Source organism: Lentilactobacillus sunkii DSM 19904 (assembly GCF_001435575.1).
GTDB classification, from domain to species: domain Bacteria; phylum Bacillota; class Bacilli; order Lactobacillales; family Lactobacillaceae; genus Lentilactobacillus; species Lentilactobacillus sunkii.
This window is the reverse complement of sequence record NZ_AZEA01000003.1, coordinates 115,343-173,013: the sequence shown is the minus strand read 5'-3', so window position 1 is coordinate 173,013 and position 57,671 is coordinate 115,343. Positions and strand designations below refer to the sequence as shown.

The following is a 57,671-nucleotide window of genomic DNA, read 5'->3' as shown; positions in this document are numbered from 1 at the left end:
CAGTATATTGAAAATGAATAACTGCTTTTGCCAGGATTCTAAAGCAGAGTCCGACAATGGCAACTAAGATTCCGTACGCCACGACGGTGATGCTGGTTGTGTTGCTGGCCATTATGTTGGTTGCCAACGGGGTAAGGGACAGCGGAATAAGGTATAAGAAATCATAAAGCATAATCCGATAACTCATATCATCGATCTCATTGAATAATGTGGCATGCTGGTACCAGTTGTTGGCCACAAAGGCAAAGCTGATGATGTAAACGCCAATTTCCTTTGTCAACAGCAGGTAATCACTCATATTATCTTTTAACACGGGCGTCAAATCCAACACCATGATTGTCAAAATGATGGCAATTACCGCATCACTAAATGCATCTAACCGGACTTTTAACTTTTCCATGATCAATCCCCCAGACAGTTAATTCATTAAACTTAATTATATAACTTCACCCACGTAAAAAGACGGGAAATCGAATTGATTTCCCGTCTTATTTCGCTGGATTGATTTTTGATTATCCAAGGAACTTTCTTAAAATGGCTTGACGGCCGATCAAAGTGGTCTTGGTTTCTTTATCGGAAATCTTAACCAAATCGGCAGCTAATCTTGCATGTTTTTCCTGCTCTGGTGTTTCAGGGCCGGCTTTGATATCAAACAATTTCTCAACAGCTTCAATATCTTCATCGACAGCTTTCCAAGCAGGATTCTTTGCTTGAAGGGCGTCTAATGCTTCTTTACTGAAGTATTTGGCAACGTGAGCATAATCATGCTTGATGTTTGGATAATACTTCAGCAACGTATTTAATTCTTTTTCGCTTAGTTTGTTGAGGATACGACCGGTTCCGAGGAACTCTGGTGGAACACCAACCGAATAAAGAGCACCGGTAAAGGTGATCGCACGAGGCATCTTGTAACCATCGACATCTCGTGAATAACCGATGATCCCAACGTGTTGGTGACGATCCCGACGCTTAGGGAATGAATCAAAGACTGGCTGTAAGTCGTTGATCAGCGGATCCAAGGTTTCGTGGTATTCACCAGCGGCCTTCTTTGCAATGTCCAACAGCATCTCTTGATCATCGTGATTGATGATATCAAATTGACTCTTTTGAAGGCCTTCACGCAGCTTGATGATGGCTGGCTCAACAACGTCCAGCGGATAGTCATAACGGAATGCCGACTGGATAGTTGCGGTCTTCAAACCAGGGAATTCTTCGAGATAACGGTCAATCATCATTGGTGACAAGCCGCCACGGAAGATGGTACTTCCTGTTCCGGCGATTGGGTAAATCGGCATGCCGGTTTCCTGCTCAAATTCAGCCAAGCCGGTTAACGCCAACTTGTTACCAATGATACTGTTTAAGAATCCGTTTGAAAGTGCGGAATCGGATCCTGCCAAGAAGACCCGCATGTAATTTAATTCACGGCCAAAGTGGTCTTTGTACATTTCAAGATATTTTTTCAAAATTTGTGGGGCGTGGAGTTGTGATTCAAAGCCTTCAAACAATGGAATCATTTGAAGTGTATCTGAATCTTTGTGCCCAGTGTTAAACTCAGTTGACTTGTAGTGAGAAAGGCTGGCAAATTTGTCTTCCATAGCGATCAATTGATCGGCAGATTGAGTCATTGGCAAAATTGCTTCGAATAACGGGCGTTCCTTGAACCCAAGATCGTAAGCAAAATCCTCAGCAGACAAGATGGTTGTCATTGCCTGCATCAGGCTGTAGCCCTTTTCTTCCCAAATGTTTGGCAGACGGAAAGTCAAGAACTTGTCTTTGCCAAGTGGATGCTTTTTAAAATAGTCGTAGTGTTCAGAATATAAACGGTCGATAACTGATGCATCGGCATGTTTACCTTCCCAGTCCCACATGTATTCGTCGGCATCAAGCTTAGAAAAGTTTTGGTAAGCCTCGTCAATTTCACGAAATGCGGAAACAAATGCGTTATCGCTATGCTTGAAGAACGGAACTCCTGCGTTATCTGGATGTTGAGTACCCATAATATTAGGGATTTTTCTATCCATAAAAGAATGCCTCCTGAGATTTAGTTAAATCATTTAGAATGATTATACAGTAAAACGGGTTGAACTGAAAATAATATTAGAAAATTGTCCAAATTAATAAAAAGATTAAATATCCGAATAATCTTGAATAATTTGCCCAATTAATTAATTATTTTAACTAAATATTACAGCTTAATTGGACTTTTTACCAGCTATTTAAGTGAAATGAAGAACATTCCGGCAAACAAAAAACGCTAATCTTAGGCAAGACCAGCGTTTTAACTTTAATCAAAACTGGTGACTGTTTCTGCGGTGTAGTTGCCGCTGTTCTTTAATAATTTTGATACTGGGCAGCGATTTTCAGCTTCCTGGGCAAATTTATCAGCGGTTTCAAAGTCGACACCTTTAACCATGATCTGGGCGTGAACTAAAAATTGATATTCAGCTCTTTCACCGATGTAAGCAACTTTAACGTGTACTTCGGCGGTGTGGGGAACGCCGTGTTCTCTTTCAACGGCCTGCAGAGTTGCTTCCAAACAAGTTGCCAATGACATGCCGAGCAACTGTTCAGGATTGGTGCCAGGCCTTGAATTGAGTGGATTGCTGGTTTCGACTTTGATTCCGTCGGGGACGTAGGCGTGGCCGTTTAAGCCTTCATCGTTAACTGCTTCGGTTTGATACAGCACTGGCTTATTCCATCTTTCATCTTTTTGCATTTCAATACCTCCCAAGTGTTCTAACCCATATTATAAGCGCTTACACCAAAATCACAATCATTCGGTGCTTACAAAAAGCGGTCCAAGATGTTGTCTTGAACCGCTAAATGACTAATGTAAAAAGTATTGTGAGTCGCCTAATGGTAATGTCACGTTCTTGCGAACATATACTTCGGCATAGTGTGAAGAAGGTGTGTATTTGTCCAAAAGAGCGGTCCGATATTTACCACTGATCTTAATCTTTTTAACTTTGTAGTAATGGGTAATAATGTTTTTATAGCCCATTTTGTACCAACCACTTTTTGTTTTGCTGATTGAAAAGTTGCTGCCACTCCATTTTTGATGGGATGAGCGGGTTCCCGTGTCAATTGAGCGGGAAGTTAGTTTAACGAACGTTGGGTCTTTAATTGATGCCAGGTTTTGGTACCAGGCACCGCGCATTTTACTTGGAACTTTTGAACTTGCCTGAACAGCAGTTGCCGAGATTGGCATTGCTGAAACAGCAAGGGTGATCGTTGCGAGAGTTGCGATTACTTTTTTATTCATAATTTCTCCAATGTTGTTTAAAATTTATTGATAGTTTGATCTGTTAGGATTATTTATTCGTTATAATCCATTCTGATGATGACTGGATCCTCAGTTAAGAAGTCACCGACTCCGGCAAGGAATTTCTGAAAATGGGGGGTGCCGTTGTGTGACTCAACGGCGTCGGCATCCTTCCAATGCTCAATAATTTCGTACTCGGTGTCACTGTGCAGTTTCTTGAAATGGTTATAGCTGATGTTTCCAGCTTCATTTCGAGAACCGGTAACCAGGTCATCGATGAATGCTTCATAATCTTTCTGCATTCCCGGTTTCACTGACAATTCAACGTTAATGACTTTCATCTTTGTAGCCTCCTATAAAATGTTGGGGTCATGTACATCTCTAGTATATCGAAGTTTTGAATTTATTGTTTAACTTATCGTCAGTAAATGTCAAATCATAGGCCGTGCCTTTACTGTCAGTGACGTAAAGTAAGTATTTGCCCGACATTGGTCCTTGACCGGTAACCGATTCACCGTTTGGCGTACCAAGGGAATCGATGGCTGCCTGATATGTAGTTCCCAATCCCAACTTGTCAATTTTTGATTTGGGGATGATCCGTTGCTTACGTTTGGCGGCAGGGGTGTAAGATTTGCCCACCGCTTTGTGATTCAGAAATTGGACTTTGACTTTTGATACGGGGAAGGTTGCGGAAACATCTTCCCATGTGTATTGGGTGGTCTTCTTTGTGATTCCACTCACGGAAACGCTGCTGACTTTTGAAGGGGTGCCGAACAGTTTGATAACTTCATCTTCAGTTGAGCCGTATGAACCGTCATTAATGTCACCGATGTTGATGGAATTGAAATTAGTGTGATTGATGCCTTCAGCTTCCCGATCGTGTTTGTATTCCGCAGCCGTTTTTTGACTGTCAAAGTGATGATCAACTTGTTTTTTAGACGATGTGGAAGTTCCACACGCAGATAATAGCAGTGTGCTGAGTAGTGTAAGTGTGACGGTGATTGGTTTTCCCATAGAATGCCCCCTGACTCTGATATGTATAAGTGATGAACGAATTTGTATGTATTATATACTTATTTGGCATGAGAACAATAGACCAGAACGACAATAATGCAAAAAAAATCTATATTTTTGATTAGCTCTAAAATACGATTAATGATAGGCATTTGGCCAAGCTGTGGACAGAATGGCCGTTATTTGACAGTTGAAGGTTGTTTTCGAATATAATGTACACATAAAGTTGGAAAAGAAAGAAGGGTGAAAGTATTGGCAAATCAACCGCTTGTTTTTGATTATCAGGCTGCCCAGGGAAAGCCCGAAAATATTCGCCATATTGAAGGCTACTGTCCATTTTGCGATGTCGAGCATCTCACAAATATTCTTGCTCAGGATCAGGACCGCATCTGGCTGGTCAATAAGTTTAGAACGTTGGAAGACACGTTTCAAACCGTGGTGATTGAGTCCAGCGAGCATAATGGTGGACCGTCAACATATTCCGTCGAACAAAACCGGGAAGTATTCGAGTTTGCCTTCAAGTGCTGGCACAAGATGATTATTTCCAATAAATATGACAGTACGATTATGTATAAAAGCTTTGGTCCGTTATCGGGTGGGAGCTTGCGTCATCCTCATTTTCAAATTGTTGGGTTGAACAATTATGATGTTTACCAGAATATTGACGAATCCAATTTTACTGGTGTCCAAATTGTCAAAGATGATCAAGTTGAGATGACGCTGTCAACCAACCCAATTATTGGATTTGTGGAAATCAACATCGCCATTCCGGGGGTTGCTCAAATTGATTCACTGGCAGATGCCGTTCAAGTCGTCGTCAAATATTTGCTCAACGATTATATGGGTGGCCGACTGACTTCGTATAATTTATTCTTCTATCAGATGGCCGGCCAGTTTTATTGCAAGGTAGTTCCTCGTTATGCAACGTCTCCGTATTTCATCGGGTATAAAATTTCGCAGGTTCAAAATGATGATCGCCTTGATAAAATTGCTAAAGATATTCGTCAGCGTCTATAGATCATGGAAAACGCAAAAGGAACGGCAGCTGCCGTTCCTTTTGTTTACATTCTTCAAAACAATATGAGATTAGACCGCACTAACAAGTGGGGCATTGTGATCTTCGTTGACCACTGTGACATTGGCATCTTGAGACAAGGCCTGTTTGATCATTTGATTAACCTGGCCGTAAATCTCAGGATCATTATTCTTAATTTCATCTCGGGATGCAACAAATAGATGCCTGATATCCTGAGAATTCAATAAATTTTGAATATTGGTGAAGTCAGTAAATAATTTGTCCTTGAAAGTCTTCGTAATTGCATCAGCTGTGTTTTCACGGTTATCTTTCTCAATGGCTGTATTTACGAGATTGGCGATCTCGGTAGCCGATTGATTTTGAACTGATTGATCGATTTCAACCCTTGCAAGATTAAGGCCGTTATTAACTTTTTTGAATAAGTTAATATTTTGACTCAATCCCATCAAAATGAATTGGTGAGCTGCTAATGCTTGGTCACCCTTCAGGAAGTCCATAATGACTCTGTAATAACGTTCCTGGTCGATTTTCTTTTCCTGGGTTGTTTCGTTATGCCCATGATATTGTGCGTTGCCACCCCGGGCACTAAAGTTCAATTCACCGCCACGGAGCTCCTCACCCAAAGCTTCTTGAACGGTGGATGGGTAATCTTTGATCTCGAGTGGGGCAACCCGTTTGTTGGATAGACTGTACAGTTTACTGTTATCACGATTAAGTTCAATTAACGTGTAATCCATGTTGGGGGCTTCACTCAGTAGTAACAGAAAATCAATTGAGTCCTCAATTCGATAGTCAGCCTCATCGACACTTGTTCGTATCAGATGATAGACATTCTTACCAAGATGATCAGCAATGACAGTCATGCCTTCATAAGGCAATTGCTCACGGGTAAGGTCGTTCACGTCGGTAATAAATGGTTCAATGCCTGCACCAATTTCTTTTTGAATCTTTTTAAGCATGTTCTTAACTCGGAGTTGTTCACTTTGGTCAAACGAAAGCTTACGTAAGTTAAGATTCAAAGTAATCACCGGTGCTTGCAGTTCAGGTAACTTCGCTAAATCAGAAACAGAAATAATAGTTGCCATAAGTAGGACACTCCTTCGTTATTTAATTAGTTATAACTACTTATTTATATAACCTACTTCTATTATATCAGCTTGGGCAATGGAAGTCTTGTAAAGCGCTTTCAAAAATGAATAAACAACCCGGTTATTTTAGGGGTTGCCGTATTGCAGATTGTTGAGAATTGATAGTAGACCACCGAATAAGGTGAATAGCAAGCTGAGAATTGCCAGTGCAACGAACAGATGCCGCCATTTAAACGGGGCTTGTTCACCACGCGCATTCTTGTAGATTAAGTAAAATGCGCCCGCAACAATGACAAAAATTGCAGCTGCTAGAATGATCCAAATAATTGCTAAAACAATATCCATTTTATGCCTCCAAAAATGATGATACTGTTAAAAGTATCATTAGTTGTAACGAATGACAAGAACTCATAAATTACATTTTTCTAAAGCTGATTATGTTCCCTTAACATTTAAGTTTCGCTTAACCGGCGCTTTCTAGAATGAAATTAACAAATCAAATAATTTGCTGATTATTCACGAAAGAAAGGTGGGAAATGACGATGAAATGGCTTCCGTATTTATTAAATATTACCGGTGTTTTGGTTTGGGTTAAGATGCAGTCGGGCAATTTACGGCGATTAACCTGGTGTCAGCTGATCACAATCCTTTCAGCGATGGTCTATATATTGGTCGTCAGCTATTTGACACTAGCGCCCACATCTTATGCGTTTGTCGGACCACAGCAGGTGTCACCAATCATGATCGAAACGGCCCCCATTAATCTGATCCCATTTTGGAGCACAACGGCTGATTTCTATCAAAATGTAATCATGATGCTGCCGATGGGCATGTATGTCGGTCTGCTGCTCCCAAAATTTACCCTGAGAAAAGTACTCCTGACAGGCCTTGGGGTTAGCGTGACAATTGAGCTTTTACAATTAGTTTTGGATCTGAGTGTCGGTTTGTCAAGATGGGTTGATATTAACGACGTCTTGACCAACACGTTTGGCGTCTTGGTAGGGTGGATAGTTTTGAAATTGTTGATGCACACATTTTTGAAGAAAATTCTCAGTCGATTTGAAATCGTTGCCTATCCACGTCAAAAGGGTAAATGATTGCCCTTTGAATCTTCTGGTTCTAAAATAAGCTTACTTAAATTAAGGGGAGATGTTATGATGGCAAAATTGAATCAGGCAATGAAAGATATGATTGCCGGAGAATTATCATATATTTCAACAGTTAATGCGGATGGTGATCCAGATGTTGGTCCAAAGATCTCAATGCGGGTTTTGGACGATGAACATCTGATTTACAACGAAATGACGGGCGGCCAAACTCAAGCCAACATCAACGATAACGGCAAAGCAATTGTCGCCGTTGCCAATGCAAAAGCTTTGAAAGGGTTCCGTTTTGGCGGAACTGGCAAGATTTATACCGATGGTGAATATTATGACCAAGCCGCTAAATGGGCTGAGGGCAAGTTCCCGGTTCCTAAAGGCGCAGGGGTCATTACAATTGAAAAGATTTGGACTCTGGATCCAGGGCCTAAAGCTGGAAAGATATTTGAAGAGTAGAGAATCAAATAAAGCACCGATTCATTAATTGAGATGAACCGGTGCTTTTTGTTTTGTATGCTGTTAACCATGATATAAGATATCTTCAGAAAATGTAATGCCATCAGCAACTGTATCATATGATTTTGCATCCTCTGATTCATCGGTTAAAATTTTAATTGAGGATGGTTTCAGAGCGGTCGTTGATTTTCCAAGCAAAATAAGTGCGTATTCTACTCTTTTCGCATTCGAAGAAATTTCGTCAGTTGAACCGGTATCGCTCATCGAATCATCATCAAAATTGGTTTGATAGCCATTTGAGTAAACAACTTGTTTAATTCCACCAAACTGAATTGCCCGATTTGAATTGTTCTTTACGATATATTCAATTTTGATCCGATTATAGTCTTTAGGCATATTGTCTTTACTAAATGTATCACTGGCTTGCTCAAGCTGATCTTCTGTATTTGCATGAACTTTATCAACCTCTGCATGCTTAAACTTAATCGACAGTGGACCATCTTTTATAGTTGTATTTGGTTTAGCCCCAAGACCAATCAATGTTGCTTTCCCAATGATTGGGCTATTTTTCCATTGGCCCACTTTTGAAGGATGAGTTAATGAATCTGACGGGATTTCATTTGGATCCTTCTTCTTTACTGCAATATCTTTCTTCTTGGCTTTCGAACTCGCTGCTGGCTGCATAACAACCGTGGTTCTAGCATTGTTCAGCATTGCGATACAAGTTACAAGGCCAACCCCGAGAATAATAATCGCCCAAATCATCCAATTCTTATACCAGAGTTGTTTGTGATCCAAATTGGCTGGGGAATGACGCTGCGGTTCTGGAGCGGTCGATTGTTTTATAAGATTGGGTTTAGAACTATTATCATCGCTCAAGCTCACCTGTTCCTTTCCACAATATGGGCAGAACTGAGCGGCAGATGGGATCTGTTTCCCGCAGCTTATGCAAAACTTTGTAGCTTCATTCATGGTGATCCTCCAAAATATGTATTCAGCATTCAATGCCATCAGTTATGGAAGAATGGAAATGATTGAATCATTTCTTGCCATAAAACATTGCATTTGTTGCATGAATTGATTACGAACTTTATAACTATACCTAAACAACAGTGCACCCGTCAATCATTATTAAAGCTTTGTGTCAGGACTCCATATCATTTTATGTATGAGCAAGATTTATACTAACAGGAAATTGTCGGTTTTTAAAGTTGAGGGTATCATTACCATTGAAAAGATTTGGGCTTTGGATCCAGACCCTAAAGCTGGGAAGTTATTTGAAGAATAAATAAAATCCAATCATCAATTGATGGTTGGATTTTTAGTGTCTAATTTATTTTGACAATACTTTGTGGGTCTCTGATTGATTGATCAGATGTTTGGAGCTTTTGTTGGATGGCAGAAGGGCAAGCACCAGGACGATAGGGGCTAACTTGACCGGTAGAATTGCAAGCGGCAGAATCCCCCACAGAACTGAAATACCTGCATCGTTCATCCTGCGTAAGTAGGATGTGAACATTGCGGTACAGACTATAACGATCAGGATGAGTGAAATCCCATTAATCAAAACGGTCAACACACTATTCATTTTCGGGAATAAGAACATCAATGAAAGTTCGTGACTGTTTGTTATATTTTTGATCAGGTAAGTGGTACAAAATGCGATCGCAAAGTTGACGATCCACGGTACCCAGAATTGGGTAGGAGTCGTTTTGGCACGACCAACAAACATTTTGGTCCAAAATTGCAGATATGTTTTGAGCATGATGGATATCTCCTTAATTTTGTGGGGGGAATGAATACAGCGGATGGATTTTAAAAGTCTGATTGATTGGTCGGCCATCTTGGATCTTCCTTTGATGGCAGCAAGGCGATTATCAGAATCAACAGTCCCCACCAAAATGGTATGAACAATAGGTCAACCACCGCCCACCACCCGGAAAACCCGGCATCGTGCAACCTTCGACAGAGGCTGGTGAACGTTGCCAATCCAACAAATAAAGTCAGTGTGATAATGACAAAAAACAAAATGTTTGAAGGAAGTGAATCAGAATAACCGATAATTGGATTTAGAGCAATTACGTGTCCGTGAATAAAGCTGCCGACTTGATGGGTCGAAATAAGCAGAATTAATAAAATCATGCTGTGGACGATAAAGGGGACCCAAAATTGTTTTCTGGTGGCTTTTGCATTCAGCGCGCCAATCTTTGTCCAAAATTCTATGTAGGCTTTTAGCATTTAGCTATTTTCCCCCTCTAATAATTATAATATTACTTTAACACAAATATCATTTCTTACATAACATAAAATGAATAACCTTAAATGGGTTAATTTAAAGATTGGCATGGTTGTTTCTTTCACTGATAATGAAGCGTTTACAATTAAAAAGTCGATTTGATTGTAATTTTGATTGTACAAAACTAATATAACCATGATCAATAAAAAGTTGCTCACTCACAGGAGGTTTTTATTATGGCAGAGACAATTAATTCTGGGATTGCCGCATTACGAACGCTCGAAAGTTGGGGCGTTGATCATGTCTACGGGATTCCCGGCGGAACCGTTAATAATTTAATGTATGCATTAGATGCTGAAAAAGATAAAATCAAATATATTCATGTCCGACACGAAGAAGTTGGCGCGTTGGCAGCCGTTGCTGATACCAAACTGACCGGCAAGATCGGCGTGGCCTTTGGCTCAGCCGGACCCGGTGCAACCCACTTGTATCAAGGTGGTTACGATGCGATGGCAGATAAAGTACCGGCTTTATTCATTGTCGGCCAAAACCCACAAGCAATGATGAACCAGGACTTCTTCCAGGAATTTGATGAAAACCCTTGGTTCAAAGATGCGGGCGTCTATGCTCGAACCGTTATGACCGCTGAGAGCCTGCCACACATTTTGGATGAAGCGATTCGCCGAGCATTTGCCCAACACGGGCCGGCGTTTGTCACAATTCCTAATGACTTAACCAATAAAGAAATCCCGGCAGATGGTTATTACAGTGCTGCCGCTAACTTTGCCCGACCTGAACTGTCAGCCGGATCAGATGACCAGGTTCAACAAGTGCTTGACCTCATTTATCAAGCCAAAAAGCCGGTATTATATGTCGGTCAAGGCACTTATGGGGCTGCAGCTGAAGTCATGGAATTCGCCAAGAAATTTCAAATTCCGGTGATTACGACTGCACTTGGTAAGGAAATTATTCCGTATGACTTTGAATCATTACTCGGTTCAGCAGCCCGAGTTGCCTCAAAGCCAGCCAATGAGGCACTTCAACAAACTGATTTGATGCTGTTTGTTGGATCCAACTACCCATTTGCAGAGGTGATGTTCAAGCCGGATGTTAAATTCGTCCAGATTGATAACAATCCTCAGGTCCTTGGCAAACGTCATAAGACGGATGTGGCTATTTTAGCTGACGCCAAGAAGACCTTGCAGAAATTAAACGACATGGGTAAGGAAGCTGCACCATCTGATTGGTATGCAGCCAATGTTGACAATGTTACCAACTGGCATGAATACAATGATCACATGATGAACCGGACCGAAGGCAAATTGCGATTTGAACCGGCGTTTAAAGAGATAAACCGGATTTCTGAAAAGGATGCCATTTACTCAATTGATGTGGGGGATGTCACTCAAAACGCGGTCCGTCTTCTGAAAACCAATGGCCACCAGCCTTGGATCACATCCGGACTGTTTGCGACAATGGGGGTTGGTCTCCCAGGAGCACTTGCTGCCAAATTGAGTTATCCGGATCGTCAGGTATTTAACATGGCTGGTGATGGTGCTCAGGCAATGGTGATGCAGGATTTGAGCACTGAAGTTGGCTACAAGCTGCCAATCATCAATGTTGTCTTCTCTAACGATGCGCTTGGTTTCATTGAAGATGAGCAGGAAGATGACAATCATGAATGGTTTGGCATCAGTTTGCCGCAGACAGATTTTGCCAAAGTTGCGGAAGCTCAAGGGATGCTTGGCATTACCGTAACTTCCGTTGACCAGATGAAACCAGCATTTGACAAGGCTGTTGAGGAGACCAAAGCCGGCAAGCCAGTGCTGATCGATGTCAAAATTACCAATGAACGACCAATTCCGGTTGAAAAATTGACTTTGGATCCTGATAAGTTCGATCAAAAGACAATTGACGACTTCAAGAAACGTAACTACGCAGAGGGATTGATTCCATTAAGTGAATTCTTGAAGAAGCATGGTGTTCAATAAAGATATGTTTGAGAGGATTGGAAGTCTATTTCCAATCCTTTTTTGGATACGCATGAATAAGAGAGGTAAAAAAACAGCAGACTGATATATGCAAACTTGTGCATATGTCAGCTCTGCTGTTTTTCATTGTGGTTCATGAGGTACTGATTCATACTACTTGATGCTGTAAGTTCGAATGCCAATCGTTTGGTTTGTACCATATTTGACGCCATAAATTTTGATTGGTGATTTTGTGTCGTATAGATTCCAAGCCATAGAACCTTTGGCTGAATGATTCTTCTTGATGTTGACTTTATAACTGGATGCTAATTTCTCATCTGGAAGTGGGGCAGCAATCAATCGCTTCTTAGACTTAGCTGGTTGGTATGCGTGCAGTACCGAGGCTGCGGAAACCGGCGTAACTTTTTTATTGCTGGTATTTTTGATCGTATACCAAATGGCAAAAATTGGCTTTTTACCAAATTCGTTTCCGGTTTCACCGGCTGGGATGACCGTCGTTTTGGTAATTTTTAGTTGGAAGTTTTTGGCTTTCAGTGAGTTGTTGCTGAAGCTTTGAGCGTTTGAGGACTTCTTGCTCTGTCCCAGTGTGCAGCCTGCAAGAGATATTGCTGTGATGAATGTCATGACAAGCACGATTGCTTTTTTCATTTTCCCGTCTCCAATACGATTTCATAAATTGAAATTTAATATTATTAATATTTTACATGATTATGCCGAAAAAGTAACTCAAAAATAGTTGAGTTGGTTGTTGAGCTTTGGATTCGCTTATTTAATGCTTGAATTTAGTATATAAAAAGGCAGAACCATTGGTTGGCTCTGCCTAAGATCGAATAGTCTTCAGCTATTTTTGAATGGGCTTTGCAAGTATAATTCCCGGATATTCGTCGGCGGCTTCTTGATGATGTTTGTCGTAGTAGAAAATGCCAATTTGGTAGTCGCTTAAAGTGTTGCGCTTTGCCTGATCGTAGCCTGCTTTATCCAGTGCTTTTTTAACCAGATTTAATCGTTGGCTGTCGGAAATGTTATTTTTGTAAAAGGCACGGTCAAAGTATTTGTTGACTGATTGCAAAACAATAACATCGGTAAATGATGGCAACGATTTAATCCCAGTAGTTGGATCTGTTTGGATAGGGAATGCGCTCCATTCGCTACTGAGTCTCCAAGATAATGGCGTGTTCGGAAACAGCTTTAATACCTTTTTAGAAAATCGCTGGGAAGGTGATTCTTGAATGTACTTGGCATATTCCTGGTTGTTTGAGAATCTGCCTAGTTGTAGATTGTTCCAAACCTTGTAGTTCGTATTGTAGCCCGGTCGGAGATACCCGCCCCAAACAATTCCTTTTCGGGTGTAATGATTCTTTGGCGTCCAGCCATTGATTCCATAGTAGACTGACAACTTGCCATTGTGTTTATAGGTATAAGTATGATTACGATTCCGGTTGGAATTTGGATAATTGTTTAATTGTAGAATTTTTTTAGTGTGGTTACTATTCCACATGTACACTTTTTTATGTTTATATTGGGACTTCACTTGAAACCAAGTGGGTGAAGATTCCCAACTTGTTTTGATTCTTTGATACCCGTTAGCGGACACGGAGGGCATGGTCATTGTCATTCCAATTCCCAAAGCTGTCCCAGCCACGATCATTGAAAAAAGTGATTTAAATTTCATGTAAATATCCCCCGATTTCATGACTGACTGGAATTATTCAATGCTTGAAGTTCCGAAATAATCTGCATCAGCTTAGCATGATAAATGTCCGACCTCAAAGCATCATTTTGCTGGCTGAACCAGTATTGTTTGGCCGGTGCGACGTAATTTTCAGGAACTTGGTATTTGTCGGCAATTTGTTGAAACAGTTCTGGATTGTCAGCTGCCTGCTGAATACGGTATAACGGTTCTTCTTGAATAATTCGAATGACTTGTGGCCGAACTTCCTCAGGCAATTTTGGCTGAACAATTTTAACCACTGTATTTTTAATTGGTTTATCCAAAATCGTGTTGGTCTGGCGTTGCGCGTCCGTTAATTCATGAACCTGGTGGCCGACATACAGAAAGCCACCCAGGATAATGGCCAAGACAGTTAACAACACAATTAATTTGGTGTGCTTGGATTTCTTCTGTGCTTTTTTAGTCTGTTTTCGTTGCTGTCGTGATGGTGTTTGATCTTGCATGAACTATTCCCCCTCGATGAATTTACGAGTCGAGTATAACATTATTGGTTATGAGCCTATGTATTGAAGAATGGGTTGCAGGTGATTTTAAATATTTCTTTAGATAAAAAAATGGCAAGTAGCTTCGACCTTCTGAACGCTTGCGCGCCGATCGTTACTTACTCACCGTGGTTTGGCACCGACAAAAAGTATAGCATGTTGTCAGTTCAATGTAAATATTTTTTGAAAGATGCTGGTTATATGAAAAATAATGCTTCTCTTTAAATGCTATTCCAGGAATTCTGAATTGGGTTAAAAGTAATTGTAATTGCCTCAGGTTCATTTATCCCCGAATGGTTTGAAATTGAAAAGCTGGAAATCGATGAATTTTAGAATTTAATGGTCTCCCATTTTTGGCTTCTAACGATAATACACTTTGGAGTAGTGCTTGTCGTTATATGGATATGTTGTACGATATTTTAATTTATAGTGTGTAGCCACGATTTTTACATGGTTTACTTTATGGGAGTACATAAATTCCACGCCTCGAATCAGGTAAGTATATCTGCCATATTGTTTATAACTGACCCTGTTTAATGCAAAGGGATCGCCAAGACCAAATCCGGTAAAGGTTGTTGGCGTCATACGAACACCTGTCTGAAACTTGAACCGGTATTTTCCTGATCCTGCATATTGAGTTCGTTGGTATGTCCCCCGAAGAATCTTTGGGGTACCATAATGCCAAGAAGCGGCATTGCTTGGTGCTGGGGATATTGCCATAAAACTGATTGCTGATGCAACGGTTATTGCGTACTTTGTTATTTTCCTCATAAGCTTATTTCCCTTCATGTATTGTATATAGTTGCGGTATAGGAATAGACGGGTTGATATCCATTCTCTAAAGTTAACAGATTCTCATACATTTAATTTTACTATTTTCTTGGTTCAACGACCGAATTGATTTACTTTAAAAAAAGTCAGCCAAATCAATGCAATTAGGCATCGATTTGGCTGACTTTTTGTATATTCAATGGAGTCGGCGGGAGTTGAACCCGCGTCCGAGCATATTGCCACCCAGATATCTACGTTCATAGATCTATTATTTGAATTTCACCTACTGAAACGCCATAAATCAAGGCACCCACAGCAGGCTAACCTGATTAGTCTCTTCAGTCCGCTTCAGGTGGGAGCAAACTGCGTGAGCCCATTTAATTTAGGACCCAGATCTAACCCATGGGCGAAGTTAGGAGGATCTACGTTAAGCGCTTATTAGGCAGCTAAAGCGTAAGAATTGTTATTATTTTTTGCAGTTATAATAAACTGGGCGGTTTAACGTGGCGCTGCACGAAACGCAATCCAGACTCAACCTATACCCGTCGAATCCATAACGACCCCGATACAAATTATATAATATCATAAATGGGGTAGACTTAGAAGCATTCCGACTTAAAGCAGATTGAAATGTTTTAAGCCATTTACAATTCCGTGGTCGGTATTCTTAGTGGTGATGTATTCAGCGTATTCTTTGACGTGGGGCAATCCGTTTTCCATCACAACCGGATGATCGACAAAATCCAGCATCGGAATATCATTGTTACCGTCACCAAATGCATAAGTCGGGATCCCATCTAATTTGGCATTGGCAATTAATTCCTGAATGCCTTTTTTCTTAGAGCTTCCAATGTGCACAATATCCATACTAAACGGCGTATTTCGGAAAAATGTCAGGCTGTCTTTGAAGTGGTTAATATAATGATCGTCTGGCCCTTTGGTATTGATCAGCATCATCACAACTTCCTGCTTCTTGATGAAATCTTCCACACCTAAGTTAGGCATTCTTGAGTTGATGAACTTGTAATTGCCGCGAACGATATCGTTAATGAAATTGATTTTTGCGCCGGTACTGTTCATGACGGTCGTGGCTTCATGGTTGGATTTGGCGAACTCAACAAAATCTTCAACGATTTGTTTATCGATCAGGGCTTTGTAGACTGGTTTGCCTTCAAAGATAACATAACTGCCGTTTGCGGAGACAACCGTGTCAATTCCAGTTTGTTTCATGGTGTTGGGGATTTCAAACAGGTTTCGTCCGGTTGAGATCACTGGGAGAACGTTATTTGCCTTTAATTGGTGCATTGCATCGGCCACTTCAGGGTCGACACGTGTCTGTTCATTATATAAAGTATGGTCAAGGTCAAAAAATGCGATTCCTTTATACATAAGTAAGCCATCCTTTGCATGATTAAATTTATAAACATATACGCTACTATCATAACAATATTGCGAGTTTCCAAGCAAGTTTCTTCAATTATTGTTAAAATGGATTATATATGAGGTGAGTCGATTGGAAAAAACAACCATTGCAAATGAAAAGACCAGCCGATTTTTCGTCCGGTTAAGAAGAATTCCCGGCGAACATTGGTACTTGGCGAATGGTAACGAGAAAAACGTTAATCCAAAAAACAAAATTAAAGTTCCAGACAGCATCAAAGCCCAGGATTTTCTGGTTGATGAAATCAGCTTTTTTAATAAATTAGTTTGGTATCACTTTACTTGTGGAGATCTCGAAGGATGGCTGCCGAAGCGAAATATCCGTAAGACTTTCAGGAGACTTGATGTTGCACCAATTAAACAGGCAACCCAGTCCGACATTGACAATCAATGCACGGCAATTTTGATGTTGCTTGAGAGTTCAGGTGCGATGGTCGAACCCGCTGCGCTAAAAGCCGAGGTTGAAAAGTGGCATGGGTCAGCTGGAACGTTAATGGAGTTAAGTGATTTAATCATCTCCAAAACCCATTCGATTCGTGATTTGAACGGCGTTAATTTTAGAAAATTAGATAAGCAGCTGCTACGCCGACGACCAATTCTGGTAAGGGTTGCCGGAATGGATAATTTGAAATCCAGCTTAATTTTATTAACAGGGTTTAATCGAAAAACGTATTATTACAATGATCCATGGACCGGGAAACTAGAATCAATTTCCCAACAACATTTAAGAAAACATTGGACGCGAGGGAATTTAGAAGCGATAAGCTATTGAAGGCGGGGTTTAATAATGAAATTGTTGATGATTGAAGATAATAAGTCTGTATCTGAAATGATGCAGATGTTTTTCCAAAAGGAAGGGTGGGATGTCACCTTTGCTTACGACGGCATTGAGGCCGTTGACAAATTTAACGAAGATCCCGACAGCTGGGATATGATTACACTGGATCTTAATTTACCGAAAAAAGATGGCATGGAAGTGGCCAAAGAGATTCGCGCCAAATCACAGACTGTTCCAATTATTATGTTGACCGCCCGCGATTCGGATAGCGACCAAGTCCTGGGATTTGAAATGGGTGCCGACGATTATGTAACTAAGCCGTTTTCACCGATTACGCTGGTAGCCCGAATTAAGGCGCTTCAACGACGAGCCCATACTGAGAGCGAAAGCGATGAAGAAGTTGAGGAGAAAGCCAAGAATACTTTTGATATTGAGACCGATCATTTTAGGTTGAACACCAACACTCGTGAAGCGTATTTGGATGATAAACGGATCTCCGATTTGACCCCTAAGGAATTTGATCTATTGAAGACATTGGCTCAAAAGCCACGCCAGGTATTTTCACGGGAGCAGCTGTTGGAAATGGTTTGGAACTATGAATATTACGGTGATGAACGAACCGTTGACGCCCATGTCAAAAAGCTCCGTCAGAAGATTGAAAAAGTTGGCCCTCAAGTGATTCAAACCGTCTGGGGCGTTGGATACAAATTTGATGATAGTGAAGTGGACAATAAGAAATGAAAATGATTTATCAGCAGTTATTGGCGTTTTTTCTGGTAATTGCCTGCACAATTTTATTACTTGGATTTTCTTTCGGACGAATGTCAAAAACTTTCGTCTATGACCAGGCATGGCATAATTTAGAAAAATATTCAGATAGTTTGATTCAGCAATCATTGACAATTAGTTCTAAAAGCAAAGCTAAAGTAGCTTTTGACGAAGAAAAGCTGAAGAACTCTGAGGCCTTGTTGGAAAACCAGTCGGTCCATTTCACGGTATTTAGCCCACGGGATCAAGTCATTTATCCCAATAACGGGGTTGCTCCACGGATTACCAAAAACGATTGGAAACATTTACGCAAAAATCAAATCGTTCGAAAAGTTAACAATAAAAACTTCAAGATGAGTAACGGTAAAACGCGACCGGCAATGATTGAAGTCCTCAAGCCTTACTATTATAAGAAAAAACTTGTGGCTGCAGTAACGGTTGGCGCGTTTATTTCCGACGTTAATTCCAACGTTAACCGGATTAACCGTGACTTATTGAAGGCGCTTTTTGTTGCCTTGATTATCTCGATGTTTGTCAGTTATTTCATTGCCCGACGACTCAATCGGCGAATTAGCAAGCTTAGAAGTGCGGCCAACCAGGTGTCAAACGGAAATTATCAGATTCGGCTGACTCCTGGCGGCAAAGATGAGATTGGCGAATTAATTGTTGATTTCAATCATATGACCCAGTCACTTCAACAAGCCAACAATGAAATTCAACGGCAGGAAGAACGTCGTCAAGAATTCTTGGCAAATGCTGCTCACGAAATGCGGACGCCTTTGACAACGATTTCCGGGATCCTGGAGGGAATTAAATATGATGTGATTCCCCAAGAGTCTCGAGCAAAGAGTATTGACTTAATGAGTAGTGAGACGCAACGATTAATTCGGCTGGTTAACGAAAATTTGGATTATGAAAAGATTCGTTCCAACTCTATTCAGCTGGATAAGCGTCATTTTAACGCTGCAAAGGTCCTTGTGAACGTGACCGACCAACTAACCAGTAAAGCGGAAGAATCGCAGGACAAGCTTGTTTTGAACGCACCAAAGGACCTGTCAATTTATGCTGATTATGACCGGTTTGTCCAGATTGTCTTTAACATTATTACCAACGCGATTCAATTTACCAATAAAGGCACAATCACGGTTACTGGTGAACGTGGGTACAATGAAACGATTATCAAGGTTGCCGATACTGGTATTGGGATGTCGCAGGATCAGCAGAAAAATATTTTTGAACGTTATTACAAAGCAGATGCTTCACGGCGAGCCGGCAAGTATGGCGAGTCGGGCCTTGGGCTGGCAATTGTCCATCAGTTGGTTAAGTCGCATGGCGGTAAGATTTCAGTTTCGTCACAGTTGGGCAAGGGGACTACCTTTACGGTGATTATTCCTGATGCGACAGCTGCTGAAAAAGAGCAGGATAACAGTTAAATAAAAGCCATCACCTTATTTCAGATTTGAGAAATTCTCAAATTCGATTTAAAGATGATGGCTTTTTACTTTATTTGTTCGACTCTTGGGCGGCATGGTCTTCGTAAGCTTTAGTCCCTTTTTCAGTAAGACCGTTAATTTCGTTTCGCTCAGTTTCAATGTAGCCCGCGTCAACCAATGGCTTTGGATTGCCACCAATAACGTTGTCACAATAATCAACGAAATGAGTAACCGGTGTCCCTGATGATACCCGACCGGTATAAATTGCTTTTAAAATTTCATAATCTGTAGCTGTCAATTCCATGATGAAACCTCCTAGATTTTCTGAATTAATAATACCACCTTGATCAGATGGGGAGGCTGATTTTGTTTTCGCATTTTTATTTAGACAATTTACTGAAAATGTCTAAGAAGTTCTGATAAAAAAAGGATGTCGACCAAATTGACCAACATCCTTGCTTATCATTGTCATATCAACGATTATCACCCGCACGGGGCTCGAACCCGTAACTCCGCCTTGAGAGGGCGACGTCTTAAACCAGTTTGACCAGCGGGCAATGCTATCAAACTCACTATAATAGTTTATCTAAATCAGACTCGTTTGTCAACAGAGGAAACTTAAATATAAAGTTGACAAAACCACGAAAAATCTATAATATATTTAGTTGTGATATTCATTGGGTATTCGCCAAATGGTAAGGCAACGGACTCTGAATCCGTAATTTACTGGTTCGACCCCAGTATACCCAATTGTTGTTCTTAGCTCGGTCTTATAAGCTGTCAAAAGCCTATGAGACCGGGCTTTTTTATTTTTAGCGTTGTCACCGAATGTCATGAAATATCATCAAAAGTTAGCCAAAAGTTAAGCCAAAATATCAAGCTGTGAGTTTGATTAGCAGTATTTTGAAATAAAAAAGTTACCTCAATTGTCAAAAATGAACTGAACCCCTTGAATTAGATTTCTCGAATTCAAGGGGTTCAGTTCAGAGAAGGAAATGTGTCTTTTTTATAACCCGAGTAATTGTTTCTTCTTTGCTTCGTAATCTTCCTGGGTAATTAATTGTTTATCCAAGAGTGACTTATATTTTGCAAGTTGTTCTTCAAGATTATTGCTGTCTGATGGTTCTGGGTTCTTAGCATTTCGCTGTGGCTTTGGCTTTGTATGGCCTTCTTTGGGGAATATTTGCAGGTTACGCATTTTATCGAAGTCTTTTTGATAAGCTGCTAAAACGATGACAAATTTGTTTCCAGTAGAAAGTTCTTCCAGTTCTAAAGTAAGCCGGGAGGGATCTTCGACATTAAGTGTCCGAGAGTTAGTGTTTGATGAAATTTTGTCTTTGCCCATTCCGTGGCCGACAACTCCACCAGCAATTGTCCCGACCCCACCGGTTAAGACGCCACCAATAACAGCACCTGCCAGTCCGTGGCGCTTTTTCTTTGTTTCACCTTTTGTTTGTGTTTTGGTTTCTTCATGGTAATTAGGGCCATCAAATTTCATTGAAATGATATGGAATGTTTGGTAAGGCGGTTTGGTGGTGAACATAACAGTACCGTTTTGCAACTGGAATAGTTTCCCAAGATTAAACAGTCCTGGTGCTTGAATTTCCTTTTTTCCAGTGACAAACGTAATTTGTTTTCTAAATGTGATTTGTGCTGGATTAACAGGTGTATGTGTAGCTGTTGAAGTAGGGGCCGGAGCCACTGACTTATTTATTGGTGATTCTTCATGAGGTGTTGAATTGTAATTCGAGACTGTTTCTTTTGCATATTCAGCAGTGATGAGAGCTAATTTCCCAACTTCCATAAATGTTGGTGGTACTTGGTAGCCAAGAGCTCTACACAAAGTATATCCATCACGCTGGCAAAGAAACGCTTTGTATATCTGTAGCCGTGGGTCTCCAATCTTTATTTGAATCCCGCAGATTGCACATTGTCTTGCCATATCTTTTTACTCCTCAATATAGTTTCAGCTTTTTATGACTTCAGCGTTTGGTCATAGCCACACAAAATCGTTATTCATTGCTTTAATTATCTAAGTAGTGCTGAGGTTCTTCTTTCACAATGCTTGCTAAGTGAGCCGGAACTGCGAACGAGTCAATAAAGTCTTGGGCGTTGGCTTGTTGCAATGCTTTATACTCCTCTGGAAGCAGTTTGCTGTCAAAAGTTAGGATTGCAGCGTTCCTTTTTAAATTGGGTCGTTCAACCTGTTCGCCGGAGCTCATATTCCCATGAACCTAGCCTTTGTTGCATATTTTCTTAGAATTTGTTCGCGTATGGTGAAAACTTTGGGTAAACTAAATTATAACTCGAATTTTTCAGTTGGAGTTAAAGACTGTAAGTTATTAATAGTTGTAAAAAGACACTCACAAGGAGCATCTATGTTCTATTAAGAAGAGATCTTTGAAATCAATATAGTCATGAATGAGTACGTAGTAATCTCTAACTCATACATCATTGATTATTCTGGTCATGTGCACATTGGTAAAGTAAATTCAGCCACTATTAATCGTCTCAATGATTATGTACGAAAAATTTAGTGGTAGATTTTAATTGATTTTGCTATGTAAAATCAATCCCATAAATTTGTTTGGAGTTAGCTAAAAGTTAAGCCAAAGTATTGTTGAGTGGGCAAGCCTTTGCTGCATTAATGACAAGCCCAATATCTCAAATAAAGCCGTCTGACAAGCTCTCGTTGCTTGTCACGCGACTTTGTTGATTTCCAGTAAATATGTGGATCATTGTTCATTAACTTAAAGAAAGGTCATAATGGATGTATAGTTTGTTTTAAGGAGAATGACATTGGGGGCTCTTTTAAAATGAAACGTGACAATGTTATGAAGTATGTGGTTGATAAATATCAGACGCAACCGGAATATTTATGGAAAAAGTATCCAAGTTTTGCGGTTCTCAGACATACAGACAACCGGAAATGGTATGGTCTTGTCATGACCGTTAAGAAGAACCAATTAGGCCTTTCAGGAGAAGGATCTGAAGAGATTATGGATATTAAATTAGATCCCAAAGAAGTTGAGCTGCGCCGGGGCATGGCGGGCTTCCTGCCAGCATATCATATGAACAAAAACAACTGGATATCTATTAGGCTGGGACAGATGGATTCAAATAAGATTCGGGATTTGATTGATGAAAGTTATCAACTGACAAGAAAATAGGGCAAAAAAAGTGGCCGTGAGATTTTCCTCACAGCCACTTTAATGTTCTCTATTTTGCTTCATAATAACTATCCGCATTGGCCTTTAGCTGATCTGGTCCAGCCTTTTCCGGGTCCAACTTCTCCAAAGTCTTTTTGGTGAACATACTTTTAAGAATGGTTCGTTTCTTACCGTTACCAACATTGCGATTAAAGATAATATTAAACTGTTGATATTGATCGTATTTAGAATTCTTAATAGCTTTAAGAATCTCAACTGTAGTTAGTTTGAATGATCCGACGGTATCACGTTTATCCGTTACTTCGATTGTCAGAACGGACTTGTTCGTGGTGAACTTAACTTGATGATTGAATAGAAGGGCATGTGTCTTATCCAGAGTTTGTTTAACGGAGCTTTGAGTACTTTTGGTTGACTGTTTGGCAGTGGGTTTAACAGTTTTCTCTGTTCGTTCTGCCTGCTCTGCATTTCCTTTTTTGATAACTTGTTTTCCTTTTGGTGAATTAAAAAACAGGGTCCCAAAAACGATAAGTAGTATCAGTGACACCAAGGCATATTTGCCGTAGGGATATTTGCCATGTTTGCCGGTCACTTTAAAATAGGCAAACATCACGAAAAAAATCACCATCGCATAAGACGATAATTTTGTAATAACATCAAATAATGTACTAACCAAAGCGTTGTTCTCCTTTATGACGGCCGGTTATTCAAAAGACAGGTCGACTAAGTATTTTTGCCGATCAACTAAATGTGAAGTTGTAATCCACAACTCATGGTAATTTGCGTCTTTGACTTTCGTTTTGTCGTGGAAATAGTCTAACAAATCGCTGTACATCGACATAAAATCCGTTGACATGCGGTTGACTTCAAGCTTTTGCTTGGGGAAATAAATTTCCGGATTACCCAGCTTAACGGTATCGTCCAAATACATTTCTACGACATTGTCATATGCCGCGGGCTTATTCATTACTTTGTCAGGGTGGGCTTTAATATATGAAAGTACATGATAAATTGTGTCTGAGTTACTTGCCACTTGCTTTTCCTCCTGTCATTGAAGTACTACGTATCTTATTGTAACAAATATGGGTCCTGTCCGGCCAAAATATTTGCTGGGTTGACGGCTCGTCGGAACTTTCAAGAAGAAAACAAAAGCGGTACAATGAATTCAATCAATTTGTATAACGAAAGGAACCTGTTGATGAAATATCCCAATACGATCGCGAAGATTCATCAATTTGTCCATATGGGAATTGTCCCTGGCGTAAGCTACGGAATAGTAGATAGTGACGGCGTTCAAACCGATGTTTTTGGTAAGCAGGAACTTCTTCCTGACCAGCTGCCGCTTCATGAGGGTGAACTTTATGATTTGGCTTCTCTAACGAAAGTTATCGGAACAACCAATTTGGTTTTAAAACTCCTTGTATTAGGCAAGATTTCATTAGACGATTCGTTTAGTAAGTATTTTCCTCAGTGGCAGTCACCAGAAGTGACCATTCGCCACTTGTTGACTCACACGTCAGATATCGTCGGCTATATCCCCAACCGAAACCAGTTGTCCAAATCAGAACTGATACCGGCATTACTGAATTTAAAAAGCGGTCCGGATATTGGCAAGGTTGTTCACTACCAAGACTACAATTTTATATTTTTGGGTTGGGTTGCTGCTAAAGTCATGGGCGAGCCCGTGCAACAGCTCATCAGTGAACTCGTTCTTCAGCCGCTGGGACTTAATCATGCAACGTTTTCGCCACAGCAGATTAACAACGTGGTTCCAACAGAGTTGATACCGGGGAAAGGCCTGATTCATGGAACCGTTCATGACCCCAAAGCACAGATTTTAGGAGCAGATTGTGGATCTGCCGGACTATTTGCATCTTTGGATGACCTGATTCACTTTTCCAAGTGGATGTTGGGGGATATTCAATACCCCGATTTTCTCCCGGCTGACTGGATGAATCAATTTTTTATCGATCAGACACCCGGTCACATGAAGAATCGATCTTTTGGATGGATTCTTCGTCATTTTGATGGGCATCCGTATATTCTCCACACCGGCTATACCGGCACTTTGATCGTCGTCGACCGTCAAACTCATAAAGCGCTGGTATTCTTGTCCAATCGTGTTCATCCCGATGCCAGCAACAAATTGTTCTTCCCATATCGAAGCGAACTGATCAGGACATTTGTTCAGGAAAATGTTCGTACAAATAATTAATTGCAAATATCAAAAAGGAGTCATAACAATTGTTATGGCTCCTTTAATGATCTAAAATGTTGCGCCAACCTTGAGCTCAGCTTGCTTTTCGAGGTCTGCATTTGGATACTTTCTCTTCAAAGCATTCATCAAAACGTGTTTTGCAATATCATTATTTCTGGCGAGAATTGGGCCATGGAAGTAGGTGCAATAAACATTTTTATAAATCGCACCTTCAGTTTTATCCTGGCCGTTATTCCCATGCCCTTCAAGGACTTTTCCAAGAGGGCGTTCACCCTTACCGAGGAAGGTAATTCCTTGATGATTTTCGAAACCATGGTACTTTTCACCGGTTTCTTCATTTTCGATAACAACATTGCCGATGAAACGATGGTCTTTTTGTTTGTCGGTGTAATGGTCCAAAGCACCAATTCCCATCAACTTTTCGCCGTTGGCACCAATGTAGTAGTGACCCAGCAGTTGATAGCCGCCGCAAATGGCAACCACGGAACCGTCATCTTCAATAAAATTAGTCAAGGCTTGCTTTTTAGATTGAATGTCTTTAGAAATGATAGATTGTTCGAAGTCCTGGCCGCCGCCAAATACGATAATGTCGTATTTATCCGGGTCAAATTTTTGATCCAGACTGACAACTTCAGAGGTTAATTCGACGCCCATTTTGGCTGCCAAGTATTTTAAAACTAAAATATTTCCCAAATCACCATAAGTGTTCATCAGATCACCATAAAGATGACAGACGTTTAAAGAATAAGCCATTATCCCATGCCTCCTTTGATAAAGCCTTTCGCTGCAAAAACTTTTCTTACGTGTAGCATAGCTGTGTAGGTTGAGAGGATATAAACCTTTTTTGTTGGCGCCTTTGGAATCATTTCAACAACTTTATCCAAGTCTGGTTCAACCAAATGTTTGCTTGGATCGACTCCAGCAACCTGTAGACGATAAGTGATGTCCTTGTATCGCTCGCCACCGGTGATAAATTGTTTGATGTTCATCTTTGGCAGCCGTTCAAAATCACCATCCCAGATCCAGCTGGTATCAATTCCATCAGCATAGTTGGCATTTAACAGGCCGATGAATGTAAATGGATCCTTATCGGTTGAAATCATGTCAATCACCTGATTCAATCCAACGGGATTCTTCACCAAAATCAGTGTGACCAGTTTTCCATCGACGTTGATTTCTTCCTGGCGGCCAAAAATACTTTTACCCTGTTCAAAGGCCTTTCTGGTCTGGGCGGGTGAGACACCCATGAAACGACCAACCGAATACGCTGCCAAGGCGTTGTAAATATTATAAACACCGCCAATCTCAATTTTGATGGGTTCACCGTCAATTTCAAATTTCGATGACTTGGGTGTGAGATCGGTAATTTTATTCAAGGCAAAGTTGAGTTCTGGACGTTCATATCCACAGTTTGGGCAGAAATACTTGCCCAGATTAGAATAGCTGATGAAGTGATAGTGAAGGACGTGTTGACACTGCGGACAAAGCACACCATCAGTATTGGGGGTTGCTTTAATGTCTCCATCCGGTTGATTGTCGAAGCCGTAATAGACAATTGGATTTGGCAATTGTTTCGAATGGAAAATTGGTGCATCACCATTTGCAATAATTGTGGCATTTGGCGCCAAAGCCACACCGTTTAAAATTTTGTTGTAAGTTGTGTAGATTTCCCCATAACGATCCATTTGATCACGGAAAATGTTGGTGAAAACGAAAGCTTTCGGCTTAATATATTTGGTGACCATGATGACGTTTGCTTCATCCACTTCAAGAACTGCCAACGGCCGCTTTCCTTTGGATTTTGGAGCATGCAGGAAAGTGGTAATGATTCCCTGTTCCATGTTTGACCCGGTTGGGTTGGTTAAAATATTATCGTACTTTTCTTTTAGCACTTGAACAGTCAGCGCAGTGGTTAATGTTTTGCCGTTGGTCCCGGTAATGACGATGACATCATAGTCCCGTCCGAGGGTGGCCAAGATATCGGGATCAAGTCGTTTGGTAATTTTTCCGGGAAGCGAGCTGCCGCCCTTAAAGAATGTGTGCAGAAACCAGTAGGAGGACTTACCGGCTGCAGTAGCAATTGAACTTTTTAATGACATAAGATTTACTCCCTTAAATGAAGTACTTAATGATACTAATCAACCATTAAGTTTAGCATATGCCAAACTTTTTGAACATACATAAGCTCGCAGCTTAAGGCTTCACTAACAAATCAAATTTGTAATGATGAGTGTCCGTGATAATTTTCTCATTATTATCGATTTTCAAATCTTTTTCTGTATAATGGAAGAGAAGCTCTAAAGGAAAAAGGTGGATATTTTGGCTCAACTATTTTATCGTTACGGTGCAATGAATAGCGGCAAAACAATCGAAATTATCAAAGTTGCTCATAATTACGAGGAGCAGCACAAAAGTGTTATTATTATGACCAGTGCGTTGGATACCCGTGAAAAGCAGGGGATGATCGAATCACGAATCGGTTTGGAACGAAAAGCAGAACCCATTCATGAAGATACCAATGTATTCGATTTGGTTCAGGAATTGAATCCTCATGCCAGTTGTATATTAATTGACGAGGCCCAGTTTTTGAAGAAGAAGCATGTTATGGAACTGGCCAAGATCGTTGATGAATTAAATGTGCCGGTGATGGCATTTGGCCTTAAAAACGATTTTCAGAACAACCTGTTTGAAGGTTCAAAATATTTATTGTTGTACGCGGATAAAATAGAAGAAATGAAAACGATCTGCTGGTTCTGTGGTAAAAAAGCCATCATGAACCTTCGCTTCCATGACGGCGAACCGGTTTATGAAGGTGAGCAGATTCAAATGGGCGGTAATGAATCCTATTATCCCGTTTGTAGAAAGCATTACTATAATCCACCAATCAAGTAACAAAGTGAGGAATATTAAATGGACGAAATTTTCGACAAATTACAATCAGTCGTTGATCGTTATGATGAGTTAAATGAGTTAATCAGTGATCCAGAGGTGATTGCCGACACTCAGAAATTTATGAAGCTATCTAAAGAAGAAGCTGATCTGAGAGACACGGTTGCTGCATTTAAAAAGTATCAAAAAGTCAGCAAGCAACTGGATGACGATAAAGAAATGCTCCGTGAAAAGATTGATGATTCTGATTTGGAAACAATGGTTAAAGATGAAATTTCCAGTTTGACTGATCAAAAAGCAAAATTGGAAGATCAAATGAAGGTCATGCTGCTTCCCAAAGACCCGAATGATGAAAAAAACATCATCATGGAAATTCATGGTGCTGCCGGTGGGGATGAAGGAAGTTTGTTTGCTGCTGATTTATTTAGTATGTATTCAAAGTATGCTGAACGTCAGGGCTGGAAAGTTGAAATCATCGATAAGAATGAAACTGAAGTCGGCGGCTTTAAGGAAATCGTTTTGATGATTACCGGTAATAAGGTTTATTCAAAGCTGAAGTATGAAAATGGTGCCCACCGTGTTCAACGGGTACCAGTTACTGAATCCGCCGGACGGGTTCATACATCGACTGCGACAGTTGGTGTGATGCCTGAAGAAGAAGATGTTGATATTGATATTGATCCAAAGGACATCCGGGTTGATGTTTATCGATCATCCGGTGCCGGTGGTCAGCATATCAACAAGACGTCATCCGCTGTTCGAATGACTCATTTACCAACCGGAATTGTGGTTGCGATGCAGGATGAGCGTTCACAGCAGCAAAACCGTCAAAAAGCTATGAAGATTTTAAAGGCTCGAGTGTATGATTACTATGCTCAGCAGGAACAAGACCAATACAACGCTGAACGTAAGTCAGCGATTGGAACTGGTGATCGATCAGAACGGATTCGGACTTACAATTATCCCCAAAACCGAGTAACTGACCATCGAATCGGCTTAACTTTGAACAAGTTGGATCGAATTATGAATGGTGAACTTGATGAAATCATCGACGCGCTGATCGTTTCAGATCAGGCGAAGAAACTTGAGAATTTAACCAATGAATAACCAAACAAAAATGACCTACTTTGAAGCCCGGAAGTGGGCTTCTTTTCGTGTTAAGGATGCATCTGACATAGACATGTACGATGTTGACTTTCTACTCGAAAAATTATTTAATTTATCAGCCACGGAACTGTTGATTAAGTATCAATCCAGGATGCCTGACGACCAATGGCAGCAGTTTCAATCTGCAGTTGGGAAGCTGATGGCGGGAGTTCCTCCTCAATATATTGTTGGCAAAGCCGATTTTTATGGTTTAACGTTAACGGTCACGCCCGATGTACTCATTCCCAGGGTTGAAACTGAGGAATTGGTTGATTGGGTTTTATCCGAAAACTCCAAGAATGGTTTGAAGGTCCTGGATATTGGGACAGGCAGCGGTGCAATTGCAATTGCCCTAAAAAAATTTCGATCTCAGTGGAATGTGACTGCAAGTGACATTTCCGAAAAGGCAATTGAGGTTGCGAAAGACAATGCACTTGCCAATAAAACCGCAATTAACTTTGTCCTCAGTGACGTCTTCGATTCAATCACTGGTGGATTTGACATCATCGTGTCAAATCCACCCTATATTGCAAAGGATGAGCAAGCGTATATGGACCGAAGTGTGATCAACAACGAGCCTGATTTGGCACTATACGCTGAAGATGAAGGACTTGCCGTATACAGGAAAATTGCGGAAGACTTGAAAGACCACCTTAACACTTCCGGCAAGCTATATATGGAGATTGGTTTCAGGCAGGAATCCCCTGTCAGTTCGATTTTTAAATGGGCAATCCCCACTGCTCAAGTGATTCCCAAACACGATGTGGCTGGACATCAACGAATGATTCAAGTAAAGAAATGAAGGCTATATAATATGGAAACTTTAATTTTAAAAGGCAGTCAGTTGGACAAGGCCGCCGAGTTTATCCGACAGGGTGAGTTAGTCGCTTTCCCAACTGAAACAGTTTATGGATTGGGCGCCGATGCTACTAACGAAGCAGCAGTTAAGAAGGTTTATGCAGCCAAGGGCCGTCCCAGTGACAACCCATTGATCGTGACCGTATCTAACATTGCCATGGTCGAAAAATATACTGAGCCGTTTTCAGATGAAGCGAAGGCTCTTATGAAAAAGTTTTGGCCGGGTTCATTAACGATGATTTTTAAATTGAAACCAAATGCCTTGTCAAAAACGGTGACCGGTGGACTGAATACAGCTGCTTTCAGATTTCCAAACAATCAGATGACACTTGATTTGATTTCCAAAGCCGGTGTTCCGATTGTCGGCCCCTCGGCCAATACATCGGGAAAGCCAAGCCCCACCACAGCTCAACACGTCTATCATGACTTGAATGGCAAGATTGCTGCGATTGTCGATGACGGTCCAACGTCTGTCGGGGTTGAATCAACTATCTTGGATATGTCTGTGACAACTCCATCAATTCTGCGTCCTGGTGCTGTAACCAAAGAGGACGTTGAGGCGGTCATTCACCGCCCTGTCATTGATGAGCTTCACCATGTTGGCGCAAAGCAAACACCGAAGGCTCCGGGGATGAAGTATAAACATTACGCGCCGAATGCCCAGGTTTATATCGTTGACCCTGATGATGATTGGCATGATGTTGTCGCTTGGATTCAAAAAAATCCTCAGCCGACTGGTGTGATGGCGTTTGACGATGTTGTTAAGTCAATCAGTTGGCCCGACAATGTGGACGTGATTTCACTTGGTAAAAACGCCGCTTCTGCTGCCCACGACCTTTTCGCAGAACTTCGTGATTTTGACAATCACCCTGCATATAAAATTATTTTTACCCAGGGGATAAGCCCAGAAGGAATTGGAGAGGCTTACATGAATAGATTGAACAAATCTGCTGGGCAAATGCATTTTAACCAGTTATAATTTATTTGTACCAAATAAATTAGTGAGGTGGAGCAGTTGAACTACGATTATAAACAACAGGATCCAGAACTTTGGGATGCCATTGCCAACGAAGAGAACCGTCAGGAACATAATATCGAACTGATTGCATCTGAGAATATCGTCTCAAATGCTGTTCGGGCTGCCCAGGGATCCGTACTTACCAATAAGTACGCTGAAGGATATCCTGGCCGAAGATACTATGGCGGCTGTGAGTATATTGATGTCGTTGAACAATTGGCGATTGATCGCGCTAAAGAATTATTTGGTGCCGAATATGCCAATGTGCAGCCTCACTCAGGTTCCCAAGCAAATCAAGAGGTTTATGCAGCATTTCTTAAGCCGGGCGATCGAATTTTGGGAATGGGACTGGATGCCGGTGGCCATTTAAGCCATGGTGCGAAGGTAAGTTTTTCAGGTAAGTTGTATGATTCATTTTCATATGGTCTTGATCCGAAGACCCAGCTGATTGATTACGATGAGGTTGCAAGAATTGCTCAAATCGTTCAACCAAAGCTGATCATTGCCGGCGCATCTGCATATAGCCGAATTATTGACTGGCAGAAATTCCGTGATATTGCCGACTCTGTTGGTGCATATTTAATGGTCGACATGGCTCACATTGCCGGATTGGTGGCCGTTGGGTTACATCCAAGTCCAGTTCCAGTGGCGGATGTTGTCACAACTACTACCCATAAGACTTTGCGAGGCCCCCGTGGCGGTTTGATTTTGGCCAAAGAAAAGTATGCCAAGAAGATCAATTCAGCTGTTTTCCCTGGAAGCCAAGGCGGCCCGCTTGAACACGTCATTGCCGGAAAGGCAGCTGCCTTTTATGAAGATTTGCAGCCTGCATTTAAAGAATATGGTGAGCAAATTATCAAGAATGCCAAAGCAATGGCCGAAGTATTCCAGAATTCCAAGACCGTTTCTGTTCTGACTGGTGGAACTGATAATCATTTGATGACTATCAACCTCACTAAGACTTCCTTAAATGGAAAAGATTTACAGAACATTTTGGACTCCGTTCACATTACCACCAATAAAGAGTCAATTCCTAATGACCCACTGCCACCTTCAAAGACAAGTGGCTTGCGTCTTGGAACACCTGCTATTACAACTCGTGGATTCAAAGAAGACGATGCTAGAGCAGTTGCCAATTTGATTTTACAAGTGATTGACAATCCGACTGATGAAAGCAACTTGAAGGATGTTGCTGCCAAGGTTGAACAATTAACTGCCGACCATCCAATAAAAGATTAAATTAAATCATTATATAATTGAAGGCTTGAAACTAATTGTGGCTTCAAGCCCTTTTTGTGTGAATTTCCCAGCCCTATATGTGATACAATTATTTCGGAATATAAAAAGGAGTTGGAATATAATGGGTAAGTTTCAAGTAATGGATCATCCGTTGATTCAACACAAGTTGTCATTGATCAGAGATAAGAATTGTGGGACAAAGGAATTTCGAGAAATTGTTGACGAAATCGCCACTTTAATGGCATTCGAAGTTTCTCGTGATATGCCGCTGGAAGATGTTGATATTGAGACACCTGAAGGTATTGCCCACGCTAAGCAAATTTCCGGAAAGAAAGTTGCCATTGTTCCCATCTTGCGTGCCGGAATCGGAATGGTTGACGGAATTCTCGATTTAATTCCAGCAGCCAAGGTTGGTCACATTGGCATGTATCGTGACGAAAAGACGTTAGAGCCTCACGAGTATTTTGTTAAGCTCCCATCAGATATTGATCAGCGCCAGATTTTTGTTGTTGATCCAATGCTTGCAACTGGTGGTTCTTCAATCATGGCAATCGATGCCTTGAAGAAGCGTGGCGCATCAAACATTAAGTTTGTTTGTTTAGTTGCCGCACCTGAAGGTGTAAAAGCACTTGAAAAGGCTCATCCAGATGTTGATATCTATGCAGCTGCACTTGATGAAAAATTAAATGACAAAGGTTATATTGTACCTGGACTCGGTGACGCTGGTGACCGTTTGTTTGGTACGAAGTAATGAGATGGGGCTGAGACAAAACTTATGTTTTGTCTCAGCCCTATTTTTTGGAACGTTTCCGACAATTGGTCTGAATTTTGTGGAACCCACAAAATGCGGTTATCCCATATAATTTGGAAAATGTTTTCATTTTGATGCGTATTTCGTTATAGATTAACAGGTTGTTCACTTTGGACATATCATACAGGTGTCCAACATGGCCTTCAACGCTACTGCTAAAGGGGAGTTGCCATGTCAATATTGTTTTGAATTTTGTAATGAATGGTGGTATGATTTCAATTGTATTTGAACGCAGTTCTGTGTTCATTACCATCGCAATGTTTCACTTTGGTATTAATGTCTTCTGGACCAAAACCAGATTGATTTGCATGCGTGATTATGTCGAGGAAAGAGGTGAGATTTTGTGGGAGATTCTGCTGCTTCTACTTTTGAATTCTTAGGACTGACATTTAATGTTGGTAATATGATTTCAATATCACTAGCCTGCGTTGTCGTTTTAGTCCTTGTTTATGCGTTGTCGAGGCATTTAACTTTAAAGCCGGGCAAAGCACAGAATGTTTTAGAATATGCGGTAGACTTTACTAATGGTATTGTTCGAAGCTCAATTTCCGGAGAAACAAGTAGAACCTTAGGCTTATGGGGCTTTACGCTGTTTATGTTCATCATTATCGCGAACTTGCAAGGACTCTTCTTGCATATCGATATTTCCGGTGTAACATATGTCAAAAGTCCAACTTCTGATCCGGTGATTACGATGACTTTGGCTCTTATGACTTTGACGCTTGCCCAATTTTTGGGAATTCGTAAATTAGGTTACAAGGGACACTTTCAGAATTACCTGAAACCATTCGTATTTTTCCTGCCAATCAATTTGTTCGAGGAGTTTACTAATTTCTTAACGTTAGGTTTGCGACTGTTTGGTAATATCCTATCGGGTGAAATGCTTCTTGGAATAATTCTTGGTATGTCGCATGGTGGAGCGGTAATGTGGATTGTTTCATTCATCCTTGAGCTGGCCTGGACAGGCTTCTCAGTCTTTATTGGATGTATTCAAGCCTATGTTTTTGTGGTTTTATCATCAGTATATATTTCACGAAAGCTCGAACTTGAAGATTAGCAAAAATATTTTGGAGACTATTAAGGAGGATTTTTAATTATGGGAGCAATTGCTGCAGGTATTGCAATGGCCGGTGCCGCTATCGGTGGAGCTGTTGGTGATGGTATTTTAATTTCAAAGATGTTGGAAGGTATGGCACGTCAGCCAGAATTATCCGGACAACTTCGTAGTAACATGTTCATCGGTGTTGGTTTGGTTGAAGCTATGCCTATCATCGCCTTCGTTGTTGCTTTACTGGTTATGAACAAGTAATAACTGGTTTAGTCAAATACACAGAGAAGGAGGTGCCGATTGATGTTTTCATATTCAGTAGTTGGAGCTCAGCTTTATGTTGGTGATATGCTGTTTGTCATGATCACATTCCTTGTTTTAATGTGGTTGGTCAAGATCGTTGCGTGGAAGCCAATTACGAAGATGATGCAAGACCGTTCAGATAAAATTGTTAATGATATTGATTCTGCAAAGGAATCACGTACCAAAGCAGCTGAACTTGCACAAAAACGTCAGGCTGAATTAGATAAAACGCGTGATGACGCGAACGGTATTATTAACAATGCCAAACAGAATGGACAAAGACAACGGGATCAAATCGTTGAAGATGCCAGAAATGAAGCATCTAATCTTAAGAGTTCTGCTGAAAAGGATATTGAACAACAGCGACAGGAAGCTTTGGCTAATTCTCGAAAAGATGTGGCAAGCCTTTCTATTGATATTGCATCCAAGATTATTTCAAAAGAATTAAACGAAGATGATCAAAAAGGACTTGTTGATTCTTATATTGAAGGGTTGGGTAAGCAGAAATGACATTAGATGATATTAGCGCTTCAAAAAAATATGCAAAAGCCATGTTTGAAGTTCTAAGTGATTCTGATGAACTTGAGACTGGTTATGCTGATTTGATTGAACTACGTAAGATTTTTGCTGCTAATCCGAAGTTGATTGATATTCTCGATGATATTCGAGTTTCAGATGACGAAAAAAAGTCAGTCCTGGCTCCTATCACCAAAAGTGCATCAGATTTTATTAATAATTTTCTCAAGGTTGTTGCCAGTTATCGACGTTTTCCACAAATTTTGGACATTATTGATCAGTTCCAGAAGATTTACGAAAACGATAAGAAGATTGTTCGAGCACAGGTTGTTTCTGCAACCCCGCTTAACGACGATCAGCTCGATCGCTTGGCAAAAGCTTTTGAAAAACGAGTTGGTGCGGTTAAAGCCATTTTTGATACGAAAGTTGATAAGTCACTGATTGGTGGGGTTGTTATCCGATCATCAGATGTCATTATTGATGGAAGTGTTCAAACTCGAATTAATAAAGTCAAAGAATTATTGTTGAATTAACGATATCTATTTAAAGAGGTGAAACTTATGAGCATTAAAGCTGAGGAAATCAGTGCTCTTATTAAGCAACAATTACAAGGCTATAAGAACGAGCTCGACGTTCAAGAAACAGGTATCGTTACATATGTTGGTGATGGTATTGCTCGTGCTCATGGGCTCGAAAATGCGTTGTCTGGAGAGTTGCTCGACTTCGGTCACGGCATTTATGGAATGGTACAAAACCTTGAAGCCAATGATGTTGGTATCATGATTTTAGGTGACGACACAGGTATTCGTGAAGGTGATTCCGTAAAGAGAACCGGCCGAATTATGGAAGTTCCCGTTGGGGACGATATGATTGGACGAGTTGTTAATTCACTCGGTGAACCAATCGATGGTAAAGGACCTATTAAGGCCGACGATCACAAAGCCATTGAACATAAGGCTCCAGGTGTTATGGATCGTCAATCCGTTTTCGAACCATTACAAACTGGTATTAAAGCGATCGATTCTTTGATTCCAATTGGTAGAGGTCAGCGTGAGTTGATCATTGGAGACCGTAAAACTGGTAAGACTTCAATCGCCATTGATACGATCTTGAACCAAAAGGGTCAGAATATGAAGTGTATTTACGTTGCGATTGGACAGAAACAATCAACTGTCCGTACAGCCGTAAGTACCCTTGAGAAGTATGGTGCAATGGACTACACGACTGTTATTTCAGCCGGACCATCAGAACCAGCATCATTACTTTATATTGCACCTTATGCCGGCGCTACAATGGGTGAATACTTCATGCACAAGGGTCAACACGTTTTGATTATCTATGATGATTTATCAAAACAGGCTGATGCTTATCGTGAACTTTCACTTATTCTTCGTCGTCCTCCAGGTCGTGAAGCTTATCCTGGTGATATTTTCTACACCCACTCACGTTTGTTGGAACGTGCTGCTAAGTTGAGTGATAAGTTGGGTGGCGGTTCAATGACTGCGATGCCAATTGTTGAAACTCAAGCAGGGGATGTTTCAGCTTATATTCCTACCAACGTTATTTCCATTACTGATGGACAGATCTTCTTGGATGCCGATAGTTTCTATTCTGGTGTTCGCCCAGCCGTTGATGCTGGTACTTCTGTTTCTCGTGTTGGTGGTGACGCGCAGGTTAAGGCCATGAAGAAAGTTTCCGGTACTTTACGTCTTGATTTGGCTTCATATCATGAATTGGAATCATTTGCACAATTTGGTTCCGACCTTGATGAAGCAACTCAAAGCAAGTTGAATCGTGGTGCCAGAACTGTTGAAGTATTGAAGCAGCCGCTTCATTCTCCAATTTCCGTTGAAAAACAGGTTGTTATTCTTTATTGCCTAACCCATGGATTCTTGGACAAAATTGCAATTGATGATATTTTGAGATATCAAACAGAAATTTTTGATTTCTTCGATCAAAACCACAAAGATTTGTTGGATGGAATCGCCAAGACTGGTCAATTGCCTGATACAAGTAAAATGGATGCTGCAATCAAAGAGTTTGACAAAACTTTCCAACCAAGCAAGCAAAGTGATCAACAATCAAATGATGATCAATCAGCTGCTTCAAATGACTAGTTTTAAGGAGGGTGAGATTACATGGGTGCTTCGCTAAACGATGTTAAACATCGGATTACTTCTACTAAGAAGACGCGGCAAATTACCAATGCCATGGAAATGGTTTCTCAAGCAAAACTAAACCAAATCCAAAAGCATACGGTTAGTTATGCGGAATATGCAAGCCAAATCAAATCTGTTGTATTGCATTTAGCCCAATCTCACATCTTAGATGGGCTAAACAAATCCTCAGGTCATTCAGCTGATAAAGATCAGTCTAAGACTAAGAGAAGCGCATATTTAATTATCACATCCGATCGTGGGATGGTTGGTAGTTACAATAGCAACGTTATCCGTGAAGCCAACGAATTTATTGAAAAGCATTCGGGTTCGAACGATTTTCAAATTTTGGCCGTTGGTGGAACTGGATCAGACTTTTATAAGAAGCGCGGCGATAACGTTTCTTATGAATATCGTGGTGTTAGCGATGTGCCAACATTTAATGAGGTTCGTCAAATTGTTAAGATGGTCACATCAATGTATGATAAAGATCAATTTGATGAATTATATGTTTGTTACGAGCATTTCGTTAACCGTCTTATTTCACGATTCCGAGCAGAAAAGATGCTTCCAATCGATGACGAAGCAATTGCATCGGCTGCCAGTCAGGACATTGTGGTTAAGCCAATGAGTGCTGAATATGATGTTGAACCTTCTGAAAAAGAAGTCTTGAATGTCATTTTGCCTCAATATTCTGAAAGCTTGGTATATGGGGCAATCCTTGATGCCAAAACTTCAGAACATGCTTCAAGCTCTACAGCAATGAAGTCGGCATCTGATAATGCGGACGACCTGATTTCATCGTTGGAGCTGAAGTATAACCGGGCTCGACAAGCAGCAATTACGACCGAAATTACTGAAATCACTGGTGGTCAAGAAGCTCTTAGTCATTAGAAAAGATTTGAATGGAGGAATTAACTAACATGAGTTCTACTGGTAAAGTTATACAAGTTATTGGACCAGTTGTTGATGTTGAATTCTCCTTGGACGATAAATTACCAGAAATTAACACTGCTTTAAATATTCACGTCTCAGATGACAAGATTCTTGTCGTTGAAGTTGCCCTTGATTTAGGTGACGGTGTCGTGCGTACTATTGCGATGGATGGAACTGACGGACTTCGTCGTGGGATGACAGTAGATAATACTGAATCATCTATCAGTGTTCCTGTTGGTAAAGATACTCTTGGACGAGTATTTAACGTTCTTGGAGAACCAATCGACGGCGGCCCAGAATTTGGCCCTGACGCAGAGCGTTGGCCAATTCACCGCGAGGCTCCAAAGTATGACCAATTGAATCCATCAACTGAAATTCTTGAAACAGGAATTAAGGTTATTGATTTATTGGAACCATACACTCGTGGTGGTAAAGTTGGATTGTTCGGTGGTGCCGGAGTTGGTAAAACCGTTTTGATTCAGGAGTTGATTCATAACATCGCTCAAGGACACAATGGTATTTCTGTGTTTACCGGTGTTGGTGAACGAACTCGTGAAGGTAATGATATGTACTTCGAAATGAAGGGTTCAGGAGTTCTTGAAAAGACTGCCATGGTTTATGGTCAGATGAACGAGCCTCCTGGTGCACGTATGCGTGTTGCCCTGACTGGTTTGACAATTGCGGAATACTTCCGTGATCGTGAAGGCCAAGACGTTCTGTTGTTCATTGATAATATCTTCCGATTCACTCAAGCTGGTTCTGAAGTTTCTGCTTTGCTTGGACGTATTCCATCAGCCGTTGGTTATCAGCCAACATTGGCTACTGAAATGGGTCAGTTGCAGGAACGGATTACTTCAACTAAAAAAGGTGCGATTACATCTATCCAGGCCGTTTATGTGCCTGCCGATGATTATACCGACCCTGCACCAGCTACAACATTTGCCCATTTGGATGCCACAACCAACTTGGAACGTTCTTTGACTCAACAAGGTATCTATCCAGCCGTTGACCCATTGGCTTCAACATCATCAGCTTTGGATCCCGCAATTGTTGGTCAAGAACATTATGAAGTTGCTACTGAAGTCCAACATGTGCTTCAACGATATCGTGAACTTCAAGATATCATCTCAATTCTTGGTATGGATGAATTGTCAGACGAGGAAAAGACGATTGTTAACCGTGCTCGTCGAATTCAATTCTTCTTGTCTCAAAGCTTCTCAGTTGCTGAACAGTTTACCGGATTACCTGGTAAATACGTTTCAGTTCAGGATACTGTTAAGGGCTTTAAGGAAATCCTTGAAGGTAAGTATGATGACATTCCAGAAGATGCATTTCGTAACTGTGGGCCAATCGAGGATGTTGTCGAAAAAGCCAAGGCAATGAAGCAGGAAGCACAAGACGAAAAGCAGAGTGCTGCAAACTAAGGAGGGATTCTAATTGGCTGATAATTCAGTTATTACCGTTAGTATCGTTACTCCCGATGGAAAAGTTTACGAGCATACTGCTAGTATGATAGTTGTTTCAACACAGTCGGGACAACTAGGAATTATGGCTAATCACGTTCCAATTATTGCAACGCTTGACGTTGATGAGACGCGAGTCAAATACGACGAAAAAGAAGACGATATTGCTGTCAACGGTGGCTTTATTGAATTCTCCAACAACGTTGCAACGATTGTTGCTGATAGTGCCGAAACTCAAAATGATATTGATATTGCCCGTGCTGAAAAAGCAAGAAAGAACGCGCAACAGAGAATTGCCGATGCCCGTCAACGACAGGATAAAGCTGCTCTTGATCGTGCTCAAATTGCTCTTCGCCGAGCAGTTAACCGTATCAACGTTGCCGGAAAGTAATCAATCACGACATTGTCTGATTGCGGTTTCCGGGAACCATTAAGATATTTTAAAAGCTGCAACCCACTGAGGTTGCAGCTTTTTTGATGTCTAGTTTTTATTCTTGAACTATTGATGTAATCGCGGTAAAATTCCCTTATCGTTATTTGTGAATGATGTATTTATGTTTCCGTTTTCTCCCACGAAAATTGCATATTATTCACCTCTATTTATGCCTTAAGAGGATACTATAGCAATTTATGCTTACAATTTGTAAAAAGAAACCGAAATGTTAAGACAAGTTCGCGTCTTTATGATATAGTTGTCTGTGAATTGGGGGAGACTCAAATGAATACAATTGGCATTCAAGCGCTGATCACGTTGATTACATATTTTTTGTTTATCGCAATGGCGTTTTGGACCGTTCAAGAAATCCACATCGAGCGTTATATCCCATTGAGGGCAATGCCGGGGAAGTTGCTAATCGTGCTCGTTTCTATTGCAATCGGGTACGCATGCAGTTCATTTTTCCTCTCTGTAATATTTAACATTCAGAATTTGATGTACCTAATTAAGTGATGTAGGAGGCGTTCTTGTGGATAAAATTATTGTACATGGTGGTAAACCACTTCACGGGACAGTACATATTGATGGCGCTAAAAATGCTGTTTTACCAATTCAAGCCGCAACAATTCTTGCCGGTGAAGGAAAGACGGTTATTTCAAACGTGCCATTATTGTCTGACGTGTATACGATGAACAAAGTATTACGTTTTTTGAATTTAAAGGTTGATTTTGATGAAGCGAATAATGAAATCACATTCGATGCTTCAAAAGACATTTCGAGTGAAGCGCCTTTTGAATACGTTTCGAAAATGCGTGCATCAATTGTTGTAATGGGCCCGCTTCTGGCAAGACTTGGCCATGCCAAGGTTGCGTTACCCGGTGGGTGTGCGATTGGTTCGCGACCAATTGATCTGCATTTAAAGGGTTTTGAGGCTTTGGGTGCCAAAATTGAACAGCATGACGGCTATGTTGAAGCTTATGCACCGGATGGCTTGACTGGAGCCGAAATCTATTTGGATTTCCCAAGTGTTGGGGCTACTCAGAATATTATGATGGCTGCCACCTTGGCCAAGGGCAGGACAGTTATTCAAAATGCTGCTCGTGAACCTGAAATTGTTGATTTGGCAAACGTTTTGAACAAAATGGGGGCCAAAGTCATTGGTGCCGGAACTGAGCAAATCCGAGTCGAAGGGGTTCCAGAACTTCATGGAACTGAACACGCAGTTGTTCAAGATCGGATTGAAGCTGGGACATTCATGATTGCTGCCGCTGTTACACGTGGTGACGTCATGATTGCCGGTGCTATTCCCGAACACAACAAGCCACTCATCTTAAAGATGCGTGAAATGGGTGTTACCATCGACGAAAGCGATGACGGGATCCGCGTCATCGGTCATGATAATCTGAAACCCGTTGATGTTAAGACAATGCCGCATCCAGGCTTCCCAACCGATATGCAGCCGCAGATGACGATCCTTCAGTTAACCGCTAACGGGAGCAGTTCAATGACCGAAACGGTTTTTGAGAATCGTTTCATGCACATGGAAGAATTGCGCCGAATGAATGCTAAATACACGATTTCCGGTCGCACTGTCGTGATGGAAGGGCCTACCGATTTTAATGGCGCCGAAGTTGCTGCCACAGATCTTCGTGCTGCCGCATCATTGGTTATCGCCGGCTTGGCAGCAAGTGGTTATACAACTGTTACCAACCTGCAGTATCTTGACCGTGGATATCATGATTTTCACAAAAAACTGGCCAATTTAGGTGCTGAAATTAAACGAGTTAATGTTGAACAGGATTCAATTGTTTTGAATCAATCGCTTAAGAATCATTCATAATTTTTTGGGGGTTGGGATCGTTACTTGATCTCAACCTTTTATTGTTTGGAAGCTTATTAGAAACGCAACTTTTATGTGGTATAATTATTTTTTGAGATTAAAGTTTTTCAGGAGGATGTACACAGATGGCAAAAGACATTGGAATCGATTTAGGAACTGCCAACGTACTCATTTACGTTGCCGGGAAGGGAATAGTATTAAACGAACCATCAGTTGTCGCAATTGACACTCGGACTGGCAAGGCATTGGCTGTCGGCTCTGAAGCATATCGGATGGTTGGAAGAACGCCAAGCAATATTCGTGCAATCCGCCCATTAAAAGACGGCGTCATTTCGGATTTCGACATTACTGAGGAAATGCTGACCTATTTCATCAACAAATTGGATGTTAAAGGGTTCATGTCAAAGCCAAAGATTATGATCTGTGCGCCTACGAACGTTACTGAGATTGAACGCAATGCGATCATGCAAGCTGCTGAAAAAGCTGGCGGCGGTCAGGTTTATTTGGAAGAAGAACCTAAAGTTGCTGCTGTTGGTGCTGGAATGGACATTTTTCAGCCACGAGGCAATATGGTTATTGACATGGGTGGCGGTACCAGTGATATTGCAATTATTTCATTGGGTGATATCGTTGCCAGCAAGTCCATTCGGGTAGCCGGAGACAAGATGAACACTGAGATTGCTGGTTATATCAAGCAGAAACATAACCTGATTATTGGTGAGCATACTGCAGAAAAAATTAAGATTGAAATTGGAACCGCCAAAAAGGATGATTCTGATGTCAAAACATTGGAAGTTCGAGGTCGGGATGCCGTTTCTGGTATGCCTCGTGCCGTTACGATTGACAGTAATGAAGTTGCCGAGGCAATTCATGATACTGTCCAGCTGATTATCAGCGGTGCCAAAAAGGTCCTGGAAGTCATTCCACCTGAATTGGCTTCGGATATCGTCGACCGTGGCATTATGCTGACCGGTGGCGGTGCATTGCTTCGTAATATTGATCAGGTCATTGCAGATGCATTGACCGTTCCAGTCATTATTTCAGAAAATCCATTGGATAACGTTGCCAAAGGTGCCGGAATTCTTTTGGAGCATTACATTAAAAACCCTAAATTGAAGGCCAAAGATCAAAAATAACAGGAGTCAAAGTGAAAAATATTCTGATTAGTCTTGTTCATGGGTACCAGCGGTTCATTTCGCCTTTATTTCCGCCCACGTGCCGTTATTATCCAACGTGCAGCAGTTATATGGTCACGGCGCTAAATAAGCATGGGGCGCTTAAGGGAGCCATTATGGGCATTGCCCGGATACTTCGCTGCCACCCGTTTGTTAAAGGCGGCTTCGATCCTGTTCCTGATCACTTCACGATTTTTAGGAACAAGGATGCAAGAGATGAATACCGAAAGTCGATGCATCTTAAATGATCTTTGAACAAGGAGAAAATGATGAGTAAAGCAAATAAAAGTATTAATGTTGAAATTAAAGATCGAACAGATTCCAACGGAGATAGTATCTCTGAATTATTTATCGGCAAAAAAATGATCGGCTCAGTTAAGCAGCTGAGTGAGGATAAGTTTCAAGCCGTTAATACCCACAACGAGGCCTTTCACGTTAAGACCTTCGATGAGGGTGTGACACAATTAATAAAAGATTTTCATCTTCACCATTAAGTTGGCGATTGTGAATGAGGAGGGTCTAATTTGGATACCAGTCGAAGAACCTCTAAGGATGACCAATCTCGAATCGATTGGGGAATTATTTTCTGCGTTTTAATGTTGGCTTTGATTGGGCTGGCATCGATTTATGTTGCTGCAACTCATGATTCAAGTTCTACCAGCGTTTTGAGACAGGTTGTTTCCCAATTGGTTTGGTATGTGATCGGAATTGTGGCGGTTGTCATCATCATGCAGTTTGATTCCGAGCAATTATGGAAAGTGGCACCAATTACCTATTGGTTGGGGATTGCACTTTTGGCCAGTGTGCTGGTTTTATATAGTCGAACATATTTTGCCAACACAGGTGCCAAGAGCTGGTTCTCCTTATTTGGACTGACATTTCAGCCGTCTGAGGTCATGAAGCCAGCCTACATTTTAATGATGGGCCGGGTGATCGTGCAACATAATGACAACTACCCAATCCGAACAGTTAGAAGTGATTTTCTGTTGATTGGGAAAATGCTGTTGTGGACGATTCCAATTGCTGTTTTGCTGAAGCTGCAAAATGACTTTGGAACCATGTTGGTTTTCTTTGCCATTCTTGGAGGCTTGATTATTGTTTCCGGGGTTACTTGGAGAATTATTTTGCCATCGGTGATCACAATATTTGGATTGGCGGGTACCGTATTGGCACTGGTTGTGCCGGAATCCGGACGCCATTTGCTGGAGAAATTCGGGTTTCAAGCATACCAATTTGCTCGAGTTGACACCTGGCTTAATCCTTCCGCGGATACGTCCAACCAGGGATATCAGCTCTGGCAAAGCATGAAGGCAATTGGATCCGGTGGGATATTTGGTACCGGGTTTAATCAGTCTCACGTTTATGTTCCGGTTCGAGAGTCTGATATGATATTTTCAGTCATTGGCGAAAACTTTGGCTTCATTGGCAGCTGTATCTTAATATTGCTGTATTTTCTGTTGATTTATCAGATGATTAAGGTTACATTCGATACGAGAAATGTTTTTTATGCTTACATTTCAACTGGCGTTATTATGATGATCTTATTTCATGTTTTTGAAAATGTCGGGATGAGTATTGGTCTGTTACCATTGACCGGTATTCCATTGCCATTTGTCAGTGCCGGTGGTTCGGCGTTGATTGGAAATATGATTGGAATTGGATTAATTATGTCGATGCAGTATCATAATAAGAGTTACATGTTTGGAGAAGACAAAGAATTTTCTTAATAAAAATACAAAGGTGGAATTAATGATGGATACAAAATATTACTGGACTGAAGACAATAACGGGGAAGTTACTGTTGGTTTGACTGAAGCAGGCAAAAACGAGTTGGGAAATATCACATTTGTTTCTCTTCCTAAAGTTGGTGCTCAACTGACAACTAGTGACACTTTATTGAATGTTGAAGCTGACAAAGCTGTTTCAGATATTCCCAGCCCAGTAGCCGGAAAAGTAACTGCAGTTAACAGTAACGCAGTTAATGATCCTTCAGTTTTGAACGGTTCAGACAAAGCAACTTCATGGATTGCTAAAATTCAAAAGTAAAAGCGCTTGACGGTTGAACCTTTTTTAGGTAGACTAACTAATAGTTTAATGATAGAAAAATGACAAGATGAGTAGACAATTAGAAATCATTCAGAGAGCCCGAAGTTGGTGAGAAAGGGTTGGTTGCAACTGTTGAATATGGTCTTGATTAAAAATGGATCGGTGAGCACAAGCAAGCCGGTAATGGGTAACGACCATTATTTCGTTGAGTTTTATAAACTCTTGAGGTTATTGTTGAAAAACAGTAACGAATAAAGGTGGTACCGCGAAGCTTTTCGTCCTTTTATAAGTAATCAGTTACTTGTAAAAAGATGGAAAGCTTTTTTTATATTTAAGGGGTGAACAGATTGATTCGATTTAACAACGTATCTAAGCAATACAGCACGAAGGATGGCGGCCTGACAGCTGTCAATGATGTCAACATTGAAATCAACGATGGCGAAATCTTTGGCATTGTCGGCTATTCCGGGGCTGGAAAAAGTACCTTGGTTCGAATGTTGGACGGGCTTGAAGCGCCCTCGACTGGTGAAATTGACATTAATGGTACTGATGTTGCCAAGCTTCATGGAAGTCAGTTGAGAAAGCAGCGACAAAAGATTGGTATGATCTTTCAACATTTTAACTTGTTGTGGTCCAGAACGGTTTTGGACAACATTGCCCTACCATTGGAGATCGCCAAAGTTCCAAAAGCCAAGCGTAAACAACGGGCTGAAGAACTGATTAAGCTAGTTGGGCTGCAAGGCAGAGAGCATTCCTATCCATCTGAATTATCCGGCGGTCAAAAGCAACGGGTTGGGATTGCCAGGGCGTTAGCCAATGAACCAACAATTTTAATTTCCGACGAAGCAACCAGTGCCTTGGACCCGGATACAACCAACGAAGTCCTGGATCTGCTGTTGAAGATTAACAAGGAAATGAATTTGACAATTTTGCTGATTACACATGAAATGCATGCAATTGCCAAGGCTTGTGAGCGGGTTGCCGTGATGGACAGTGGCCAGGTTGTTGAAACCGGATCAGTGTTTGAGGTCTTTCGTCATCCTCAAAAGGAAATTACCAAGAAATTTGTCAGTGAAGAGTTCACACCTCAACAAAGTGACAACACAATGACGCTTGAAGAGTTGGTAAAAAAATATCCGGATGGCCAAATTATCCGATTGGTATTCCATGGGCCACAAGCTGAGTTACCAATTGTCTCCGATGTTGTCAAACGCTTCCCGGACTTGACGATCAGCATTATTTCCGGTGCTATTCATCAAACTCAGGAAGGGGCGTTGGGATCCCTTGATCTTCAGCTTGTCGGTGACGACAGCCAAATTAATGAAGCGCTTGAATACCTCAAGAAGTTGCGTGTCGGAACGGAGGTGATTCATCATGGCTAACACAACTGGATTCAAGTCTTATTTTCAGTTTCATAATGTCGACTGGGGTGCAATGATGTCGGCAACTTGGGAAACGGTTTGGATGACCCTGTTATCAATGGTTGCAATTGTTATTTTAGGAATTATTTTAGGGCTCATCTTATACGAGACGCGTAATAAATCTGGAATTGGTTTTCGAATTCTCAATTGGATTGTCGGATTGTTTGTTAACATCTTCCGTTCAATTCCGTTTATTATCCTGATTATTCTGTTACTGCCAATTACCATGAAGTTGGCTGGGACGATTATTGGACCGCGGGCTGCGTTACCGTCACTGATCATCTCAGCTGCACCATTTTATGCCCGGATGGTTGAGTCATATTTCCGTGAGGTTGATTCAGGCGTTTTAGAGGCCGCTGAGTCAATGGGCGCAACCACTTGGGGAATCATTACCAAAGTTCTGCTGCCAGAGAGCAAACCGGCTTTAATTGCCGGAGCAACCGTTACAACCATCTCGTTGATCGGTTATACCGCGATGGCTGGTGCCATTGGAGCTGGTGGACTTGGAAATCTTGCCTACCAAGACGGCTTCCAAGCCAGCAATAACACCGTTACTTTGGTTGCCACAGTCATTATTTGTTTATTTGTGTTTATCGTCCAATTTGTTGGTGATGTTTTCGTTAAGATCACTGACAAACGGACATTATAATAATTGGGAGGGTTTCACATGAAGAAGAAATTATTAAGTTTATTCGCAGTTGTATTTACCGCCTTTTTACTGGTAGGTTGTTCATCATCATCCAACTCCAGCAAAAAAATGACCACTTTAAAGATTGGTGCTTCCGCAGTTCCTCATGCTCAGATTTTACGGCATGTTGCGCCAGAACTTAAAAAGGAAGGCGTTAACCTTAAAATCACCACATTCCAAGATTACGTAATGCCTAACAAGGCTCTTGCCAATGGTGAACTTGACGCCAACTACTTCCAACACGTTCCTTTCTTGGAACAATGGAATAAGCAAAACCACGGCACTTTAGTGAATGCCGGTGGTGTTCATCTGGAACCAATCGCTGTATTTTCAAAGAAGGTCAAGAAGCTCCAAGACCTTAAGAAGGGTGCAACAATTATTGTCAGCAGCAACGTTCCCGATTACGGCCGTATCTTACAAATCTTCAAAGATGCCGGTTTGATTACACTTAAGAAGGGCATTAACATTACTTCAGCCAATTTCAGTGACATTGCTTCAAACCCTCGCCACCTGAAATTCAAGCACAGTTATGAACCAAAACTTTTGCCAACAATTTATAAGAACGGTGAAGGTGATGCGGTTGTCATCAATGCCAACTATGCTGTTGGTGCCGGTTTGAATCCTATCAAGCAGTCAATTGCAATTGAAAAGCGTGATTCGCCATACGTTAACATCATTGCAACTCGTAAAGGTGACCAAAAGAAGCCTGCCATCAAGAAATTGGTTAAGGTTCTCCAGTCTACCAAAACCCAAAAATGGATTTTACATCACTACAAGGGTGCAGTTTTGCCAGAAAAGAATGTTAAGTAATTAATATCAATTAAGGGCCGTCCGCTATATACTTGGATTAGTAGTATAAATACTAATTCGCTTATATAGGGGGCGGCTTTTTTTGAAAGAAAAAAATGTATTTCATGTTAATGGATATCTTGGATTAATTGCGGTTATCCTATTGTTGGGCGTTGGCGGTTATCTGCTCTGGGCAGGTAGTCAAAGTGGCTCAGTTATGTCAATTGTTCTGGGCAGTGCCATTATTATTCTTGATCTGCTGTTTGCCAGTTCATTGACAATTATTCAACCAAATGAAGCCAAGGTTCTTACTTTCTTCGGTAACTATATCGGGACTATTCGTACACCGGGATTATTTATGACAGTGCCATTGACAAGCAAGCAGACAATTTCACTCCGTGTTCGTAACTTTAACAGTCAGATTATCAAGGTTAACGATTCAAAAGGTAACCCGGTTGAGATTGCGGCAGTAATTGTCTACAAAGTTGTCGACTCGGCAAAAGCCATTTTTAACGTGGAAGATTATGAACAATTTGTTGAGATTCAAAGTGAATCTGCCATTCGGCATATTGCTAGCCAGTATCCATACGACAGTTTTGATGAGAAGACTGACATTTTAACACTGAGAGGCAACGCTACGGAAGTGTCTGAAGCACTCACTGCCGAATTGCAGGATCGACTTGAAGTTGCCGGATTGACCATTTTGGAGACACGATTGACCCACTTGGCATATGCAACTGAAATCGCCAGTGCGATGCTTCAGCGACAACAAGCTACTGCGATCTTGTCCGCTCGAAAGATCATTGTCCAAGGGGCGGTTGAGATATCCAAGGCGGCTGTTTCGCAGCTGCAACATGATATCAGTATTGATATTCCGGATGAAAAGAAGATTCAAATGATTAACAATGTTTTGGTTTCAATCATCACTGAACGTGGGACTCAAAACGTGATTAATACGGACAACGTTAAATAATTGATATTGAATGGAAATCAGCAACCGGAAAATGTTGCTGGTTTTTTTCTTGACTTTTACGTTGGTTACCCATATAGTTAGTTACACAAGTAATTAACTAATACACGGAGGAGTATCATGACAACCAAAATTGTTCAAACAAAAGATTTACACAAAACCTATGATAAGAACAGCGCTAGGCCTTATGAGGCGTTGAAGGGAATCAACTTGTCAGTCGACCAGGGCGAGTTTGTTGGGATTATGGGAGCATCCGGATCTGGGAAGACCACTTTGTTGAACATCCTTGCGACCCTTGACCAACCAACCAGCGGTTCAGTTGAAATTGATGGCCAGGACGTAACCAATTTCTCTTCAAATCAAATGGCAGATTTTCGTTCAAAAAAGTTGGGCTTCATATTTCAAGACTTTAATTTACTGGAAACCTTGACTGCTAAGGAAAACATTGCCTTGCCGCTATCTTTGCAAAATACAAAAGCAGCTTTGATTGAACCCGCAGTGAAGACTGCAGCAACTAAATTGGCCATTGAAGACTTGCTTGACAAATACCCAAATCAATTGTCAGGCGGTCAAAAGCAACGGGTTGCTGCAGCCAGGGCGCTGGTTTCAAACCCCTCAATTATCTTTGGTGATGAGCCAACGGGGGCGCTGGACTCCACTAATGCTCGAGAGCTGCTCGACACACTGAGCGGCATTAATAACCAAGGAGTTTCAATCCTATTGGTTACCCATGATCCATTCTCAGCAAGTTTCTGTAAACGAATTTTGTTCATTAAAGATGGTCAAATTGGTGATGAAATTGAATCAGGAGATAAGGGTCGAAATAATTTTTATCAAGAAATCCTTGAAAAGTTGGGAACGTTTGAACAGTAATCAATCAAAGGAGTTTAGTTATGTTAGGTAAGATTTCGCCATCAGGAATTAAGGCTCGTTGGAAAGATTATCTAGTCCTCTTCTCGGGGATGATTATCACGACAGCCATTTTCTATATGTTCGAAGCCATTTCAACCAATGATCAATTTACCACCAATAGTCCAGTGGGCGAGAGTGCCAAGTTCGTGTTTATCTTCGGCTCCGTGTTATTGGCGATTATCACATTGGTTTATGTCTTTTACGCAAACAACTTTTTAATGAGTATGCGCAAACACGACTATGGGTTGTTTATGATGTTGGGTGCCAAATCGCGAGTCATCAGCAGGCTTATTGCGATGGAAACGGTTGTGATCGGGTTGATTTCAACAATCATCGGTTTGATTGTTGGCGTTGGCTTCACCAAAATTCTTAGCCGTTTTCTTGCCAGTCAGATCCACATGCCGTTAACCCATTTTTCGGCTTTCTACATGCCGGCAATGTGGACGACAGTCATCATGTTTTTGGTACTGTTCATTATCGCCGGATTTCTGAATGCCAGAACCTTCGTTAAAACTTCTGCGTTGCGACTGTTACGGTCTAGTCAGCAAAGTGACTGGAAACAACCTAAAGCGGTTAGCTTATGGGTGCAGGCAATTTTAGGAATTTTGCTATTGGCCGGCGGTTACTATGCGATGTATGATATTAAGCAGCTGAAACTAATGGCGGTTGCCATCGGGTTGGTAACAATTGTCCTGGGCACTTATTTTGTATTCAATTCCTTCTTTGTGATGCTGCTCCAAGTTATTCAACGTTCCAAGATGAATACAAAAGGGCTGAACAGCTTTACCCTGGCCCAATTAAAGTTTAGAATCCGTGATTACACAAAAATTCTGTCGGTTGTTTCACTTTTGTTTGCATTGGCATTGGGGGCAATTACCGTCGGAACCGGCTTTCAAAATATGGTTCCCAAATTAGCCCAAGGCAATGGATATTATTCGGTGGGGATTACTAATCCAAGTTCAAAAATGAATGCTTTGGTTGATCAGATCAAGGATAAATCAACGATTACGTACCAACAGAAAATTGATCCCCAAACCAAAAGTGTCTATTATCGGATAGATCAGCTGCAGAAACAACCGATTAAATATTCTGAGTTCGTTGACAAAGCGACGTTAAAGGCGAAAATTTCAACGGCTCAAGTTGCGCAGTACCGGCATAACGATTCCGGTGCTTATCAGGAACTTTGGGGATTACAGGCCCCAGATGCCAAAGCTTTCAAAATTAAGGTGGTCAGTGCAAATTCATTTAATCGGATCACTGCCAAAACCAATCAGCTGCTGATGGTGCGCGCTAATAACATGGATGCGGCGACAACAACCTTAACAAAAATTACCAACCTGCAGGCAAAACAATATGGCACTAAAAATAACCAGTTGGTTGGCGGGTCATTTGCCACCTACCAGCTTTTGAAAGGTGTTTTTGGCAGTCTTGAGTTCATGGGAATCTTCCTGGGAATTGCATTTCTTGCCATGCTTGCCAGCTGCCTGATGTTTAAAATTTTGAGTGGTGCTGCCAGCGACAAGATTCGATTTGATATGCTTAACAAAATTGGTACTCGAAGATCCGTTTTAAAACGGTCGATTTGGGTTCAAATTTTGGGACTATTCACACTTCCAGGAATTTTAGGAATCATTGATGTGGCTTTTGGCCTGCAAATGTTTTCTCGGAGCGGCTTGTTAATCGGCGGTGCTTACCAAACGTTTGCCATAACCACAGGTGGTTTCTTAATATTGTATTTGATTTACTTTGCAGTGACGGTTCTGATCTATTCCAGAATCGTGGTTCCAAAGACCAAGGTGGAAAAATAAATGATAAACATGATGGAGTGGGTTGATAATAATGAAGTTTGAATTTAATAGTTCAGAGCCCATCTACCGCCAAGTGGCGGAACAGATTGAGGATGCCATTGCGTCCGGCGGATTTGAAGAAGGCGGCCAAATTCCTTCAACGACTGAGATCTCCAAGGAATTTCACATCAATCCGGCAACCGTCCTTAAAGGGATGAACATTGTTGTCTCCAAAAATCTGATCGAAAAAAGACGGGGATTGGGAATGTTTGTTCAAGAGGGTGCTAGAAAACGGATCTTGGCAGAAAAACGAAATGGCTTTTTTGATGAGTTTGTTGTGAATTTGGTCCGTGAGGCACAGAACTTGGATATTTCCGAAGATGAGTTATTAGAATTAGTGAAAAGAGGTTACCAAAAATGACCGTATTGGAAGTCAGTCACATTTCAAAAGCGTTCGGTTCAAAGCGGGTTTTATCAGACATCAACCTAACTTTTGAAGATAATAAAATATATGGATTGTTGGGTCGAAACGGTGCTGGTAAAAGTACTTTGCTGAGCATCATGACCAATCGAAATTTTGCGGACAGCGGTCAGATTAAGATTGACTCAGAGGATGTCAGCGACAATGATTCCAAATTAGGGTTGATGTATCTGATGAGTGAAGTCAATCTTTATGCGAATGGCTGGAAGTTGACGCAGATCATTAAAGATTCTGAATCCCTTTATGGTGGTTTCGATCATGAATTGGCGAACCGCCTAATTAAAGAGTTCGGACTGGACGTCAATCAAAAATTCGGGAAACTGTCGACAGGCTATAACTCGATTTTTAAACTGATTTTGGCTTTATGTCTTCCGGTTAAGTTTGTGCTGTTGGACGAGCCGGTGTTGGGATTGGATGCCAATCACCGTGAACTGTTCTATTCCGAATTGATTCAGTCATACGCTGATAACCCACGTACTTTTATTGTCTCGACTCATTTGATAGAAGAAGTCGCCAATATCATCAGTGACGTGATTGTTCTTGACCAAGGGCGGGTCATTTTGAATCAGCCCGTTGAAGATGTCTTGGCCAAGACCCATTCAGTGGTTGGACCACAAAAAGATGTCGATCAATATACCAAAGGTCTGAACGTAATTGGTCATGATACGATGGGAAATATTCGCGCTGATTATGTATATGGTGATTTAGATGACCGAGTCTTGCCAGACACGATCCAGTTGTCAAACTTTGATTTACAGAAACTGTTCATTTTTCTAACCAATCAATATGAGGGGAGTGCTCAACATGAAGACCAACAAGGTCACTAAGTTTCTCTTTAGAAAACAGATTATCGGTCTGGCAGAAATGTATGTGTTTTTATTCGTGGCATTCCTAGTACTGCCTTTCATTTTTTCACTGATTTCCGGGTCCTTGAGTGATTATTCGTTAGCTGAACAGATGCGTGGAACATGGGTAACAGCAGCCTTTGGTGTCTATATGTTTGCCATTTCGACTTTATCCTATGAAAACTTTAAATTTCTGATTCAAAACGGCATTTCCAGGCAGACATTCTTTAATTCCCAGATTGTTGTAAATGGATTATTGATTTTAATCGGGAATACTTTTAATGTTGCCTATCAGTATTTGGTCTTGATGCCACTGGTCCATGCAAGAAACACGAATATTTTTATGTCATCTTATGCCGGGTATTTTCATAATTCAATTGTGGCGTTTTTGTTTAACTTTATTTTCAGCGGCTTGTTGCTGGTTGTTGGCGCCTTAGCAGGGATGGTGATCGGAAACTTTCTGACGCTCTTTTCCAAGTTCATTCAAAGAATTATTTTGATTGTGACCCCGATCGTCGGGTACATTACACTGATGTATGCTGCATCCAGGGTCATCCTTCATCATGACTTTGAAATGACCTGGGTTGCCAACTTCGCCAAGTTTGTCCTGGGGTACCGTTCAACCGGTTCCTATGATCCATTTCCAATGATTGTCGCCATGGTTGTTGTGTCGGCGATTATGCTGCTGATTGTTCGCTATCTTTTCAGTAAGAAGCAGTTAAAACGCGAATAATTTGGTAATATGAGGGCAAACTAACAATCCCATGAGAAGCAATTGTAAATGTTTTCAACTTTTAATATCCGTGATATACTTAGGTTTCTGGAAACTATACGAATTTATAAAAGGATGAGAATTCATGGAAAAAAATAAAAAGCTTCATATTGGCTTGATTTTCGGTGGTAACTCCTCAGAACATGACGTCTCCAAGCGTTCCGCACATAATATCTATGATGCCATGGACAAGGATCGTTACGACGTCAGCTTATTTTTAATGACGAAGAATGGTTTCTTTTTGGATCATGATGCATCTTCTCGAGTTTTCGACGGTGAGCCCGAAGATGAAGTCGCCAAGGAAGAATTGGCAAAATTGGATACCAAGAATCCATTGGCTCGAATTATCAACTTAGCTGAAGAATCCGATATTGATGTTTTCTTCCCAATCATTCATGGTAATTTGGGTGAAGACGGAACAATTCAAGGCTTGCTGCGACTACTCCACAAGCCATACGTTGGAACGCCGATATTAGGCTCTGCGATGTCATTTGATAAGGACATCACCAAGAAGATTGTGTCGCTTGCCGGAGTTGCCACAACCCGTTATAAAGTTGTGACACCGTTGACTGCTGAACAATATTCCTATCAAAATCTGAGCGATGAATTAGGAACTACCTTGTTCATCAAACCCGCTAACCAGGGTTCCTCGGTTGGAATTCACAAGGTTGAAAATGAGGATGAATATTCTGAAGGCCTTCGGGATGCTTTCCGTTATGACAGCAAGGTTCTGGTTGAAGAAGCAATTGAAGGGCCGGAAGAACTTGAAATTTCCATTTTGGGTAATGACCATCCGATTGCTTCAAAGATTGGGGCAATCAAAGTGCCCGCCAATGATGCTTTTTACACCTATGACAATAAATTTGTCGACGCCAGTCAGGTTCAGTTCGACGTACCCGTTGATATTTCTGACGAGCTGGCCCAACAAATCACGGAAATGGGGTTAACCACATACCGTGCTTTGGGATTAAAAGGGATGGCGAGAATTGACTACCTTGTTTCTCAGGACGGCAAACCATATATGAGTGAAGTTAACACTTTACCAGGATTTACCAATATTAGTTTATATCCACAACTCTTTGCGGCATCCGGCATTTCATACTCTGAATTGATTGATCGGCTGATTCAGCTGGCAATTGATGAATTTGAACGCCAGTCTAAAATTTTGTATGATTTCAAACCATTGCCACCGCGTGATCAAGATATCAATAAAAATAAATAAGCAAAAATAAACTGGGGCAACCAATTGCCACCGGTTTTTTTGCATGCAGGGAAGCTTAACATGGGGAAAGATGAAACAAAACTATATTATTATCTGACAGGTGCTTTGATTTGCTTAATGTTGTTGATGAGAAGGTTTTTAAATGCCTATCAAACTTTCACAACTGTTGTATTTTGCTCGCTGACAATGTTTTTGCTGCTGGTGGCACTCTTTTACTTTGGTATTACCAAAACAGCAGGTAGGGGCATTAAACGGCGACCATGGTCATTATTGGCTTTACTTGGAAGTGCTGTGTATTTATTTGTGCTGATGATTCCACTGGGGTTATTTGGTTTTTCAAATTACATCAAGTTTTCTGTACCAATTTCAGGCAGTCAGTTTACTTGGATTACTGTCAATCGGTATCCAATCGCCATTACGGCTATTGTTGTGTATTTTGTAATGGCGTTTATCGGGATTTATTTTTCAGCGTTTGCCCGTGATGTTATTCAAGCAGACGGTGATCACCCGTTTCAAGTTTTTAAGAAAACGGCTCGATTAGTAACCCTCAAACACTATGGATATAAGATTTTCATTGTGATCGCCATGCTGGTGGGAGTTTGTCTGTTTATTATTGGATTGGGGTGGGTCAATCAACATGTTGAGAACACGGCACTTTTCTTGCTTTCACAGGGTTTAATTGATACTTTGGCTCCGTTTGCTGAAATTTTGATCGTCAGTCGTTTGTTGGCTGTTAAATTCCAGAAGTTATCCGGTACTTATTTGTTGGCTCTTTATGGAGTTGCACTGGTTCTTTTTGCGGCTCTGTCTGCGGGCATCACTCAAGCGCAATTGCTGCCTTCATTTTCAAAGCCAACAATTATCGTCCATCGAGGGGTGATCAATCACAATGCCCAGGGGAATACGATTGCTGCATTAAAACAAAACAGCCGTTATCATTTCCCATTTGTTGAAATGGATATTCAAGAAACCAGGGACCATCACTTTATCTGTGCGCATAATGACGATTTGCGGATCCCTGGGGACGGTCTCAAAGAAATTGATCAGTTGAGTTTGAAAACCATCAAAAAATATCATCATGTCGATATGTTTTCTGACTACTTAAAAACCGCCAACCGGCTCAAGCAGCCGTTAATTATTGAGTTGAAGGTCACCAATAACAGCGATCGTCACATGGGCACCCGATTTGCAGATCAATTCAAAGCTGGTCTAACTGTTTTGCCTCATCGGGTTCATTCAGTCGGATATCCATTTTTACGACAGATCAAGCACCAAATCCCTTCAATTCATATCGGACTGGTCACGATGCTCAATTTTGGTAATATTCGAGAATATAACGTTGATTTTTATACGCTTCAGCACCTAACCGCCAACCCATTTTTGATCGCTTCTGTTGGTGCCACCGGGCGTCCAGTGTATTCGTGGACGGATGACAGCCGGTTATCCATGGTTCGAATGGAAATGCTGGGCACAAGCGGTCAGGTAACCGATCAGGCATTTCGGCTTTCAAACCTTCATGTCAATTATCAACGTGATCGATGGATACTTTTGCTAAATTCTTTGCAGAATTATTTATAATTTGTCGTAATTAATCATTAGGAGGTGGGAAAATGGTTAAAAGATGTCCCTGGGCGACCGACAGCCCAGAATTGCTCGTATATCATGATACGGTTTGGGGACGGCCCGAAAAGGATCCCCAGAAATTATTTAAGGCGTTATGTTTGGAAATTATGCAGGCAGGTTTAACATTTTCGACTGTTTTAAAGTTTGAAGACGGGATGGATACTGTATTCCACAATTTTTCGATAGATTATTTGGCTGGCTGTAATCAAGAAGATCTAGAAGCCTTTTGTAATGATAAACGCATTATTAGGAATCATGCGAAAGTAGCTGCGATTATCGCCAATGCCAAAGTTGTTCAGACGGACCCCAGTGCACTATTGGACGCGACTTGGGGACCGGTAAATGATGTTCAGATGGACCATTTATTGACGGAACCGCCAAAAGCGGTCAAGTACAAAAATTTTATTGAAAAATTTGTGAAAGAGTTTAAAGAAATGGGATTAAAACGCATGGGCCCAATTACCGTATATAGTTACTTGCAAGCGGTTGGCGTCGTTAATGATCACTTGGTAACTTGTGAATTTCATGAGGAATCTGCACTCACAAATTAGTAAAATCTTCTTGATTATTCATTACAATTATAATATGATACATAAGTTCTATATTGAGTAGGTTAACTATTAGGAGAGTGATCTGATGACAATGGTGCTCACTGGGTCAACGATCCGGAATGCAAGAAAAGCGAAGGGGATGTCCCAAGTTCAACTTGCAGAAGGTATTTGTACCCAGGCGACTGTTAGTTCGATTGAGAATCAAAATACGAGTCCGAACTTTGACATTTTGGCTGCAATTTGTCGGAAATTGGATCTATTAATTACGGATGTTGCCAAAAATTCCAGTTATGGCGACAAAGTTTTTTCTTACATCGAAGATGATATGCGGAATCATATGTACGCCGAAGCTAAAAATCACATTGATCAAATTGATTGTGACAGATTGAATACCAAGACAATGAAGTGTAAGTATCATTGTTATCGTGGATTTATTGAACTTTATATTAATGATGATATCGATGAGGCAATTTATAATTTCAATCTTCAATTGACTCAATATTGTGCTGACGAAGCAACATTTTACCAAGCGTGGTCTAATTTGGGAATTGGTTTGGCATACCAGAAGCTGGGGAAACTAAGCCGGGCTGAGAACTTCATTGATGCGAGTGCGCAAATTCTCTCAAAAGTTAAAAAAGAGGGCAAACACAACATGTGTGTCATCGTTGATTTATACATCGATGTAATTGCCGCTTATTCTGAGCTCGGGAAATATGACACGGCGTCCTGTTTAATTCATGAAATTCTGCATCAATTGA

General features: G+C 41.1%; 65 protein-coding genes, 2 tRNA genes and 1 other RNA gene (2 of these 68 running past the window's edge). 44 read left to right on the top strand and 24 right to left on the bottom strand.

What is annotated here, in order from left to right:
• The 6 genes from FD17_RS04215 to FD17_RS04190 form a co-directional block, all read right to left on the bottom strand.
• Positions 1-400, bottom strand: the start of a protein-coding gene (locus tag FD17_RS04215) for a TMEM175 family protein (RefSeq protein ID WP_057823944.1). The gene continues 581 nt to the left of window position 1, outside the view; the window shows 400 of its 981 coding nt (coding positions 1-400); it begins with the start codon at positions 398-400; its stop codon lies beyond the left edge, outside the window.
• A gap of 112 nt (positions 401-512) precedes the next feature.
• Entirely contained in the window at positions 513-2,021 is a 1,509-nt protein-coding gene (ppcA, locus tag FD17_RS04210; protein ID WP_057823942.1) for a phosphoenolpyruvate carboxylase, read from the bottom strand.
• 263 nt (positions 2,022-2,284) lie between these two features.
• The gene (locus FD17_RS04205; RefSeq protein ID WP_057823940.1) at positions 2,285-2,716 is read right to left on the bottom strand and encodes an OsmC family protein; all 432 of its coding nucleotides are present in this window, start codon (positions 2,714-2,716) and stop codon (positions 2,285-2,287) included.
• Between the two features lie 111 nt (positions 2,717-2,827).
• Entirely contained in the window at positions 2,828-3,262 is a 435-nt protein-coding gene (locus FD17_RS04200; protein WP_057823939.1) for a hypothetical protein, read from the bottom strand.
• Positions 3,263-3,315: 53 nt separating this feature from the next.
• Positions 3,316-3,603, bottom strand: a complete 288-nt coding sequence (locus FD17_RS04195; RefSeq protein WP_057823937.1) for a putative quinol monooxygenase — start codon at positions 3,601-3,603, stop codon at positions 3,316-3,318.
• Between the two features lie 40 nt (positions 3,604-3,643).
• On the bottom strand, positions 3,644-4,276 hold the full coding sequence (locus tag FD17_RS04190) for a DUF3862 domain-containing protein (RefSeq protein ID WP_057823935.1): 633 nt from the start codon (positions 4,274-4,276) through the stop codon (positions 3,644-3,646).
• A 252-nt stretch (positions 4,277-4,528) separates the two neighbouring features.
• On the opposite strand from FD17_RS04190, the gene FD17_RS04185 reads away from it, so the two are divergent.
• A complete protein-coding gene (locus tag FD17_RS04185) occupies positions 4,529-5,293 on the top strand; it encodes a DUF4931 domain-containing protein (RefSeq protein ID WP_057823933.1) in 765 nt (254 codons plus the stop codon).
• Positions 5,294-5,362: 69 nt separating this feature from the next.
• Here the strand turns inward: FD17_RS04185 and FD17_RS04180 are convergent, their stop codons facing one another.
• Both FD17_RS04180 and FD17_RS04175 read right to left on the bottom strand, forming a co-directional pair.
• On the bottom strand, positions 5,363-6,397 hold the full coding sequence (locus FD17_RS04180; RefSeq protein ID WP_057823932.1) for a baeRF6 domain-containing protein: 1,035 nt from the start codon (positions 6,395-6,397) through the stop codon (positions 5,363-5,365).
• A 129-nt stretch (positions 6,398-6,526) separates the two neighbouring features.
• On the bottom strand, positions 6,527-6,745 hold the full coding sequence (locus tag FD17_RS04175) for a hypothetical protein (RefSeq protein WP_057823930.1): 219 nt from the start codon (positions 6,743-6,745) through the stop codon (positions 6,527-6,529).
• Positions 6,746-6,942: 197 nt separating this feature from the next.
• On the opposite strand from FD17_RS04175, the gene FD17_RS04170 reads away from it, so the two are divergent.
• Positions 6,943-7,497: a VanZ family protein gene (locus FD17_RS04170; RefSeq protein ID WP_082617125.1), complete on the top strand. Its 555-nt coding sequence runs from the start codon at positions 6,943-6,945 to the stop codon at positions 7,495-7,497.
• Between the two features lie 57 nt (positions 7,498-7,554).
• Complete coding sequence (locus FD17_RS04165) at positions 7,555-7,956, top strand: pyridoxamine 5'-phosphate oxidase family protein (protein WP_057823925.1); 402 nt, start codon at positions 7,555-7,557, stop codon at positions 7,954-7,956.
• Positions 7,957-8,019: 63 nt separating this feature from the next.
• Here FD17_RS04165 and FD17_RS04160 read toward each other — a convergent pair whose 3' ends face one another.
• From FD17_RS04160 to FD17_RS04150, 3 genes are all read right to left on the bottom strand, one after another.
• Complete coding sequence (locus FD17_RS04160; RefSeq protein WP_057823924.1) at positions 8,020-8,928, bottom strand: zinc ribbon domain-containing protein; 909 nt, start codon at positions 8,926-8,928, stop codon at positions 8,020-8,022.
• Between the two features lie 361 nt (positions 8,929-9,289).
• Positions 9,290-9,721, bottom strand: a complete 432-nt coding sequence (locus FD17_RS04155) for a DUF805 domain-containing protein (protein WP_057823922.1) — start codon at positions 9,719-9,721, stop codon at positions 9,290-9,292.
• A gap of 50 nt (positions 9,722-9,771) precedes the next feature.
• Positions 9,772-10,194, bottom strand: a complete 423-nt coding sequence (locus FD17_RS04150) for a DUF805 domain-containing protein (RefSeq protein WP_057823920.1) — start codon at positions 10,192-10,194, stop codon at positions 9,772-9,774.
• A 234-nt stretch (positions 10,195-10,428) separates the two neighbouring features.
• Here FD17_RS04150 and spxB point away from each other — a divergent pair, with 234 nt between their 5' ends.
• Positions 10,429-12,183 carry a pyruvate oxidase gene (spxB, locus tag FD17_RS04145; RefSeq protein ID WP_057823918.1) on the top strand — a complete coding sequence of 585 codons (1,755 nt, stop codon included), beginning with the start codon at positions 10,429-10,431 and terminating at the stop codon, positions 12,181-12,183.
• 153 nt (positions 12,184-12,336) lie between these two features.
• Here spxB and FD17_RS04140 read toward each other — a convergent pair whose 3' ends face one another.
• The 6 genes from FD17_RS04140 to FD17_RS04115 all read right to left on the bottom strand — a co-directional run bounded on the left by FD17_RS04140 (position 12,337) and on the right by FD17_RS04115 (position 16,557).
• Positions 12,337-12,831, bottom strand: a complete 495-nt coding sequence (locus tag FD17_RS04140) for a DUF5067 domain-containing protein (protein WP_057823916.1) — start codon at positions 12,829-12,831, stop codon at positions 12,337-12,339.
• A gap of 193 nt (positions 12,832-13,024) precedes the next feature.
• Positions 13,025-13,855 carry a hypothetical protein gene (locus FD17_RS04135; protein WP_057823914.1) on the bottom strand — a complete coding sequence of 277 codons (831 nt, stop codon included), beginning with the start codon at positions 13,853-13,855 and terminating at the stop codon, positions 13,025-13,027.
• Between the two features lie 17 nt (positions 13,856-13,872).
• Positions 13,873-14,358 (bottom strand): hypothetical protein, encoded by a 486-nt coding sequence (locus FD17_RS04130; protein ID WP_057823912.1) that lies wholly within the window; start codon positions 14,356-14,358, stop codon positions 13,873-13,875.
• A gap of 399 nt (positions 14,359-14,757) precedes the next feature.
• Entirely contained in the window at positions 14,758-15,168 is a 411-nt protein-coding gene (locus tag FD17_RS04120) for a hypothetical protein (protein ID WP_057823908.1), read from the bottom strand.
• A gap of 197 nt (positions 15,169-15,365) precedes the next feature.
• Positions 15,366-15,732: a transfer-messenger RNA gene (gene ssrA, locus FD17_RS13035) on the bottom strand.
• A gap of 51 nt (positions 15,733-15,783) precedes the next feature.
• Positions 15,784-16,557, bottom strand: coding sequence for a Cof-type HAD-IIB family hydrolase (locus tag FD17_RS04115; protein ID WP_057823906.1), 774 nt, complete (start codon positions 16,555-16,557; stop codon positions 15,784-15,786).
• A gap of 124 nt (positions 16,558-16,681) precedes the next feature.
• On the opposite strand from FD17_RS04115, the gene FD17_RS04110 reads away from it, so the two are divergent.
• Genes FD17_RS04110 through FD17_RS04100 form a run of 3 tightly spaced genes read left to right on the top strand, consistent with a single transcriptional unit; the run spans position 16,682 to position 19,587 of the window.
• Positions 16,682-17,380, top strand: a complete 699-nt coding sequence (locus tag FD17_RS04110; RefSeq protein WP_057823904.1) for a cysteine peptidase family C39 domain-containing protein — start codon at positions 16,682-16,684, stop codon at positions 17,378-17,380.
• A gap of 15 nt (positions 17,381-17,395) precedes the next feature.
• Entirely contained in the window at positions 17,396-18,127 is a 732-nt protein-coding gene (locus FD17_RS04105; RefSeq protein WP_057823902.1) for a response regulator transcription factor, read from the top strand.
• The gene (locus FD17_RS04100; protein ID WP_057823900.1) at positions 18,124-19,587 is read left to right on the top strand and encodes a sensor histidine kinase; all 1,464 of its coding nucleotides are present in this window, start codon (positions 18,124-18,126) and stop codon (positions 19,585-19,587) included. Before FD17_RS04105 ends, FD17_RS04100 begins: the two co-directional genes overlap by 4 nt.
• 70 nt (positions 19,588-19,657) lie before the next feature.
• On the opposite strand, the gene FD17_RS04095 is transcribed toward FD17_RS04100, so the two are convergent.
• Complete coding sequence (locus tag FD17_RS04095) at positions 19,658-19,891, bottom strand: hypothetical protein (protein ID WP_057823899.1); 234 nt, start codon at positions 19,889-19,891, stop codon at positions 19,658-19,660.
• Between the two features lie 179 nt (positions 19,892-20,070).
• A tRNA-Glu gene (locus FD17_RS04090) sits at positions 20,071-20,144 on the bottom strand.
• 121 nt (positions 20,145-20,265) lie between these two features.
• On the opposite strand from FD17_RS04090, the gene FD17_RS04085 reads away from it, so the two are divergent.
• A tRNA-Gln gene (locus FD17_RS04085) sits at positions 20,266-20,337 on the top strand.
• 256 nt (positions 20,338-20,593) lie between these two features.
• On the opposite strand, the gene FD17_RS04080 is transcribed toward FD17_RS04085, so the two are convergent.
• Positions 20,594-21,529, bottom strand: a complete 936-nt coding sequence (locus FD17_RS04080) for an SHOCT domain-containing protein (protein ID WP_057823897.1) — start codon at positions 21,527-21,529, stop codon at positions 20,594-20,596.
• Positions 21,530-22,403: 874 nt separating this feature from the next.
• Here FD17_RS04080 and FD17_RS04070 point away from each other — a divergent pair.
• Positions 22,404-22,757, top strand: a complete 354-nt coding sequence (locus FD17_RS04070) for an MmcQ/YjbR family DNA-binding protein (protein ID WP_057823893.1) — start codon at positions 22,404-22,406, stop codon at positions 22,755-22,757.
• 49 nt (positions 22,758-22,806) lie between these two features.
• Here FD17_RS04070 and FD17_RS04065 read toward each other — a convergent pair whose 3' ends face one another.
• Together FD17_RS04065 and FD17_RS04060 are read right to left on the bottom strand one after the other, a co-directional pair.
• Positions 22,807-23,430 (bottom strand): hypothetical protein, encoded by a 624-nt coding sequence (locus FD17_RS04065; protein ID WP_057823891.1) that lies wholly within the window; start codon positions 23,428-23,430, stop codon positions 22,807-22,809.
• Between the two features lie 27 nt (positions 23,431-23,457).
• A complete protein-coding gene (locus tag FD17_RS04060; RefSeq protein WP_057823889.1) occupies positions 23,458-23,787 on the bottom strand; it encodes a hypothetical protein in 330 nt (109 codons plus the stop codon).
• A gap of 165 nt (positions 23,788-23,952) precedes the next feature.
• On the opposite strand from FD17_RS04060, the gene FD17_RS04055 reads away from it, so the two are divergent.
• Positions 23,953-24,969 carry a serine hydrolase domain-containing protein gene (locus FD17_RS04055; protein WP_057823887.1) on the top strand — a complete coding sequence of 339 codons (1,017 nt, stop codon included), beginning with the start codon at positions 23,953-23,955 and terminating at the stop codon, positions 24,967-24,969.
• A gap of 51 nt (positions 24,970-25,020) precedes the next feature.
• Here FD17_RS04055 and FD17_RS04050 read toward each other — a convergent pair whose 3' ends face one another.
• Positions 25,021-25,725 (bottom strand): type 1 glutamine amidotransferase, encoded by a 705-nt coding sequence (locus FD17_RS04050; protein ID WP_057823884.1) that lies wholly within the window; start codon positions 25,723-25,725, stop codon positions 25,021-25,023.
• Positions 25,725-27,071 carry a Mur ligase family protein gene (locus FD17_RS04045; RefSeq protein WP_057823883.1) on the bottom strand — a complete coding sequence of 449 codons (1,347 nt, stop codon included), beginning with the start codon at positions 27,069-27,071 and terminating at the stop codon, positions 25,725-25,727. Before FD17_RS04045 ends, FD17_RS04050 begins: the two co-directional genes overlap by 1 nt.
• 220 nt (positions 27,072-27,291) lie before the next feature.
• Between FD17_RS04045 and FD17_RS04040 the strand changes: the two genes are divergently transcribed.
• From FD17_RS04040 to FD17_RS03880, 34 genes are all read left to right on the top strand, one after another.
• Positions 27,292-27,864 (top strand): thymidine kinase, encoded by a 573-nt coding sequence (locus FD17_RS04040; RefSeq protein WP_057823881.1) that lies wholly within the window; start codon positions 27,292-27,294, stop codon positions 27,862-27,864.
• Positions 27,865-27,882: 18 nt separating this feature from the next.
• The gene (gene prfA / locus FD17_RS04035) at positions 27,883-28,968 is read left to right on the top strand and encodes a peptide chain release factor 1 (RefSeq protein ID WP_057823879.1); all 1,086 of its coding nucleotides are present in this window, start codon (positions 27,883-27,885) and stop codon (positions 28,966-28,968) included.
• Positions 28,961-29,809: a peptide chain release factor N(5)-glutamine methyltransferase gene (gene prmC, locus FD17_RS04030; protein ID WP_057823878.1), complete on the top strand. Its 849-nt coding sequence runs from the start codon at positions 28,961-28,963 to the stop codon at positions 29,807-29,809. Before prfA ends, prmC begins: the two co-directional genes overlap by 8 nt.
• A gap of 12 nt (positions 29,810-29,821) precedes the next feature.
• Positions 29,822-30,844: an L-threonylcarbamoyladenylate synthase gene (locus FD17_RS04025; protein WP_057823876.1), complete on the top strand. Its 1,023-nt coding sequence runs from the start codon at positions 29,822-29,824 to the stop codon at positions 30,842-30,844.
• 27 nt (positions 30,845-30,871) lie between these two features.
• Positions 30,872-32,122, top strand: coding sequence for a serine hydroxymethyltransferase (glyA, locus tag FD17_RS04020; RefSeq protein WP_057823873.1), 1,251 nt, complete (start codon positions 30,872-30,874; stop codon positions 32,120-32,122).
• Between the two features lie 121 nt (positions 32,123-32,243).
• Positions 32,244-32,873: a uracil phosphoribosyltransferase gene (gene upp / locus FD17_RS04015; RefSeq protein ID WP_057823871.1), complete on the top strand. Its 630-nt coding sequence runs from the start codon at positions 32,244-32,246 to the stop codon at positions 32,871-32,873.
• Between the two features lie 403 nt (positions 32,874-33,276).
• The gene (gene atpB, locus FD17_RS04010; RefSeq protein ID WP_057823870.1) at positions 33,277-33,990 is read left to right on the top strand and encodes a F0F1 ATP synthase subunit A; all 714 of its coding nucleotides are present in this window, start codon (positions 33,277-33,279) and stop codon (positions 33,988-33,990) included.
• Positions 33,991-34,029: 39 nt separating this feature from the next.
• A complete protein-coding gene (gene atpE, locus FD17_RS04005; RefSeq protein WP_013727677.1) occupies positions 34,030-34,242 on the top strand; it encodes a F0F1 ATP synthase subunit C in 213 nt (70 codons plus the stop codon).
• Positions 34,243-34,284: 42 nt separating this feature from the next.
• Positions 34,285-34,794: a F0F1 ATP synthase subunit B gene (gene atpF / locus FD17_RS04000; protein WP_057823868.1), complete on the top strand. Its 510-nt coding sequence runs from the start codon at positions 34,285-34,287 to the stop codon at positions 34,792-34,794.
• Entirely contained in the window at positions 34,791-35,333 is a 543-nt protein-coding gene (gene atpH, locus FD17_RS03995; RefSeq protein WP_057823866.1) for an ATP synthase F1 subunit delta, read from the top strand. The genes atpF and atpH overlap by 4 nt, the downstream gene beginning before the upstream one ends.
• Before the next feature lie 27 nt (positions 35,334-35,360).
• Positions 35,361-36,917: a F0F1 ATP synthase subunit alpha gene (gene atpA, locus FD17_RS03990; protein WP_057823864.1), complete on the top strand. Its 1,557-nt coding sequence runs from the start codon at positions 35,361-35,363 to the stop codon at positions 36,915-36,917.
• Between the two features lie 21 nt (positions 36,918-36,938).
• Entirely contained in the window at positions 36,939-37,850 is a 912-nt protein-coding gene (locus FD17_RS03985; RefSeq protein WP_057823860.1) for a F0F1 ATP synthase subunit gamma, read from the top strand.
• Between the two features lie 29 nt (positions 37,851-37,879).
• Entirely contained in the window at positions 37,880-39,316 is a 1,437-nt protein-coding gene (gene atpD / locus FD17_RS03980; protein ID WP_191983122.1) for a F0F1 ATP synthase subunit beta, read from the top strand.
• Between the two features lie 13 nt (positions 39,317-39,329).
• Complete coding sequence (locus FD17_RS03975) at positions 39,330-39,746, top strand: F0F1 ATP synthase subunit epsilon (protein ID WP_057823857.1); 417 nt, start codon at positions 39,330-39,332, stop codon at positions 39,744-39,746.
• A 327-nt stretch (positions 39,747-40,073) separates the two neighbouring features.
• Positions 40,074-40,304: a DUF1146 family protein gene (locus FD17_RS03970; RefSeq protein ID WP_039932425.1), complete on the top strand. Its 231-nt coding sequence runs from the start codon at positions 40,074-40,076 to the stop codon at positions 40,302-40,304.
• 16 nt (positions 40,305-40,320) lie between these two features.
• Positions 40,321-41,631 (top strand): UDP-N-acetylglucosamine 1-carboxyvinyltransferase, encoded by a 1,311-nt coding sequence (gene murA, locus FD17_RS03965; protein WP_057823854.1) that lies wholly within the window; start codon positions 40,321-40,323, stop codon positions 41,629-41,631.
• A 125-nt stretch (positions 41,632-41,756) separates the two neighbouring features.
• Complete coding sequence (gene mreB / locus FD17_RS03960; protein WP_057823851.1) at positions 41,757-42,767, top strand: rod shape-determining protein; 1,011 nt, start codon at positions 41,757-41,759, stop codon at positions 42,765-42,767.
• A gap of 11 nt (positions 42,768-42,778) precedes the next feature.
• Positions 42,779-43,054, top strand: coding sequence for a membrane protein insertion efficiency factor YidD (gene yidD, locus FD17_RS13030; RefSeq protein WP_082617123.1), 276 nt, complete (start codon positions 42,779-42,781; stop codon positions 43,052-43,054).
• Between the two features lie 18 nt (positions 43,055-43,072).
• Positions 43,073-43,300, top strand: coding sequence for a DUF2969 domain-containing protein (locus FD17_RS03955; RefSeq protein WP_235803168.1), 228 nt, complete (start codon positions 43,073-43,075; stop codon positions 43,298-43,300).
• A gap of 30 nt (positions 43,301-43,330) precedes the next feature.
• Complete coding sequence (locus tag FD17_RS03950) at positions 43,331-44,533, top strand: FtsW/RodA/SpoVE family cell cycle protein (RefSeq protein WP_057823847.1); 1,203 nt, start codon at positions 43,331-43,333, stop codon at positions 44,531-44,533.
• Positions 44,534-44,558: 25 nt separating this feature from the next.
• On the top strand, positions 44,559-44,852 hold the full coding sequence (locus FD17_RS03945; protein WP_057823845.1) for a glycine cleavage system H family protein: 294 nt from the start codon (positions 44,559-44,561) through the stop codon (positions 44,850-44,852).
• 347 nt (positions 44,853-45,199) lie between these two features.
• Positions 45,200-46,234, top strand: coding sequence for a methionine ABC transporter ATP-binding protein (locus FD17_RS03940; protein WP_057823843.1), 1,035 nt, complete (start codon positions 45,200-45,202; stop codon positions 46,232-46,234).
• Positions 46,227-46,922 (top strand): methionine ABC transporter permease, encoded by a 696-nt coding sequence (locus FD17_RS03935; RefSeq protein WP_057823841.1) that lies wholly within the window; start codon positions 46,227-46,229, stop codon positions 46,920-46,922. The genes FD17_RS03940 and FD17_RS03935 overlap by 8 nt, the downstream gene beginning before the upstream one ends.
• 18 nt (positions 46,923-46,940) lie before the next feature.
• The gene (locus FD17_RS03930; RefSeq protein ID WP_057823839.1) at positions 46,941-47,771 is read left to right on the top strand and encodes a MetQ/NlpA family ABC transporter substrate-binding protein; all 831 of its coding nucleotides are present in this window, start codon (positions 46,941-46,943) and stop codon (positions 47,769-47,771) included.
• A gap of 82 nt (positions 47,772-47,853) precedes the next feature.
• Positions 47,854-48,723 carry an SPFH domain-containing protein gene (locus FD17_RS03925; protein WP_057823837.1) on the top strand — a complete coding sequence of 290 codons (870 nt, stop codon included), beginning with the start codon at positions 47,854-47,856 and terminating at the stop codon, positions 48,721-48,723.
• Between the two features lie 117 nt (positions 48,724-48,840).
• Positions 48,841-49,593, top strand: a complete 753-nt coding sequence (locus FD17_RS03920; protein WP_057823836.1) for an ABC transporter ATP-binding protein — start codon at positions 48,841-48,843, stop codon at positions 49,591-49,593.
• 20 nt (positions 49,594-49,613) lie between these two features.
• Entirely contained in the window at positions 49,614-51,440 is a 1,827-nt protein-coding gene (locus FD17_RS03915) for an FtsX-like permease family protein (RefSeq protein ID WP_057823834.1), read from the top strand.
• A gap of 31 nt (positions 51,441-51,471) precedes the next feature.
• Positions 51,472-51,840, top strand: coding sequence for a GntR family transcriptional regulator (locus tag FD17_RS03910; protein ID WP_057823832.1), 369 nt, complete (start codon positions 51,472-51,474; stop codon positions 51,838-51,840).
• Positions 51,837-52,727, top strand: a complete 891-nt coding sequence (locus FD17_RS03905; protein WP_057823830.1) for an ATP-binding cassette domain-containing protein — start codon at positions 51,837-51,839, stop codon at positions 52,725-52,727. Before FD17_RS03910 ends, FD17_RS03905 begins: the two co-directional genes overlap by 4 nt.
• Positions 52,705-53,478: a hypothetical protein gene (locus tag FD17_RS03900; RefSeq protein ID WP_057823829.1), complete on the top strand. Its 774-nt coding sequence runs from the start codon at positions 52,705-52,707 to the stop codon at positions 53,476-53,478. The genes FD17_RS03905 and FD17_RS03900 overlap by 23 nt, the downstream gene beginning before the upstream one ends.
• A 124-nt stretch (positions 53,479-53,602) precedes the next feature.
• Complete coding sequence (locus FD17_RS03895) at positions 53,603-54,739, top strand: D-alanine--D-alanine ligase family protein (protein ID WP_057823827.1); 1,137 nt, start codon at positions 53,603-53,605, stop codon at positions 54,737-54,739.
• 60 nt (positions 54,740-54,799) lie between these two features.
• Entirely contained in the window at positions 54,800-56,317 is a 1,518-nt protein-coding gene (locus tag FD17_RS03890) for a glycerophosphodiester phosphodiesterase family protein (RefSeq protein ID WP_057823826.1), read from the top strand.
• A 32-nt stretch (positions 56,318-56,349) separates the two neighbouring features.
• Positions 56,350-56,913, top strand: a complete 564-nt coding sequence (locus FD17_RS03885; RefSeq protein ID WP_057823824.1) for a DNA-3-methyladenine glycosylase I — start codon at positions 56,350-56,352, stop codon at positions 56,911-56,913.
• Positions 56,914-56,998: 85 nt separating this feature from the next.
• Positions 56,999-57,671: the 5' portion of a helix-turn-helix domain-containing protein gene (locus FD17_RS03880; RefSeq protein ID WP_057823822.1), read on the top strand. Its footprint extends 239 nt past the window's final position; only the first 673 of its 912 coding nucleotides appear in the window; the start codon lies at positions 56,999-57,001; its stop codon lies off the right edge, out of view.

Excerpts from the sequence above, each read along its gene's own strand:
- ppcA (WP_057823942.1), bottom strand. The coding sequence starts at position 2,021 with ATGGATAGAAAAATCCCTAATATTATGGGTACTCAACATCCAGATAAC.
- FD17_RS04205 (WP_057823940.1), bottom strand. The coding sequence starts at position 2,716 with ATGCAAAAAGATGAAAGATGGAATAAGCCAGTGCTGTATCAAACCGAA.
- FD17_RS04200 (WP_057823939.1), bottom strand. The coding sequence starts at position 3,262 with ATGAATAAAAAAGTAATCGCAACTCTCGCAACGATCACCCTTGCTGTT.
- FD17_RS04195 (WP_057823937.1), bottom strand. The coding sequence starts at position 3,603 with ATGAAAGTCATTAACGTTGAATTGTCAGTGAAACCGGGAATGCAGAAA.
- FD17_RS04190 (WP_057823935.1), bottom strand. The coding sequence starts at position 4,276 with ATGGGAAAACCAATCACCGTCACACTTACACTACTCAGCACACTGCTA.
- FD17_RS04180 (WP_057823932.1), bottom strand. The coding sequence starts at position 6,397 with ATGGCAACTATTATTTCTGTTTCTGATTTAGCGAAGTTACCTGAACTG.
- FD17_RS04175 (WP_057823930.1), bottom strand. The coding sequence starts at position 6,745 with ATGGATATTGTTTTAGCAATTATTTGGATCATTCTAGCAGCTGCAATT.
- FD17_RS04170 (WP_082617125.1), top strand. The coding sequence starts at position 6,943 with ATGAAATGGCTTCCGTATTTATTAAATATTACCGGTGTTTTGGTTTGG.
- FD17_RS04165 (WP_057823925.1), top strand. The coding sequence starts at position 7,555 with ATGATGGCAAAATTGAATCAGGCAATGAAAGATATGATTGCCGGAGAA.
- FD17_RS04160 (WP_057823924.1), bottom strand. The coding sequence starts at position 8,928 with ATGAATGAAGCTACAAAGTTTTGCATAAGCTGCGGGAAACAGATCCCA.
- FD17_RS04155 (WP_057823922.1), bottom strand. The coding sequence starts at position 9,721 with ATGCTCAAAACATATCTGCAATTTTGGACCAAAATGTTTGTTGGTCGT.
- FD17_RS04150 (WP_057823920.1), bottom strand. The coding sequence starts at position 10,194 with ATGCTAAAAGCCTACATAGAATTTTGGACAAAGATTGGCGCGCTGAAT.
- spxB (WP_057823918.1), top strand. The coding sequence starts at position 10,429 with ATGGCAGAGACAATTAATTCTGGGATTGCCGCATTACGAACGCTCGAA.
- FD17_RS04140 (WP_057823916.1), bottom strand. The coding sequence starts at position 12,831 with ATGAAAAAAGCAATCGTGCTTGTCATGACATTCATCACAGCAATATCT.
- FD17_RS04135 (WP_057823914.1), bottom strand. The coding sequence starts at position 13,855 with ATGAAATTTAAATCACTTTTTTCAATGATCGTGGCTGGGACAGCTTTG.
- FD17_RS04130 (WP_057823912.1), bottom strand. The coding sequence starts at position 14,358 with ATGCAAGATCAAACACCATCACGACAGCAACGAAAACAGACTAAAAAA.
- FD17_RS04120 (WP_057823908.1), bottom strand. The coding sequence starts at position 15,168 with ATGAGGAAAATAACAAAGTACGCAATAACCGTTGCATCAGCAATCAGT.
- FD17_RS04115 (WP_057823906.1), bottom strand. The coding sequence starts at position 16,557 with ATGTATAAAGGAATCGCATTTTTTGACCTTGACCATACTTTATATAAT.
- FD17_RS04105 (WP_057823902.1), top strand. The coding sequence starts at position 17,396 with ATGAAATTGTTGATGATTGAAGATAATAAGTCTGTATCTGAAATGATG.
- FD17_RS04100 (WP_057823900.1), top strand. The coding sequence starts at position 18,124 with ATGAAAATGATTTATCAGCAGTTATTGGCGTTTTTTCTGGTAATTGCC.
- FD17_RS04095 (WP_057823899.1), bottom strand. The coding sequence starts at position 19,891 with ATGGAATTGACAGCTACAGATTATGAAATTTTAAAAGCAATTTATACC.
- FD17_RS04080 (WP_057823897.1), bottom strand. The coding sequence starts at position 21,529 with ATGGCAAGACAATGTGCAATCTGCGGGATTCAAATAAAGATTGGAGAC.
- FD17_RS04070 (WP_057823893.1), top strand. The coding sequence starts at position 22,404 with ATGAAACGTGACAATGTTATGAAGTATGTGGTTGATAAATATCAGACG.
- FD17_RS04055 (WP_057823887.1), top strand. The coding sequence starts at position 23,953 with ATGAAATATCCCAATACGATCGCGAAGATTCATCAATTTGTCCATATG.
- FD17_RS04050 (WP_057823884.1), bottom strand. The coding sequence starts at position 25,725 with ATGGCTTATTCTTTAAACGTCTGTCATCTTTATGGTGATCTGATGAAC.
- FD17_RS04045 (WP_057823883.1), bottom strand. The coding sequence starts at position 27,071 with ATGTCATTAAAAAGTTCAATTGCTACTGCAGCCGGTAAGTCCTCCTAC.
- prfA (WP_057823879.1), top strand. The coding sequence starts at position 27,883 with ATGGACGAAATTTTCGACAAATTACAATCAGTCGTTGATCGTTATGAT.
- prmC (WP_057823878.1), top strand. The coding sequence starts at position 28,961 with ATGAATAACCAAACAAAAATGACCTACTTTGAAGCCCGGAAGTGGGCT.
- FD17_RS04025 (WP_057823876.1), top strand. The coding sequence starts at position 29,822 with ATGGAAACTTTAATTTTAAAAGGCAGTCAGTTGGACAAGGCCGCCGAG.
- upp (WP_057823871.1), top strand. The coding sequence starts at position 32,244 with ATGGGTAAGTTTCAAGTAATGGATCATCCGTTGATTCAACACAAGTTG.
- atpE (WP_013727677.1), top strand. The coding sequence starts at position 34,030 with ATGGGAGCAATTGCTGCAGGTATTGCAATGGCCGGTGCCGCTATCGGT.
- atpF (WP_057823868.1), top strand. The coding sequence starts at position 34,285 with ATGTTTTCATATTCAGTAGTTGGAGCTCAGCTTTATGTTGGTGATATG.
- atpH (WP_057823866.1), top strand. The coding sequence starts at position 34,791 with ATGACATTAGATGATATTAGCGCTTCAAAAAAATATGCAAAAGCCATG.
- atpA (WP_057823864.1), top strand. The coding sequence starts at position 35,361 with ATGAGCATTAAAGCTGAGGAAATCAGTGCTCTTATTAAGCAACAATTA.
- FD17_RS03985 (WP_057823860.1), top strand. The coding sequence starts at position 36,939 with ATGGGTGCTTCGCTAAACGATGTTAAACATCGGATTACTTCTACTAAG.
- atpD (WP_191983122.1), top strand. The coding sequence starts at position 37,880 with ATGAGTTCTACTGGTAAAGTTATACAAGTTATTGGACCAGTTGTTGAT.
- FD17_RS03970 (WP_039932425.1), top strand. The coding sequence starts at position 40,074 with ATGAATACAATTGGCATTCAAGCGCTGATCACGTTGATTACATATTTT.
- mreB (WP_057823851.1), top strand. The coding sequence starts at position 41,757 with ATGGCAAAAGACATTGGAATCGATTTAGGAACTGCCAACGTACTCATT.
- FD17_RS03955 (WP_235803168.1), top strand. The coding sequence starts at position 43,073 with ATGATGAGTAAAGCAAATAAAAGTATTAATGTTGAAATTAAAGATCGA.
- FD17_RS03945 (WP_057823845.1), top strand. The coding sequence starts at position 44,559 with ATGGATACAAAATATTACTGGACTGAAGACAATAACGGGGAAGTTACT.
- FD17_RS03935 (WP_057823841.1), top strand. The coding sequence starts at position 46,227 with ATGGCTAACACAACTGGATTCAAGTCTTATTTTCAGTTTCATAATGTC.
- FD17_RS03930 (WP_057823839.1), top strand. The coding sequence starts at position 46,941 with ATGAAGAAGAAATTATTAAGTTTATTCGCAGTTGTATTTACCGCCTTT.
- FD17_RS03920 (WP_057823836.1), top strand. The coding sequence starts at position 48,841 with ATGACAACCAAAATTGTTCAAACAAAAGATTTACACAAAACCTATGAT.
- FD17_RS03915 (WP_057823834.1), top strand. The coding sequence starts at position 49,614 with ATGTTAGGTAAGATTTCGCCATCAGGAATTAAGGCTCGTTGGAAAGAT.
- FD17_RS03910 (WP_057823832.1), top strand. The coding sequence starts at position 51,472 with ATGAAGTTTGAATTTAATAGTTCAGAGCCCATCTACCGCCAAGTGGCG.
- FD17_RS03905 (WP_057823830.1), top strand. The coding sequence starts at position 51,837 with ATGACCGTATTGGAAGTCAGTCACATTTCAAAAGCGTTCGGTTCAAAG.
- FD17_RS03900 (WP_057823829.1), top strand. The coding sequence starts at position 52,705 with ATGAAGACCAACAAGGTCACTAAGTTTCTCTTTAGAAAACAGATTATC.
- FD17_RS03895 (WP_057823827.1), top strand. The coding sequence starts at position 53,603 with ATGGAAAAAAATAAAAAGCTTCATATTGGCTTGATTTTCGGTGGTAAC.
- FD17_RS03890 (WP_057823826.1), top strand. The coding sequence starts at position 54,800 with ATGGGGAAAGATGAAACAAAACTATATTATTATCTGACAGGTGCTTTG.
- FD17_RS03885 (WP_057823824.1), top strand. The coding sequence starts at position 56,350 with ATGGTTAAAAGATGTCCCTGGGCGACCGACAGCCCAGAATTGCTCGTA.